The 43,100-nt window shown below is 73.4% G+C and carries 31 protein-coding genes; 6 read left to right on the forward strand and 25 right to left on the reverse strand.

What is annotated here, in order from left to right:
• Window positions 1–302 precede the first annotated feature (302 nt).
• The 9 genes from ACFY4B_RS41105 to eccD all read right to left on the reverse strand — a co-directional run bounded on the left by ACFY4B_RS41105 (window position 303) and on the right by eccD (window position 11,440).
• On the reverse strand, window positions 303–1,988 hold the full coding sequence (locus ACFY4B_RS41105; RefSeq protein ID WP_117487801.1) for a ribonuclease J: 1,686 nt from the start codon (window positions 1,986–1,988) through the stop codon (window positions 303–305).
• Window positions 1,989–2,159: 171 nt separating this feature from the next.
• Window positions 2,160–3,059, reverse strand: coding sequence for a 4-hydroxy-tetrahydrodipicolinate synthase (gene dapA, locus ACFY4B_RS41110; protein ID WP_049651676.1), 900 nt, complete (start codon window positions 3,057–3,059; stop codon window positions 2,160–2,162).
• Window positions 3,060–3,274: 215 nt separating this feature from the next.
• A complete protein-coding gene (gene thyX / locus ACFY4B_RS41115) occupies window positions 3,275–4,006 on the reverse strand; it encodes an FAD-dependent thymidylate synthase (protein WP_049651677.1) in 732 nt (243 codons plus the stop codon).
• The gene (locus ACFY4B_RS41120; protein WP_049651678.1) at window positions 4,003–4,461 is read right to left on the reverse strand and encodes a tetratricopeptide repeat protein; all 459 of its coding nucleotides are present in this window, start codon (window positions 4,459–4,461) and stop codon (window positions 4,003–4,005) included. Before ACFY4B_RS41120 ends, thyX begins: the two co-directional genes overlap by 4 nt.
• Before the next feature lie 70 nt (window positions 4,462–4,531).
• Window positions 4,532–5,278, reverse strand: a complete 747-nt coding sequence (gene dapB, locus ACFY4B_RS41125) for a 4-hydroxy-tetrahydrodipicolinate reductase (RefSeq protein WP_117487805.1) — start codon at window positions 5,276–5,278, stop codon at window positions 4,532–4,534.
• A gap of 47 nt (window positions 5,279–5,325) precedes the next feature.
• Window positions 5,326–6,678: a pitrilysin family protein gene (locus ACFY4B_RS41130; RefSeq protein WP_234348371.1), complete on the reverse strand. Its 1,353-nt coding sequence runs from the start codon at window positions 6,676–6,678 to the stop codon at window positions 5,326–5,328.
• 120 nt (window positions 6,679–6,798) lie between these two features.
• Complete coding sequence (locus ACFY4B_RS41135) at window positions 6,799–9,006, reverse strand: polyribonucleotide nucleotidyltransferase (protein WP_049651681.1); 2,208 nt, start codon at window positions 9,004–9,006, stop codon at window positions 6,799–6,801.
• 455 nt (window positions 9,007–9,461) lie between these two features.
• On the reverse strand, window positions 9,462–9,752 hold the full coding sequence (gene rpsO, locus ACFY4B_RS41140) for a 30S ribosomal protein S15 (protein WP_031072625.1): 291 nt from the start codon (window positions 9,750–9,752) through the stop codon (window positions 9,462–9,464).
• A gap of 227 nt (window positions 9,753–9,979) precedes the next feature.
• Window positions 9,980–11,440, reverse strand: a complete 1,461-nt coding sequence (eccD, locus tag ACFY4B_RS41145; RefSeq protein WP_049651682.1) for a type VII secretion integral membrane protein EccD — start codon at window positions 11,438–11,440, stop codon at window positions 9,980–9,982.
• A 407-nt stretch (window positions 11,441–11,847) separates the two neighbouring features.
• Between eccD and eccCa the strand changes: the two genes are divergently transcribed.
• Complete coding sequence (gene eccCa, locus ACFY4B_RS41150) at window positions 11,848–15,792, forward strand: type VII secretion protein EccCa (RefSeq protein ID WP_049651683.1); 3,945 nt, start codon at window positions 11,848–11,850, stop codon at window positions 15,790–15,792.
• Between the two features lie 468 nt (window positions 15,793–16,260).
• The gene (locus ACFY4B_RS41155) at window positions 16,261–17,664 is read left to right on the forward strand and encodes an APC family permease (RefSeq protein WP_049651684.1); all 1,404 of its coding nucleotides are present in this window, start codon (window positions 16,261–16,263) and stop codon (window positions 17,662–17,664) included.
• 69 nt (window positions 17,665–17,733) lie between these two features.
• On the opposite strand, the gene ACFY4B_RS41160 is transcribed toward ACFY4B_RS41155, so the two are convergent.
• The 6 genes from ACFY4B_RS41160 to ACFY4B_RS41185 all read right to left on the reverse strand — a co-directional run bounded on the left by ACFY4B_RS41160 (window position 17,734) and on the right by ACFY4B_RS41185 (window position 23,650).
• Window positions 17,734–18,981, reverse strand: a complete 1,248-nt coding sequence (locus ACFY4B_RS41160; protein ID WP_387976647.1) for a hypothetical protein — start codon at window positions 18,979–18,981, stop codon at window positions 17,734–17,736.
• Window positions 18,982–19,047: 66 nt separating this feature from the next.
• A complete protein-coding gene (locus ACFY4B_RS41165; RefSeq protein WP_049657360.1) occupies window positions 19,048–19,587 on the reverse strand; it encodes a SigE family RNA polymerase sigma factor in 540 nt (179 codons plus the stop codon).
• A 143-nt stretch (window positions 19,588–19,730) separates the two neighbouring features.
• Entirely contained in the window at window positions 19,731–20,966 is a 1,236-nt protein-coding gene (gene mycP, locus ACFY4B_RS41170) for a type VII secretion-associated serine protease mycosin (RefSeq protein WP_387976651.1), read from the reverse strand.
• A gap of 98 nt (window positions 20,967–21,064) precedes the next feature.
• Window positions 21,065–21,355 carry a WXG100 family type VII secretion target gene (locus ACFY4B_RS41175; protein ID WP_049657362.1) on the reverse strand — a complete coding sequence of 97 codons (291 nt, stop codon included), beginning with the start codon at window positions 21,353–21,355 and terminating at the stop codon, window positions 21,065–21,067.
• A gap of 120 nt (window positions 21,356–21,475) precedes the next feature.
• Window positions 21,476–21,781 carry a WXG100 family type VII secretion target gene (locus ACFY4B_RS41180; protein ID WP_063780319.1) on the reverse strand — a complete coding sequence of 102 codons (306 nt, stop codon included), beginning with the start codon at window positions 21,779–21,781 and terminating at the stop codon, window positions 21,476–21,478.
• Window positions 21,782–21,967: 186 nt separating this feature from the next.
• Window positions 21,968–23,650 (reverse strand): type VII secretion protein EccB, encoded by a 1,683-nt coding sequence (locus ACFY4B_RS41185; protein WP_387976654.1) that lies wholly within the window; start codon window positions 23,648–23,650, stop codon window positions 21,968–21,970.
• A 186-nt stretch (window positions 23,651–23,836) separates the two neighbouring features.
• Between ACFY4B_RS41185 and eccE the strand changes: the two genes are divergently transcribed.
• The 3 genes from eccE to ACFY4B_RS41200 all read left to right on the forward strand — a co-directional run bounded on the left by eccE (window position 23,837) and on the right by ACFY4B_RS41200 (window position 28,331).
• Window positions 23,837–25,270, forward strand: coding sequence for a type VII secretion protein EccE (gene eccE / locus ACFY4B_RS41190; protein ID WP_375877577.1), 1,434 nt, complete (start codon window positions 23,837–23,839; stop codon window positions 25,268–25,270).
• Window positions 25,270–26,037: a hypothetical protein gene (locus tag ACFY4B_RS41195; protein ID WP_049657368.1), complete on the forward strand. Its 768-nt coding sequence runs from the start codon at window positions 25,270–25,272 to the stop codon at window positions 26,035–26,037. Before eccE ends, ACFY4B_RS41195 begins: the two co-directional genes overlap by 1 nt.
• 134 nt (window positions 26,038–26,171) lie before the next feature.
• Window positions 26,172–28,331 (forward strand): MinD/ParA family protein, encoded by a 2,160-nt coding sequence (locus ACFY4B_RS41200; RefSeq protein ID WP_387976658.1) that lies wholly within the window; start codon window positions 26,172–26,174, stop codon window positions 28,329–28,331.
• Window positions 28,332–28,421: 90 nt separating this feature from the next.
• On the opposite strand, the gene ACFY4B_RS41205 is transcribed toward ACFY4B_RS41200, so the two are convergent.
• From ACFY4B_RS41205 to rimP, 10 genes are all read right to left on the reverse strand, one after another.
• Window positions 28,422–29,366 carry a bifunctional riboflavin kinase/FAD synthetase gene (locus ACFY4B_RS41205; RefSeq protein WP_074006407.1) on the reverse strand — a complete coding sequence of 315 codons (945 nt, stop codon included), beginning with the start codon at window positions 29,364–29,366 and terminating at the stop codon, window positions 28,422–28,424.
• A gap of 65 nt (window positions 29,367–29,431) precedes the next feature.
• Complete coding sequence (locus ACFY4B_RS41210) at window positions 29,432–33,070, reverse strand: serine protease (protein WP_387976661.1); 3,639 nt, start codon at window positions 33,068–33,070, stop codon at window positions 29,432–29,434.
• Between the two features lie 191 nt (window positions 33,071–33,261).
• Window positions 33,262–34,191 carry a tRNA pseudouridine(55) synthase TruB gene (truB, locus tag ACFY4B_RS41215; protein WP_074006405.1) on the reverse strand — a complete coding sequence of 310 codons (930 nt, stop codon included), beginning with the start codon at window positions 34,189–34,191 and terminating at the stop codon, window positions 33,262–33,264.
• A gap of 35 nt (window positions 34,192–34,226) precedes the next feature.
• Complete coding sequence (locus ACFY4B_RS41220; RefSeq protein WP_079272940.1) at window positions 34,227–35,330, reverse strand: bifunctional oligoribonuclease/PAP phosphatase NrnA; 1,104 nt, start codon at window positions 35,328–35,330, stop codon at window positions 34,227–34,229.
• Window positions 35,331–35,332: 2 nt separating this feature from the next.
• Window positions 35,333–35,773 carry a 30S ribosome-binding factor RbfA gene (gene rbfA / locus ACFY4B_RS41225; RefSeq protein ID WP_049658664.1) on the reverse strand — a complete coding sequence of 147 codons (441 nt, stop codon included), beginning with the start codon at window positions 35,771–35,773 and terminating at the stop codon, window positions 35,333–35,335.
• A 153-nt stretch (window positions 35,774–35,926) separates the two neighbouring features.
• Window positions 35,927–36,223: a DUF503 domain-containing protein gene (locus ACFY4B_RS41230; RefSeq protein ID WP_030289887.1), complete on the reverse strand. Its 297-nt coding sequence runs from the start codon at window positions 36,221–36,223 to the stop codon at window positions 35,927–35,929.
• 148 nt (window positions 36,224–36,371) lie between these two features.
• On the reverse strand, window positions 36,372–39,467 hold the full coding sequence (gene infB, locus ACFY4B_RS41235; RefSeq protein WP_387976664.1) for a translation initiation factor IF-2: 3,096 nt from the start codon (window positions 39,465–39,467) through the stop codon (window positions 36,372–36,374).
• A 229-nt stretch (window positions 39,468–39,696) separates the two neighbouring features.
• Window positions 39,697–39,990, reverse strand: coding sequence for a YlxR family protein (locus ACFY4B_RS41240; protein WP_074006403.1), 294 nt, complete (start codon window positions 39,988–39,990; stop codon window positions 39,697–39,699).
• Window positions 39,991–40,066: 76 nt separating this feature from the next.
• Window positions 40,067–41,068, reverse strand: coding sequence for a transcription termination factor NusA (gene nusA / locus ACFY4B_RS41245; protein ID WP_049659751.1), 1,002 nt, complete (start codon window positions 41,066–41,068; stop codon window positions 40,067–40,069).
• A 55-nt stretch (window positions 41,069–41,123) separates the two neighbouring features.
• On the reverse strand, window positions 41,124–41,660 hold the full coding sequence (rimP, locus tag ACFY4B_RS41250) for a ribosome maturation factor RimP (protein WP_074006402.1): 537 nt from the start codon (window positions 41,658–41,660) through the stop codon (window positions 41,124–41,126).
• A 284-nt stretch (window positions 41,661–41,944) separates the two neighbouring features.
• On the opposite strand from rimP, the gene ACFY4B_RS41255 reads away from it, so the two are divergent.
• Window positions 41,945–42,886: a ferritin-like domain-containing protein gene (locus ACFY4B_RS41255; RefSeq protein ID WP_375877788.1), complete on the forward strand. Its 942-nt coding sequence runs from the start codon at window positions 41,945–41,947 to the stop codon at window positions 42,884–42,886.
• Window positions 42,887–43,100 lie beyond the last annotated feature (214 nt).

Genomic DNA, 43,100 nt, shown 5'->3' on the forward strand with positions numbered 1-43,100 from the left:
AAGGAACGGACGCTTCCTTCGGACCGCCTTCCAGCGGACCCTCCGGGCTTCGTTCTTTCGTGTTTCCAGCTTATCAGATGTTTTCCGCTCCGTTTTCCGGAGTTTCATTCATCCGATTTGCTTTCACCTTTCGGCGCTCCCGAACTCTATCAGAGTCTTTCGGTCCGTTTTCCCCGGTCGTTCTCGAATTCGAATCCGAATTCGAGCCCGTTTCCGAGGGGCCGTCCCGTGGGGCAACCCGGAGAACATTACGCACCGGGTCGCCCCACGTCAAACCGGCCTCAGCCGGTCTTGAGCGAGCCTCAGACCTCGACGACGACCGGCAGGATCATCGGCCGGCGGCGGTAGTTGTCCGCGACCCACTTGCCGATGGTCCGGCGGACCAGCTGCTGCACCTGGCGGGGCTCCAGCACGCCGTCGCTCGCCGAGCGGTCCAGGCCCTCCTGGAGCTTGGCGACGACCGGGCCGAAGGCGTTGTCGTCGATGCCGGAGCCGCGGGCCTGGATGGTCGGGCCGCCGACGATCTTGCCGTTGGTCGAGTCGACCGCGACGAAGACCGAGATGAAGCCCTCCTCGCCGAGGATCTTGCGGTCCTTGAGCGAGGCCTCGGTGATGTCGCCGACCGAGGAGCCGTCCACGTAGACGTACCCGGCCTGCACCTTGCCGACGATCCGGGCGACGCCCTTCTCCAGGTCGACGCAGACGCCGTCCTCCGCGATGACCACGCGGTTGCGCGGCACCCCGGTGGCGATGCCCAGCTCGGCGGCCGCGCGCAGGTGGCGCCACTCGCCGTGGACCGGCATCAGGTTGCGCGGCTTGCAGATGTTGAAGAAGTAGAGCAGCTCGCCGGCCGAGGCGTGGCCGGAGACGTGCACCTTGGCGTTGCCCTTGTGCACGACCTTGGCGCCCCAGCGGGTCAGGCCGTTGATCACCCGGTAGACCGCGTTCTCGTTGCCCGGGATGAGCGAGGAGGCCAGGACGACGGTGTCGCCCTCGACGATGCGGATCTGGTGGTCGCGGTTGGCCATCCGGGACAGCGCCGCCATCGGCTCGCCCTGCGAACCGGTGCAGATCAGCACGACCTCCTTGTCCGGCAGGTCGTCCAGCTGCTTGACGTCCACGACCATGTTGCCGGGGACCTTCAGGTAGCCGAGGTCGCGGGCGATGCCCATGTTGCGGACCATCGAGCGGCCGACGAAGGCGACCTTGCGCTTGTACTCGTGCGCGGCGTCCAGCACCTGCTGGATGCGGTGCACGTGGCTCGCGAAGGAGGCCACGATGATGCGCTTGTCGGCGTTCGCGAAGACGTTGCGCAGCGCCGCCGAGATGTCCCGCTCGTGCGGGATGAAGCCGGGGACCTCGGCGTTGGTGGAGTCCACCAGCAGCAGGTCCATGCCCTCCTCCGCCAGCTTGGCGAAGGTCGGCAGGTCGGTCAGGCGACCGTCCAGCGGGAGCTGGTCCATCTTGAAGTCACCGGTGGCCACGACCATGCCGGCGGGGGTGCGGACCGCGACCGCCAGGGCGTCCGGGATGGAGTGGTTGACGGCGATGAACTCGCAGTCGAAGGGGCCGATGCGCTCGCGCTCGCCCTCCTTGACCTCCAGCACGTACGGCCGGATGCGGTGCTCGGCGAGCTTGGCCTCGATCAGGGCGAGGGTCAGCTTGGAGCCGATCAGCGGGATGTCCGGGTTCTCCCGCAGGAGGAAGGGGACGGCGCCGATGTGGTCCTCGTGCCCGTGGGTGAGGACGATGCCGTCGACCTTGTCGAGACGGTCCCGGATGTAGCTGAAGTCCGGGAGGATCAGGTCCACGCCGGGCTGCTCGTCCTCGGGGAAGAGGACGCCGCAGTCGATGATCAGGATGCGGTCGCCGTACTCGAGGACCGTCATGTTGCGGCCGATCTCGCCGAGGCCGCCGAGCGGAGTGATGCGGAGGGCGCCCTCCTTCAGTGCCGGGGGCGCGCCGAGCTCGGGGTGCGGGTGGCTCAAAAGACTCTCCTCACGACGCGCGCCATATGTCCGGGGTCCTCCCCCTGGAGACATATGGCGCGCGTACTCAGTGTCGTTTTCCTACTGGGTCTGTGCTCTCGCGCCTACGGTCCGGTCCAGCGGCGGACCCGGGGAGGTCCGGCGAGCCGGGGGCGCGCACGTCCGTGTCTGCTAAAGGTGTACCCCGCCGGAGGCGAGATCCTGCTTCAACCGCTCGATCTCCTCGGGCGTCGCTCCGACCAGCGGGAGTCGCAGCGGGCCGGCGGGCAGGCCCTGGAGTTCCAGCGCGGCCTTGGCGAGGATCACGCCCTGGGTGCGGAACATACCGCTGAACACCGGCAGCAGGCGCTGGTGGATGCTCGTGGCCTTGACCACATCGCCCGCCAGGAAGGCCTCGACCATCGCCCGCAGGTCCGCCGCCACCACGTGCCCGACGACGCTGACCACGCCGACGGCTCCGACGGACAGCAGCGGCAGGTTGAGGATGTCGTCGCCGGAGTACCAGGCGAGGTCGGCGCGGGCGATGGCCCAGGCCGCGGCGCCGAGGTCGCCCTTGGCGTCCTTGTTGGCGACGATCCGCGGGTGCTCGCCGAGGCGGACCAGCGTCTCGTGGCTCAGCGCGACCCCGCTGCGGCCCGGGATGTCGTACGCCATGACCGGCAGGCCGGTGGCATCGGCGACCTCGGTGAAGTGCCGGTACAGGCCCTCCTGCGGGGGCTTGTTGTAGTACGGCGTGACGACCAGCAGGCCGTGCGCCCCGGCCGCCTCGGCCTGGCGGGCCAGCTCCACGCTGTGGTGGGTGTCGTTGGTGCCGACGCCGGCCACCACGTGGGCGCGGTCCCCGACCGCCTCGACCACGGCGCGGACCAGCTGGGCCTTCTCGGCGTCGCTGGTGGTCGGGGACTCACCGGTGGTGCCGTTGACGACGAGGCCGTCGTTGCCGGAGTCCACGAGGTGCGTGGCGAGGCGCTGGGCGCCGTCGAGGTCGAGCGCGCCGTCGGCGGTGAACGGGGTGACCATGGCGGTCAGGACCCGGCCGAACGGCGTCTGGGGGGTGGAGGTCGGAGCCATGCGTCCAAAGCTACTCGTAGGCGGTGGGGCGGTACCCATGCCGGTCCGGTGTTCGGACAGGTGCAGCGTGTCGGTGGCGCGGACGTGGGATTCCGGTGCTGCCCGCTCGGGGGTTCGGGCAGCACCGGAATCCGTGTTCACGAATGTAGGGAGCGGCTAGAAAAGCCGCAATCCAGACATGCCAGACACTCTGCCCGTATGCCTGTCGTCCCAGGTCAGGGGGCGACCCGGCCGTGCTTCTCGAAGGCCGCATGGGTGAGCGGCATGAGCCGGGCCCACTGCTCCTCCATCTGCTCGGCGACCATCTCGATCTCGCGCTGCGGGAAGGACGGCACCGCCGAGTTCTCCCGCCGGGTGCGCAGCGACAGGAAGTGCATCAGCGAACGCGAGTTGCAGGTCGCGTACATCGAGGAGAACAGGCCCACCGGCAGCACCGCGCGGGCCACCTCGCGGGCCACCCCGGCGGCCAGCATCTCCTGGTAGCGGGCGTAGGACTCGACGTACGCGGCCTCCATCGCCGCAGTCGTGGTCCGGTGCTGCTCCGGCGTGCCCTCGTGGAACTCGTACTTGCCGGGGCGGCCCTCCTGGACCAGCTTGCGCTCCTCGCCCGGGACGTAGAAGACCGGCTGGAGCTCGCGGTAGCGGCCGGACTCCTCGTTGTACGACCAGCCGCTGCGGTGCCGGTGGAACTCCCGGAACACGAAGATCGGCGCGCTGATGAAGAAGGTCATCGAGTTGTGCTCGAAGGGCGTGCCGTGCCGGTCGCGCATCAGGAAGTTGATCAGGCCCTTGGACTTCTCCGGGTCCTGCTGGAGGGCCTCCAGGGACTGCTCGCCCGCGGTCGAGACCCGGGCCGCCCAGATGACGTCCGAGTCGGCGGCGGCGCTGCGGACCAGCTCCACCGTCACGTCGCTGCGGAAGCTGGGGGCCGTCGGTTCGTCGCTCACGCGTTACTCCTTGCGGGTTCGGTGCTGTGCAGCTTGATGGCGTGCTGCATGGTCTTGCGGGCGCGCGGGGTGTCGCCGGCGTCGGCGTAGGCCACGGCGAGGCGGAACCAGACCCGCCAGTCGCCCGGCGCGTCCTGTGCCTCGGCCTGACGGCGGGCGAACACCGCGTCGGCCGAGGCCCGGTCGATCCGCCCGCCCTTGCTGCGCTCCAGCTCGTCCACCGGCAGGCCGCCCTCGGCCTCCAGCTCGCGGGCCAGCCGCTCGCTGTCCCGGCCGAAGCGGACGGTCTGGCGCAGGAACCAGACCCCGATCACCGGGATCACGAAGGCGCAGACCCCGATGCCGATGCCGAGCGGCTTGCCGGTGGCGATCAGCTGGACGCCCTCGCCCACGCAGACCAGGGCGACCAGCAGCAGCACGCCGGACAGGACGAAGAAACCGGTACGGGAGGTCATCGGGCCCCTCCGGGGATCAATACGGTCCGGTTCGGCGTGCTCTGGTACGGCACGGTCTGGTTCGACACTGTCACAGGTCCAGGAAGTGTTCGAGGCCGAAGGTCAGCCCCGGCGTCCCGACGACCTTGCGCACGCCCAGCAGGATGCCCGGCATGAAGCTGCTGTGGTGCAGCGAGTCGTGCCGGATGGTGAGCGTCTCGCCGGTGTCGCCGAACATCACCTGCTGGTGCGCGAGCAGGCCGCGCAGCCGCACCGCGTGCACCGGCACCCCGTCCACGTCGGCGCCGCGCGCGCCGGGCAGGCTGTGGGTGGTCGGGTCCTGCTGCGGCGGCCGGCCGGCCTCGGCCCGGGCGGCGGCGATCAGCTGGGCGGTGCGGGTGGCCGTGCCGCTGGGGGCGTCGGCCTTGCGGTCGTGGTGCAGCTCGACCACCTCGACCGACTCGAAGTACCGGGCGGCGATCTGGGAGAACTTCATGCCGAGGATGGCGCCGATGGAGAAGTTCGGCGCGATCAGCAGGCCGAGCTCCGGGGCCTCGTCCAGCCAGCCGCGGACGGTGGCGAGCCGCTCGTCCGTCCAGCCGGTGGTGCCGGTGACCACGTGGATGCCGTGGTGCAGGCAGAAGTCCAGGTTGCCCATCACCGAGTCGGGGTGGGTCAGCTCGACGACCGCCTGGGCGCCGGCCTCGGTCAGCTCCTCCAGGTTCGACCCGCGGCCGAGGGTGGCGACCAGCTCCAGGTCCGGCGCGGCCTCCACGGCCTTGACCGCCTCGGAGCCGATCCGTCCCCTGGCGCCGATCACGGCGACACGCAGCGTCATGGCAAAAGTTCCTCTCACCTGGGATTCAGCGGATCCGGAAAAGCGGATCAGACCAGCAGATCGGCGAGCTTGGCGGCCCGCTTGTCGTTGACCGGGCCGATCAGGGCGAGCGACGGCCGGTACGCGCCCAGCACATCACGGGCCACCGCGTGGACGTCCTCCAGGGTCACCGCTGCGATGCGCTCCAGCATCTCGTTCACCGACAGGTGGTGCCCGTAGCTGAGCTCGGCCTTGCCGATCCGGTTCATCAGCGAGCCGGTGTCCTCCATGCCGAGCACGGTGGAGCCGGAGATCTGGCCGATCGCCCGGCCCAGCTCCTCCTCGGTGATGCCCTCCTCGACCACCTTGGCCAGCTCGGCGCGGCAGATCCGCAGCACCTCCTCGACCCGCTTGGGCTGGCAGCCGGCGTAGATGCCGAACAGGCCGCTGTCCGCGTAGGACGAGGAGTACGAGTAGACCGAGTACGCCAGGCCCCGCTTCTCGCGGACCTCCTGGAACAGCCGGGAGCTCATCCCGCCGCCGAGGGCCGCGTTGAGCACGCCCATCGCCCAGCGGCGCTCGTCGTGCCGGGGCACCCCGGGCACGCCCAGCACCAGGTGGGCCTGCTCGGTGGAGCGGTTGAGCACCTCGACCCGGCCGGCCGTGCGCAGCGCCTTGACGCCGCGGCGGGCCTCGGCCGGCGCCGCGGTGGACGCCGCCAGCAGCGGCGCGAAGGCCTGCTCGACCTGCTTGACCACCTTGCGGTGGTCGAGGTTGCCGGCCGCGGCGACGACCAGCTGCTCGGGCCGGTAGCGGCGGCGGTAGAAGCCGGCGATCTGGTCCCGGGTGAGCGTCCTGATGGTCTCCTGGGTGCCGAGGATCGGGCGGCCGAGCGGGCCGCTGCCGAAGATCACCTTGGCGAACAGGTCGTGCACCACGTCGCCCGGGTCGTCCTCGGCCATCGCCATCTCCTCGAGGATGACGCCGCGCTCGGACTCCACGTCCTCGGTGCGGATCAGCGAGCCGGTGAGCATGTCGCAGACCACGTCGATGGCCAGCGGCAGGTCGGTGTCCAGGACCCGGGCGTAGTAGCAGGTGTTCTCCTTCGCGGTGAAGGCGTTCATCTCGCCGCCGACCGCGTCCAGGGCCGCCGAGATGTCCAGCGCGCTGCGCCGCTCGGTGCCCTTGAAGAGCAGGTGCTCCAGGTAGTGGGTGGCGCCGTTGAGCTGCGGGGTCTCGTCCCGCGAGCCGACGCCGACCCAGATGCCGAAGGTCGCGGAGCGCACCGTCGGCAGGGTCTCGGTGACGACCCGAAGGCCGCCGGGGAGCACGGTGCGGCGCACCGTGCCGGCGCCGTCGACGCCCTTGAGCAGGGTCCGGGTCGTGCCGGGACGCTGCGTTACCGCCGGGGCCTGCGCCACGGGGGGTACCTCCAGAGGAAACGCACGTGCGGATGGGCACGTACGGACGAACGCGTGGACAACGGGGTGCGGCCCGCACGCCGTGAGGCGTACGGGCCGCGGGGGTCAGCTAGCGGCGCTTCACTCGGAAGCGGCCTCGCCGCCCTCCTCGCCCTCGATGACCGGGATCAGGGAGAGCTTGCCGCGCGGGTCGATCTCGGCGATCTCGACCTGGACCTTGGCGCCGACGCCGAGGACGTCCTCGACGTTCTCGACGCGCTTGCCGCCGGCCAGCTTGCGGATCTGCGAGATGTGCAGCAGGCCGTCCTTGCCCGGCATCAGCGACACGAACGCGCCGAACGTCGTGGTCTTGACCACGGTGCCCAGGTAGCGCTCGCCGACCTCCGGCATGGTCGGGTTGGCGATCTGGTTGATCGTGGTGCGGGCGGCCTCGGCGGCCGGGCCGTCGGCGGCACCGATGTAGATGGTGCCGTCGTCCTCGATCGTGATCTCGGCGCCGGTGTCCTCCTGGATCTGGTTGATCATCTTGCCCTTGGGGCCGATGACCTCACCGATCTTGTCCACCGGGATCTTGATGGTGATGATGCGCGGCGCGTTCGGGGACATCTCGTCGGGCGAGTCGATGGCCTCGTTCATCACGTCGAGGATGTGCAGGCGGGCGTCCTTGGCCTGCTTCAGCGCGGCGGCGAGCACCGACGCCGGGATGCCGTTCAGCTTGGTGTCCAGCTGGAGGGCGGTGATGAAGTTGCGGGTACCGGCGACCTTGAAGTCCATGTCGCCGTACGCGTCCTCGGCGCCGAGGATGTCGGTCAGCGTGACGTAGTGGGTCTCGCCGTCGATCTCCTGGGAGATCAGGCCCATCGCGATACCGGCGACGGCGGCCTTCAGCGGCACACCGGCGTTCAGCAGCGACATGGTCGAGGCGCAGACCGAGCCCATCGAGGTGGAGCCGTTGGAGCTCAGCGCCTCGGAGACCTGGCGGATGGCGTACGGGAACTCCTCGCGGGTCGGCAGCACCGGCAGCAGGGCGCGCTCGGCCAACGCGCCGTGGCCGATCTCGCGGCGCTTGGGCGAGCCCACGCGGCCGGTCTCACCGACGGAGTACGGCGGGAAGTTGTAGTTGTGCATGTAGCGGCGGCGCGTCTCCGGGGAGAGCGTGTCCAGCTGCTGCTCCATGCGCAGCATGTTCAGCGTGGTGACGCCCAGGATCTGGGTCTCGCCACGCTCGAACAGGGCCGAGCCGTGCACCCGCGGGATGGCCTCGACCTCGGCGGCCAGGGTGCGGATGTCGGTGACGCCGCGGCCGTCGATGCGGACCTTGTCCTTGATGACGCGCTCGCGGACGACCTTCTTGGTCAGCGCGTTGTAGGCGGCGCTGATCTCCTTCTCGCGGCCCTCGAACTCGGGCAGCAGCTTCTCGGCGGCCAGCGCCTTGACGCGGTCCAGCTCGTTGTTGCGCTCCTGCTTGCCGGCGATGGTCAGCGCCTGGGCGAGCTCGTCCTTGACGGCGGCGGACAGCGCGGCGAGGACGTCGTCCTGGTAGTCCAGGAAGACCGGGAACTCGCCGGTCGGCTTGGCGGCCTGGGCGGCCAGCTGCGACTGCGCGGCGCACAGGACCTTGATGAACGGCTTCGCGGCGTCCAGGCCCGAGGCGACGATCTCCTCGGTCGGCGCCTCGGCGCCGCCCTCGACGAGCTTGATGGTCTTGTCGGTGGCCTCGGCCTCGACCATCATGATCGCGACGTCGCCGTCCGGCAGGACGCGACCGGCGACGACCATGTCGAAGACGGCCGACTCCAGCTCGCTGTGGGTCGGGAAGGCGACCCACTGGCCGTTGATCAGCGCGACGCGGACGCCACCGATCGGGCCGGAGAACGGCAGGCCCGCCAGCTGGGTGGAGGCGGAGGCGGCGTTGATCGCGACCACGTCGTACAGGTGGTCGGGGTTGAGCGCCATCACGGTGACGACGACCTGGACCTCGTTGCGCAGGCCCTTGACGAAGGACGGGCGCAGCGGGCGGTCGATCAGGCGGCAGGTGAGGATCGCGTCCTCGGAGGGCCGGCCCTCGCGACGGAAGAACGAGCCGGGGATGCGGCCCGCGGCGTACATCCGCTCCTCGACGTCCACGGTCAGCGGGAAGAAGTCGAAGTGCTCCTTCGGCTGCTTGGACGCGCTGGTGGCCGACAGCACCATGGTGTCGTCGTCCAGGTAGGCCACGGCGGAGCCGGCGGCCTGACGGGCCAGACGGCCGGTCTCGAAGCGGATGGTACGGGTGCCGAAGGAACCGTTGTCGATCACGGCCTCGGCGTAGAACACGTTCTCTTCCACCTGGAAGATCTCCTCTTTCGTACGTCTCCGGGAGAGCGTCCCCGCGTACTGCCTGCGGTGGGCCCCGGGCCCTCCTCGGGGAGGGCGGCAGTCGGGCCGGTCTTCGATCGAAGCCTCCGGAGTGCCCCGCTCGGTCTGCGGGGGTTCCGACGGCCACTACCGAGGACCGGCGCCTCACGGCTGCCGGGCCCGGAAGGGCGGTCCGCGTCTGGACGCTCTCTCGGATGCGGGCGGCTTCCGTTTGAAGCCTTCGTCCCGCGGGGGGGTTGGGTCCTTCTGCCCGGGTGGCGCGCTGGTGCGCCATCACCCGGCATGCCCACAACCCTACGGTGCAATCCTCGGCCACCTGGGGAGGTGCGCGCGAGTTGTTATCTGCGGGCGCCGCGGCTCAACGGCCGCGGCATACGCGCGAGGGGCGGCTCCCCGGTGTGGGGAGCCGCCCCCGAGCGGCGGTCTTAGCGGGCGCCACCGGCGGCACCGCGGCGGATGCCCAGGCGGTCGACGAGCGTACGGAAGCGCTCGATGTCCTTCTTGGCCAGGTACTGCAGCAGGCGGCGGCGCTGGCCGACCAGGATCAGCAGGCCACGACGCGAGTGGTGGTCGTGCTTGTGGGTCTTGAGGTGCTCGGTCAGGTCCGAGATACGACGGGAGAGCATGGCCACCTGGACCTCGGGGGAACCGGTGTCGCCCTCCTTCTGGCCGAACTCGGCGAAGATCTGCTTCTTGACGTCAGAGGCGAGAGCCACTGCAACTCCTTCAGGGTCTACCGAGCGGTCCTGGTCGACAACACAGGACTCATCGAGAACTCGGTGTCGCGGGCGCGGCCGGCGGTCGTCGGCCCACGGGGGGCGGACACACGGCTGCGCTCGAAGGCCAAGCGTACCAGTGCCGCCCACCCGGCCGTTCGGCGGTCGGGCGGGCGGCTCCGGGGCCGGTTCCGGGGCCTCCGCGGGCGGCTCCGGGGGGCCTGCGGTCAGCTGGTGGCGCCGCGGACCAGCCGGTAGACGTCCAGGACGGCGAGCGCCAGCGGGACGAGCGAGATCAGGGTGAGGCTGTCCACCAGGTCCAGGATGCGCCCCCAGAACGGGGAGACCCCGAGCCGCGGCACCACCAGGGCGATCGCGGTGAGCAGCGCGGCGCCGAAGGCGATCGAGGCGGTCAGCCAGATCGTGCGCAGGTCGAGTTCGGTGGTGGAGCCGGCCGCCCGCAGGAAGAACTGCGGGGTGTGCAGGGACAGCCCGACGATCAGCAGGCTCAGGCCGAGCAGGCCGGCCACGGTGAGGCTGAGCACCTGCGCGGTGTAGCGGAACAGCCGGGCGCGCAGCATGGTGGTCAGGCCCAGGGCGAGCGCGAGCACCTCGGGGAAGGTCTCGTCGGTGAAGCCGAGGACGGCGCAGGCGCCGACCACGACCGCGGCGCAGCCGCCGACCAGGCCGACCAGCACCTCGTGCCCGCGGCGGGCCTGGTGCGCGATCCGCTCGTACTGGACGGCCTCGGCGCGCTCGGCCTCCTCGTCGTAGTCGCGGCTGCGGGTGCGGGTCTGGCCGGGGGCGCTGAAGCCGACCGGCAGCCGGGCGAACCGGGCGGAGAGGCTGGGCAGGAAGCCGACCACGGCGACGGCGGCGACGCCGGTGACGGCGGCGATGTGCCCGGCCGGGGTCTCCGGCAGCAGGACGGCCGCGAAGGTGGCGAGCGCGCCGGCGGTGGAGACCAGGGCGGCGGCGACGAACACCGCGTCCTTCTCCGGCAGCAGGCCGGCCAGCAGTACGGAGACCACCAGGGCGGCGACGCAGCCGACCAGGAACTGGAGCCGGCCGGGGCCGTCCCCGAGGTGGGCGACGGCGATCACGCCGCTGCCGCCGATCATGGCGTGCGGCAGCGCGCCGAGGCCGAGCGCGACGGCCGCGTGGGCGTCCTGGTAGACCCGGGCGCGGACCCCGGCGAGCGCGGTGAGCACGACGGCGGTGACGCCGGCCAGCACGCCGGGCAGGCCGTGCATGTCGTGGCGCAGGTCGGAGAACCAGAGCGCGAAGCCGAGCAGGGTGAGCAGCACCCCGGCGCCGATCAGGCCGAAGCCGCGCATCAGCTCGGCGGTCCAGAACCGGCGGTCGGCCTCGACGGCGCTGGCGATCGCGTCGGCGACGTCGTCGTAGACGGCCGGCGGGAGCGACTCGGCGAAGGGGCGCAGCGCCAGCAGGTCGCCGTCGCGGACCTGCTGGGCGGCCAGCGGCAGCCCGCTGTCGAGCACCGTGCCGTCCCGGCGGACCAGGTGGAAGCCGGTGGGGGTGCCGTCGGGCTGGCTCTGGTTGGCCAGCCGCAGCACCTCGGGGTAGACGTCCGCGAGCGGGACGTCCTCGGGCAGGGCGACGTCGATCCGGCGGTCCGGGGCGACGACGGTCACCCGGCAGTAGCCGGTGGCGGCCGCAGTGCTCACGCTCCCACCCCGCTTCGCCCGGCAGGCGCTCCGCCCACTGCGCGGTGTTCGATGATGAGCTCGCTCCGCTCACTCATGCCCGCACCTCGATCCTTCGACGCACGTGGCGCTCCCCCTTGTTGACGGTGCCGAGGCCCGGCGGCGCTCGGTGTTGCTGTGGAACCGGCCCGACCGGGCCGCGAGTTGGCGCGGCGTTACCCTACCCGTTCGGTTCGTGTCCGGTGCCGGTGCGTGCCGGGCCCTGGCGGGCGGTGCGGGGGCGACCGTTAGGATCGGCGCCTGCGCAGAGGTACGGGGGCTGCGCTGGGTGGGGCGTCCCCAGTCACCGGATTCCCGTACGGAGCGTGCGCAAGTCACGTGAGGGCTGATGCCGAAGTGATCGATCGACGCCGCGGGGTGGATGACACATGGGTGTGATCACGGTCAAGCGACCGGCCAGGGCGTATCCGCCCACCGTGCCGGACGAACCGGTGGAGCTGGTGAGCCCGCCCGAACTGCCCCGGCAGGGCGGCGAGGACTGGCTGATGAGCATCCTGCCGATGCTGGGCATGGGCGGATCGGCGGTGTTCTTCTTCTCGCCGGGGGCCGCCGCACCCATGAAGATCATGGGCGGTCTGATGATCGCCTCGACGGTCGGCATGGTGCTGGCGCAGATCGTCCGGGCCCGCAAGGGCGGCTCGACCGCGATGGCGGACGAGCGGCGCGACTACCTGAAGTACCTCCAGCAGACCCGCCGCCAGGTGCGCCGCACGGCGGAGCGCCAGCGCGGCGCGCTGCTGTTCCTGAACCCGGCCCCGGACCAGCTCTGGTCGATCGTCGAGGACGGCCGCCGGCTGTGGGAACGGCGCACCGGGGACGGCGACTTCGCGCAGATCCGGGTGGGCCTCGGGCCGGTGCAGCTGTCCACGCCGCTGGTGGCGCCGCAGACCGCGCCGATGGACGAGCTGGAGCCGCTGTCGGCGGCCGCGATGCACTCCTTCCTGAAGGCGCACGGCACCCTCCAGGACCTGCCGCTGGCGGTCTCGCTGCGGGCGTTCTACCACATCACGGTGTGCGGGGACCCGGACTCGGTGTACGGGAACGTGCGCGCGATGATCGCCCAACTGACCACCCTGCACTCGCCGGACGACCTGATGGTGGCGGTCGCGGCCGCGCCCGGCGCGGCCGAGGAGTGGGAGTGGACCAAGTGGCTCCCGCACAACCAGCACCGCAAGGAGGCCGACGGCGCGGGCTCGCGCCGGCTGTTCGCCGCCGACCTGGGCGACCTGGAGTACCTGCTCCAGGACGAGCTGGCCGGCCGCCAGCGCTTCGTGCGGGAGGTGGCCCCGCCGGCCGACCAGCCGCACCTGGTGGTCGTCATGGACGGCGCCGGGGTGCCGCACGACTCGCTGCTGGCGAGCCCGGAGGGCGTGCAGGGCGTGACGGTCATCGAGGTGGTGCCGGGCGAGGTCGACGAGCCCAGCGGGCACCTGATGGTGACGGTCAACGCCGAGGAGCTGGTGCTCCGCTCGGCCTCCGGCGCGACGTACACCGGCAAGCCGGACCTGCTCTCGGTGTGGCAGTCCGAGGCGCTGGCGCGGCAGTTGGCGCCGTACCGGATCTCGGCCGGCGGGGACGACGAGCCGCTGCTGTCCAACCTCGACTTCACCGACATGATGAGCTCGGGCGACCCGGGCTCCTTCGACGTGGCCCGCAGCTGGCGCCCGCGCGCCCAGCACGAGCGGATGCGGGTGCCGATCGGTGTCGGCGCCAACGGCGAGCACGTCTACCTGGACATCAAGGAGGCCGCGCTGGAGGGCATGGGCCCGCACGGCCTGTGCGTCGGCGCGACCGGTTCCGGCAAGTCGGAGCTGCTGCGCACGCTGGTGCTGGCGCTGGCGATGACCCACTCCTCGGAGATCCTGAACTTCGTCCTCGCCGACTTCAAGGGCGGTGCGACCTTCTCCGGCATGGCGGACATGCCGCACACCTCCGCGGTGATCACCAACCTGGAGGGCGAGCTCACCCTGGTCGACCGCATGCGCGACGCGATCGAGGGCGAGCTGCACCGCCGCCAGGAGCTGCTGCGCTCGGCGGGCAACTACGCCAACATCCACGAGTACGAGCGGGCCCGGGCGGCCGGCGCGGCGCTGGACCCGCTGCCCTCACTGGTGCTGATCATCGACGAGTTCTCCGAACTCCTCAGCGCCAAGCCCGACTTCATCGAGATGTTCATCCAGATCGGCCGGATCGGCCGCTCGCTGGGCGTGCACCTGCTGCTGGCCTCGCAGCGCCTGGAGGAGGGCAAGCTGCGCGGCCTGGACACCTACCTGTCGTACCGGATCGGTCTGCGCACCTTCTCGGCCGCGGAGTCCCGGGCGGCGATCGGCGTGCCGGACGCGTACCACCTGCCGCCGGTGCCGGGTGTCGGCTACCTGAAGTTCGGCGAGGACGTGATGGACCGGTTCAAGGCCGCCTACGTCTCGGGGCCGTACCGGGCGCCGGGGCAGCAGCGGTCGACCGGCGGGCGGCGGGTCGACACCCGCCCGGTGGAGTTCACCGCCGCCTTCGTGGACCTCCCGGACCCGGTGGAGGTGGAGGTCGTCCCGCAGGCCCCGGAGCAGGACGACGCGCTGGTGGACACCGTCCTGGACGTCTTCGTCCAGCGGATGGCCGGCCAGGGCCCGGCCGCGCACCAGGTGTGGCTGCCGCCGCTGGAGGAGGCGCCGAGCATGGACCACCTGCTGCCGCCGCTGCAGGTCGTGCCGGAGCGCGGGCTGACCGCGCCCGGCTACCCGGCGGGCCGGCTGCGGGCGCCGATCGGCATCGTCGACCGGCCGCGCGAGCAGAAGACGGACATCCTGGAGGTCGACTACGCGGGGGCGGCCGGCCACGGTCTGATCGTGGGCGGCCCGCGCTCCGGCAAGTCGACCGTGGTGCGCACCATGGTGGCCTCGTTCGGCCTCACCCACACCCCGCTGGAGGTGCAGTTCTACCTGCTCGACTTCGGCGCGGGCAGCTTCCAGTCGCTGGGCGGGCTGCCGCACGTCGGCGGGGTGGCCGGGCGCCTGGACGTGGACAAGGTGCGCCGGATGGTCTCCGAGGTGCACGGGGTGCTCAACCGGCGCGAGGAGCTGTTCCGGGCCGCCGGGATCGACACCATCGCCACCTACCGGGCCCGCCGGGCGGCCGGCCGGCTGCCGGACGAGGCCTTCGGCGACGTCTTCCTGGTGATCGACGGCTGGAACACCTTCAAGCAGGAGTTCGAGGGCCTGGAGCCGGTCATCGGCGACATCGCCCAGCGCGGCCTCGGCTACGGCGTGCACCTGGTGATCACCGCGGCCCGGTACGCCGAGGTGCGCCCGGCCCTGAAGGACCTGCTGCAGAACCGGACCGAGCTGAAGCTCGGTGACGCGATGGAGTCCGAGGTCGACCGCCGGGTGGCGCAGAACGTCCCGTCGCTGGCCGGGCGCGGCATCACCCCGGAGCGGCTGCACTTCCTGTCCGGCCTGCCCCGGCTGGACGGCTCCTCCTCGGTGGAGGACCTCCAGAACGGCGTGGCCGGGCTGGTCGCCGCCGTCGACGGGGCCTGGACCGGCCCGCGCGCCCCGCAGGTGCGGATGCTGCCGGCCGTCCTGGACGGCCACGCGCTGCCGAAGGGCTTCGAGCACCCGGAGCGCGGCGTCGCCTTCGGCGTGGACGAGGCGGAGCTGGCACCGGTCTTCGTCAACTTCGAGACCGACCCGCTGTTCATCGTCTTCGGCGACACCGAGTCCGGGAAGTCGGCGGTGCTGCGGATGCTGATCAAGCAGATCACCGAGCGGTACACCCCGGACCAGGCCGGCATCGTGGTCGGCGACTACCGGCGCGCGCTGCTCGGCACCGTGCCGCCGGAGTACCTGGTGGAGTACGCGGCCGCGCAGCCGGCCATGGCGGCCATCGTGGACATGCTGCGCGGCGCCTGCTCGCGCCGCCTGCCGGGCCCGGACGTGACCGCCGAGCAGCTGCGCAACCGCAGCTGGTACAGCGGCAAGGACATGTTCGTGATCGTCGACGACTACGAGCTGGTCGCGACGAGCTCGGGCAACCCGCTGGCCCCGCTGGCCGAGTTCCTGCCGTTCGCCCGCGACATCGGCCTGCGGGTGATCGTGGCCCGCAGCGCGGGCGGCGCCGGCCGCTCGCTGTACGAGCCGGTGCTGCAGCGGATGCGCGAGCTCGGCGGCCAGGGCGTGATCCTCTCCGGCAACCGGGACGAGGGCGCGCTGCTGGGGACGGTCAAGCCGCAGGCGCTGCCGCCGGGCCGCGCCGTCTTCGTGTCACGCCGCGTGACCAGCGGGCAGATGGTCCAGACGGGCTGGCTGCCGGTGGCGTAGCCGCGCCGGCCGTCACGGACGGTGAGCGAAGGGGTCGGACTCGTGGAGTCCGGCCCCTTCGGCGTCCCGGGTTCCGAAACGTTACCTAGATCTTTCCGGGCGGGGGCTGCGGTTCCCGTACCCCGCCGGGGAGTTGCCTGGCGTCTCAGGGGCACCTGGGCGTATCACCGCTCACTCGAAGTACGACCTTGGAATCGCGGTCTGCCCTCTTTGTTCACCTTCGATTCAATTGCCATGTGGCCAAAGTAACAAGTCGGACAAAGCTGGCAATGACCGAACGTGATCATCGGATCGTATGTCTATGCCGTTCACCGCAACGGATTCCGAAGCAGTTCCGGCGTTGACGCGATCAATACGCCCAAGGTTCCATGGCGGCCAGGGAGCGCCTGGAACCGGACACCGAGCAACCAGCCAGCGGAGGCGATACCGCTCCCACCCCAGCACCGCACAGAGCCGATCGGAAGCCACATGACCGACACGCTTCGCCCGCCACAGACCGTAGCCGCCCCCGCGGCCGAGGCGGCAGCGCCCCAGCAGCTCAAGCGCTCGATCGGCGTCGTGGGCGGCACCCTGCTCACGCTGTCCTGCGTCACCCCCGCCTCGACGCTCTTCGTGATCGTGCCGGAGCTGTTCTCCAGCATCGGCAGCGCCACCGCGCTGGCCATCGCGATCGGCACCGTGCTCTGCGTCGCGGTCGCGTTCTGCTACTCCGAACTCGGCACCCTGATCCCCAGCGCCGGCGGCGAGTACGCGATGGTCGGCACCCTGGCCGGGCGGCTGATGGGCTGGCTGGTCTTCGTGCTCTCCCTGATCGTGGTGATGATCGTCCCCTCGGTCATCGCCCTCGGCACCGCCGACTACCTCGCGCCCGTCCTGCACCTCGACAAGGCCATGACCGGCGCCGCCGTGATGCTGGCCGCCACCCTGGCCGGCCTGCTCGACCTGCGCGCCAACGCCTGGATCACCGGCGTCTTCCTGGTCCTGGAGGTCATCGCGGCCGGCGTGGTCTCGGTGCTCGGCTTCGCCCACACCAACAGCGACGCCCCCAGCCTGCTGCACGGCGTGGTCACCGGGGACGGCGGCGCCACCACCACGGTGAGCGTCGGCGCCATCGTCGGCGCGCTCGGCATCGCCCTGTTCATCACCCAGGGCTTCTCCACCGCCGTCTACCTGTCCGAGGAGCTGGAGAACCCGCGCCGCAACGTCTCGCGCACCGTGCTGTGGACGCTCGGCATCTCCTCCGCGATCATCCTGGTCCCGGTCGTCGCGATCACCGTGGGCGCCCCCGACCTGCAGACCCTGGCCTCCGGCGACATCTCCGGCATGGTCACCGCCTGGAGCAACTCCGCGGTCGGCACCTTCATCAGCCTCTGCGTCGCGCTGGCCATCATCAACGCCGGCATCGTCATGGTCATCCAGAACTCCCGGGTGCTGTTCGCCTCCGCCCGCGACAAGGCCTGGCCGGAGCCGGTCAACAAGGCCTTCGGCACCCTCGGCCGGTTCGGCTCGCCGTGGATCGCCACCCTGGCGGTCGGCCTGCCCGGCGCCGCGCTCTGCTTCGTCAAGGGCGAGCTGCTGAGCAACATCACCGGCGTCGCCGTCACCGGGATGTACCTGCTGGTCGCGATCGCCGCGCTGCTCTCCCGCCGCGGCCACCACAAGCACGCCTCCGCCTGGCGGATGCCGCTGTGGCCGGCCGTCCCGGTCGTGCTGATCGCCGTCCTGGTCTACGTGATGACCAAGCTGGACACCGAGCCCCTGCTGTGGACCGGCGGCATCACCGCCGCCGCCACCCTCTACTGGCTGTTCTACCTGCGCCCCCGGCAGGACACCCGCTGGGTGATCAGCCTCCCCGAGGACCAGCAGGACTGACCCCCACCCCTCCCCCACACGGCGGTGCCCCGGGCCTCCCCCAGGCCCGGGGCACCGCCGTCTCCCGCGCTACTTCTTCGGCGTCCACTGCGGGCTGGCGGCGACCGCCCGCAGCTCCGCCTCGGTCAGCAGCGGATCGCCCTTCGACACCAGCGTGACCAGGACCTCCACGCCGTCCGGCCGCATCGCGTCCACGACCTGCACCCCCTTCGGGACCTTGGCCGCCGCGCCGCGCGCCAGGAGCCTCGTCCCGTCCGGCAGGGTCTCCGCGCCCTGGTACGCCTCCGGCCCCGGCCGGTCGTCGGGGGCCTTCGCCCAGTTCTCGACCGTCAGCGTCAGGGTCCCGGTCCGCCCGCCCCCGGCCAGCTCGAAGTCCGCCCGCAGGTCCCGGCTCCTGCGGTCGGTCACCGTCACCCCGGCGGGCAGCAGCCCGGTCAGGACGGACTCGCGGTCCTGCAGCGACAGGCCCGGGTCGATCGCCTCGGTGTCGACGCCGTCGAACCTGAGGGCCGCGACGACCCGGTTCCAGGACGGGTCCGTGACGACGGCCTTCAGCTGGTCCGGCGTGAGCGGCGGGTTGGGCCGGCTGTCCGGCGCGTCCTTCTCCTGGGGCGAGTTCCACTCGCTGAGGCCGATCAGCCCGCCGTCCGGACGGGCCACCGAGGCGCGCCACTCCTTGGTGGTGGCCCGGTGGTCCGGGTACTCGTAGCCCTGGGTGAGCATGAGCTTCGACCCGTCCGGCAGCACGGTGACGGCGCAGGAGTCCAGCGAGGCGAGCTTGAGGTCCGTCGGGCAGGTCTGCGGCTGGACGTCCTTGGGGCGGTGCTTCTGGATGCTGAGGCCCATCAGCGACCGGCCCTGGCCGTCGTCGAGCACCAGGTTGGCGTCCGCGTACATCCCCTTGTTCTCGTCGGTTCCGTGCCCCTTCGCGTCGGACACCTGGCCCTTGGGCAGCAGGGCCTGGAAGGTGGCGACCACCTCGTCCCCGGTGATCACCACCGGGGCGGAGGACTTCACCGAGGTCGGGGTGGCCGAGGCGGTGGCGCCGTCGCCGCCGGCGGTGGCCGCCGGGGCGGAGGCCGCGCGCACCGTGCCCGCGTCCCTCGCCCCCGGGAAGCCCAGGTACACCGCGCCGGTGCCCACCAGGGCCAGCGCCGCCGCCCCGCCCACCACGGCGGCGGTCGAGCGGCGGCGCCAGCGGCCGCGGCCGCGCCGGTAGCCGCCCGCGGCCAGGTCGGCCCGGCCGGGGCGGAAGCCTTCGCCCGTACGGGTGAGGGCGTAGAGAAGATCGTCCTCGAACTTGTCCGGTTCGGACATGGGTGTTCACCGTCTCCTTGCGTCGCGGGTGGTGGTGGGAAGTGCCGGGCGGTCCGGCGGCTGGCCTCAGCGGGCGGCGAGCTCGGCCAGCGAGTCGCCGAGCAGGGCGCGCAGCCGGGCCAGGGCCCGGGTGGTGCGGGTACGGACGGCCCCGGAGGAGACCCGCATGGCCTCGGCGGTCTCCTCGACGCTGCGGTCCTCCCAGTAGCGCAGCACCAGGACCACGCGGTCCTTGGGCGGCATCCGGCCGAGCGCGTCGAGGAGGGTCAGCCGCAGCGTGCGGTCGGCGTCCTGCCCCTCCGGCTCCGGCAGGGCGTCGCTGGGGCGCTCGCCGCTGGAACGGCGGCGCTGCTGGGCGAGGAAGGTGCGCACCATCACGGTGTGGGTGTAGGCCGCCGGGTTGTCGATCCGACCGCGGCCGGTGAAGGCGCTGCGCCGCCACAGCACGTACATCCGGCTGAGGGCCTCCTGCACGAGGTCCTCGGCGTAGTGGGTGTCGCCGCTGGTGAGCAGGCAGGCCGAGCGGTACAGGTGGCCGGTCCGGCCGGAGACGAGTTCCAGGAACTCCGCGTCCTTGGCCTCCCGGCCCGCCCCGATCCACCCCATGCGCCCTGCCCCCCGCGGTCCGCCGTCCCTGACACTTCATCGATGCGGCGGGCGGGCTGCGGTGTTACAGGGGTTCCGGCGGTTCTTCGACGCGCCGGCCCGGTCGGGCCCCGAGCGGGCGGGGGTCGGGCGTGAGTCGGGCGTCAGTCGGCGGACTTGCGCCGGTGGTCGCGCAGCACCGTGCCGCCGCCGATCAGCAGGGCGACCAGCAGCGCGCCGACGCCGAGGACGTACGTCGCGGTGCGGCCGTCCCGGTCGGCCTGGGTCTCGCCGAGACCCACCGGGCGCGGCACGATCGGCGCGGCGGCGAGCTGCACCGGGGCGTCCGGGGTGGGCGCGAAGGGCGCGTCGTCGGGGGCCTTGGTGACGGCCCTGACCGGGTCCACCACGCCCCAGCCGGTGAAGTTGTCCGGCTCGCGCTGGGTGCGCTGCGCGGTCTGCTCGATCCAGGCCCGCACCTGGGCCGCCTTCCAGTTCGGGTGGGCGCTCCACAGCAGCGCGGCGAGCCCGGAGACGTACGGGGCGGCGAAGCTGGTGCCGTTGTCCACGCACTGGCCGCTCCCGGGCACGGTGGACAGCATGTCGACACCGGGCGCGGCGACCTTCACGAAGCCGCCGTACTGGGAGAACGGCGCGCGCTCGTTGTTGCGGTCGGAGGCGCCGACGGCCAGCACGGTCGGGAAGGCGCCCGGGTAGGTGTCGCCCTCCTTGCCGTCGTTCCCGGTGGAGGCGACCACCACGATGTTCTTCGCCTCGGCGTAGTCGACGGCGGCCTTCAGCTCCTGGTACCCGCCGAAGCGGGCGTCGCCCGCGCCGCGCACGTCCTGGGAGATGTTGACGACCTTGACGCCGGGCTGGTCGGCCGCCTTCCTGATCGCCGTGACCAGGGTGGAGACGTCGCCGTTGCCGTCGCTGTCGTTCTGCCGGATCGAGAAGATCCTGGCGTCGGGGGCCAGTCCGACGAAACCGGTGGTCTTCCTGGGACCGGCCGCGATGATCCCGGCCACCTTGGTGCCGTGGCCGACCGGGTCCTCGATGGACTTGCCCGGGATCGCCTCCTTGGTCTCCCGGTTGACCAGCAGGTTGGGGCCCTCGTCGACCTTTCCGCTCAGCTGCGGGTTGTTGACGTCCACCCCGGTGTCGATGACCGCGACCGTCACGCCCGCGCCGGTGGTCTTCCCGCCCTGCCACAGCTCGTCCAGCAGCAGGCGCTGCAGCGACCACGGCACGGTCGGCACGTCGGGCGCCGGCTTGGGGCAGTCGCCGGCCGCGGCCAGTCCGGGCCCGCCCTCGGCGTACGCCGGGGCGGCGAGCGGGCCGCCCAGCACCGCGAGCGCGGCGAGCGCCGCGGCCGCCTTCCGGTACCCGTGTCGGGACACCCTGCCACCCCTCATGTCGTCCACCCGTGTCGCGCGTCGGGGGCGGGTGCCCGGAATCCGGGTACCCGCCCCCTGCTGTTCCCTACGGAACCCGAACGTCAGCCCCAGAGCTTGGCGTTGGCGTCCTCGGTCGTCCGGTAGCTCTGCGCGGCCTGGTCCAGCGAGGTCGCGATCTGCGTGCAGGTCTTCTGCAGGTCGGCGGCGCGGGCGTCCCACTGGGCCTGGTGGGCCTGGTAGCCCTCCTGGGCCGCACCCTGCCAGCTGGAGGCGATGCGGGTGACGTTGCCCTTGAGGTCGTTCAGCAGGTGGTCGATGCGGCTCGCCGAGGCCTTGACCTCCTCGGACGCGTGGTGAACGGTCTCGAAGTTGACGAGAATGTGGTCGGACACGTTGTCTCCCTAGACGAGGGTGCGGAGCGCCACGCGGTCAGTGGCGGGCGCTCCGCGGAGCGGTGGATCGGGACAGAACGGCGGTCGGCGCGGGTGCGACGATCAACGCGGAAGCGGTGATCAGCCCTGGGCCGAGGAGAACATCGCCTTCTGCTCCTCTTCGGTGCTCGCGTAGTGCTTGGTGGTCAGCTCGATCGCGTGCTTGATCGCGGTCAGCGACTCCTTCAGCTTCGCGATGTCCTCGTTGACCCGGTTCTGCAGGGTCGTGTAGGCGCTCGCGGCCTGGCCCTGCCAGCCGCCGGTGATGCCGGAGACCGTGCTGATCAGCTTGGTCCGCTCGGCCTCGATCTTGCCGATGGCCTCTTCGATCTGCTTGGCGAACGCCAGCATCTCCTGCGCCGTCATCGTGAACTGACCCTGAGCCATGCTCCACCGTCCCCCATGAGACAACATTTTGCGTGCACGGAGGGCCCGCGAGGGGCCCCCACCGTGCCATCACCCGTGTGATGTCCAGCAGCACTGTAGTCGGCACACGCAGCTCGCCCAACACCGAGCACAGAGTAGTTACCAGACCATGACACTGCGGCCAATTCGGTTGCCGCGCTTGGCCGGTCAGGCGTTCTGCGGCTGGGCGGCGCTCTTCGCGGTCAGCGGCGGACCGGCCGGAACCAGGTTCGACCACTCCTTCGGCACCGGCAGCGGCTGGACCCCCTGGTAGCCCAACCGGGCCTGGTTGCCGCCCGGTTCCTCCTGCTGGCCGGGCTCCTGGGACGGCGCCCCGGGGGCCGGCGTGGCCGTCGGCTGCGGCGTCGGCTGCTTCGGCGGGGCGCTCTGGCCCGGCTGCGGCGAGGCCGTGGGACGCTGGCCGCCGTCACCGTTGGACGGGACGGAGTAGCGCAACCCGGTCTCGGTGATCAGGAAGTCGGTCCCGGAGCCGGCCGCCGCGTGGTCCAGCGAGCGGTAGAACAGCCCGTGACCGGGGGTCACGTAGGCGGCCCCGGCGCCGTTGTTGTACGGCGCGGGGTACGTCGTCCCGGCCCAGACGCTGCGCTTGGCGGTGGCCCCGTCCGCGGCGACACCGTCGTAGGTGCTGCACACGACCATCCGGGCGTCCTGGCGGTCCTGCCAGTTGTTCACCGGCGCACCGGTCTTCAGCGGCCAGTCCGGCGCGGTGCCCTTCAGCGCGACGTCGCCGCCCCACTGGGCGTTGTCGGCCGGGATCATCTCGTCGCTGCGCGGCTTCTTGTCCTGGTCGTACTTGTAGAGCATCTGGTACGCCGGGTTCTGCCGGATCAGCTCCGCCTGGAACGGGGTGACCAGGAACAGCTGCTCCTTGCCGACCACGTAGTGGCGGTCCTGGTAGTGCACCAGCCGGCCGACCCGGCGGTCGGCCTGGTTGCCCAGCTCCACCTTGGAGTTGGCGCCCTGACTGTCGGCCACGCCCTCGACCTGCGGGAAGGTGATCGGGGTGGCGGTCACCAGGGTGTCCAGCCAGTCCCGCTTGACCCGCTGCGGCACCGCGTTGGGCCCGAACACCGCGGTGATCAGCGCCTTGCGCTCCTTGTCGTCCGACTGCGGGGTGCCGATCTCGTGCTTGCGGCCCTGCGCGTCGACCAGGAACACCGCCGCACCCGAGGCGGCCGGCTGACCCGCCGCCGGCGCGGCCGAGATCTGCTGCTCGTCGGCCTGCTGCACCAGCATCAGCTGGTCCGGGCCGAGCATCCGGTCCTTGGCCGCCAGCGCCGCCGCGTCCGCCCCGGCCGCCACGAACACCGCCTGGTTGACGGTCTCCTGCTTGTCATCCGAACCCGGGCGGTCGCACACCGCCCACTTCATCGGCTTGTTCGCGTTGTCCGTGGTCGGCAGCTTGTCCGGCGCGTACGGGATGCCGATCGTCGGCCCGTGGTTGGGGTAGCGGTCGAGCACCCCGTCGTCCACCACCACGACCTTGGCGCCCGCGGGCAGCACCAGCCGCGCCGAGGACATGTTGAGGACCTGGTGCAGCCGCTTGGTCTTGTTGTCCTGGTCGGTGAGCACCACGTACCGGGTCGTCGACTGCTTGCCCTGGATGATGTTCTTGCCGTCGTCCCACTTCACCGGCGCACTCGGCTTGAAGACCCCCCAGAGCCCGAAGCCGGCCACCACCACCGCCCCGGCCAGCACACTCGGCAGCACCGCCTTCACCGGACGCGGCGCGTCCTCGTCGCTGCCGCCGCCGGCGGGCAGCAGGAAGGCGCCCACCGTGCGCTTGCGGGCGAAGGTGTACGCGTTCAGCTCGTCCCGGCGCGATGCCATACCTCGTCGTCCCCCTAGTCAGACGTTGTCGGGCGTTGTCAGACCGACCTGCCCCGTGGTCACCCGCCGGGCACGAACCGGCGCGAACCCTCTACGATGCGGCAGCAGACGGTGAGTACGGTACGGGTACGGTCCGCGACACAGCCAGCCGGGCCGCGAGAACGGATCAGAGAGGGCCACCGGGGGATGCCAAGCCAGACCGCTCCAGGACGCCGCCGCAGTGCGGGCGGCGGGAGGGCGCGCCGGGCCGGCCGGGCGCAGCACAGCACGCCGACGGCCGAGACCGGGACGGGGACAGGACCGGGGACGGGGCCCGACCGGCCGCAGTCGACCGGCACCGGGGGCGGCGGCGCCGTCCAGGTCCGGATCAACCCCCGACCGGGGCTGCTCGGCGGGCGGTTGAAGCTCCAGCAGCTCGTCCTGGTCGAGGTCGCGGCGGCCCTGGTCGCCGTCGGCTGGACGATCAGCCGGACGGTCGCGGCCGGCTTCGGCGCCGTCGCGCTGGTGCTGCTCGTGCTCGCCCTCCTCCCGGTGCGCGGCCGCACCGTCCCGGACCTGCTGCGGGTCCGCGCCGCCCTCAAGTCCCGCCGCAGGCAGGCCCGGACGCTGCTGCCGCCGGCCGGCACCGACCCGGCGCTGGCGCCCGCGCTGGAGCTCGAACCGGGGCTGCGCACCTGCACCCACGCCACCGAGGCCGAGTTCGGCGGCCGCCCGGTCCGCCGGGAGACCGGCATGGTCGGCGACGGGACCTTCCTCACCTCGGTCCTGCTCGTCCAGGCCAAGGACCAGCCGCTGCGCCCGGTGCGCACCGCGCTGCCGCTGCCGCTGGACGTGGTCTGCTCGGCGCTCACGGTGGACGACATCACCCTGGAGTCGGTGCAGCTGGTCCAGCACACCCAGCCCGCCCCCGCCCAGCACCTGCCCGAGCAGTCGCTGGCCGCCCGCGCCTACCGCGAGCTGCCGGACGGCACCTCCACCCCCGGACTGCGGCTGACCTGGGTCGCGCTCAAGCTCGACCCGGAGCGCGCGGCGACCGCCGTCCGGGCCCGCGGCGGCGGCGAGGAGGGCGCCCGCAAGGCGCTGCAGCGGGTCACCGACCAGCTGGCCGGCCGGCTCAACAGCGCGGGCTTCAACGCGACCGTGCTGGACGAGCGCGAGCTGATCGCCGCGCTGGCCATCGCCACCTGCGCCAACCCGATCGCGGTGGCCGGCCGCCAGGGCACCGGCAGCGGCGGCGGCACCACCCGCCGCACCCAGGAGGGCAACCGGTTCTGGCGGATCGACGACCGCTGGCACACCACGTACTGGATCTCCCGCTGGCCGCAGCTCAGCCGCCCCGGCGGCGCCCCCGGCCGGATCGCCGCGCCGGACCTGGTCAACCTGATCACCGGCTCGCCGGCCCTCGCCAGCACCTTCAGCCTGACCGCCGGGCACGGCACCGGCGGCTCGGTGACGGTCAGCGGGCACCTGCGGGTGACCGGGCGCAACGAGAGCGAGGTCGGCCAGGTCGGCCGCCAGGTGGAGACCCGGGCCCAGAGCACCGGGCTCGGCCTCGTCCGGCTCGACCTGGAGCAGGCCCCCGGCATGCTCGCCACCCTGCCGCTCGGAGGGGCTTCCTGATGGCGTACCAGACCTACCCCACCGTCGGCCCGCAGCCCGGGGCCGAGCAGCGCCGGACCAGGCCGCGGATCCTGCCCGGCTTCGGACTGCGCGGCCCGCGCCGGGAGAAGCACGTCCTGGAGGCGGCCGACCTCGCGGCGCTGGCCTTTCCGGTCGGCGACGACGGCGTGGTCATCGGCGTCGACCCGCAGGGACTGCCCGCCGTGCTCGGCCTGTTCCGCCCCACCTCGTACGACCTGGTGCTCGTCGGCGGCATGTGGACCGCGCAGGTCATCGCGCTGCGGGCGGCCGCGATCGGCGCCCGGGTCGCGGTGGAGACCGCCCGCGGACAGCTGTGGGGCCCGTTGGCCCAGGCCGCCGGCGGCGGCCAGCCCTGCGTGACGGTCCACCAGGTCGGCCGGCTCGGCCCGCAGGGCGCCTCGGTGGCCTCGCCGGTCCTGGTGGTGCGCGACCTCGGCGCCCGCCCGCCGCGCAGCCGGCTCTCCGCCGCGCCCTGGCAGACCACCCTGACCCTGCTGCCCTACCTGGGCCCGAACGCCTCCCGGGTGCTGAACGCGGCCGACCTGGTCGGCGTGCAGCGGATCTCGCCGCAGGAGGCGGAACTGACCGGCCGGGTGCTCTCGCTGCCCCCGGAGGACGTGGCCGCCCTGCCCACCCTCGGCGACGACCTCACCCTGTGGGCGACCCGGATGCGGCGCCAGTACGTACGGGCCGTGGCCGGGCAGGCCGAACAACAGGTGCTCGGCGGGCCGCGCCGGATGGACTGAGCAGCGGCTCGCCGCACCGGGCGGGCCGTCGGGGAACCGAAGCCGCCTTCAACGGGGGTTGCCGTACGGCCTAGTCTTTGATGCGGCAACGGCACCGCTGAACAAGCGGCGGCGAACACGAGGGAGCCAGAAAAGTGAGCAGCGATCGGGACGGCGTCTACGTCGGCGACAACGCGGCGGAGGACGACGACGACTGGTCGGACGCGCCTGACTACACTCCCCCGTCCTGGTACGTGCAGACGGAGCCCGCTTCGGCTCCGGCCGCTGGGGCTCCGGCCGCTTCGGCTCCGGCCGCGGGGGCTCCGGCTGCCGGGGCTCCGGCCTCGGCCGACGCCCCGGTGCCCGCCGCCGCTGCTCTGGCGCAAGCCCAGCAGGCCCCGGCGCAGCAGGCCGCTCCGGAGCAGCGGCAGGCCCAGGCTCCGGTGCCCGGCCAGGCCGCCGCCCCGGCGGCGGAGGCCGCGCCGGCCGCCGTCCCGGCCCCGACGCCCGCTGCCACGCCCACGCCCACGCCCGCCGCGCCGGTCCCGCCGGTGCAGGCCGAGGCGCAGCACGTCCCGTTCCCGGCGGCCGCCCCGGCTCCGCCGGTCGCCGAGCAGCCGCAGGCCGGTGCCCCGGCCTGGCCGACGCCGGAGGCCGCGGCGCAGCAGCCCGCGCCGCAGCCGTACCCGGCGCCCGCCCCTGCTCCCGCGCCCGTCGCGCCCGCGCAGCCGCAGAACTTCGCGCAGCCGCCGGTCCAGCAGGCCCCGCCGCAGCACCCCCAGGACCCATCGGCTTCCTGGGACCCGCAGGCCGCGTGGGCGGCCCAGCAGGCTCAGCAAGTCCAGCAGCCGCAGCAGCCGCTGCCGCTGCCGCCCCAGCACGCCGCCGCCCCGCAGCCCCCCGGCCCGGTGCCCCAGCCCGGCCCGGTGGACCCGCGCCAGGGCGGCTGGCCGCAGCCCGCCGCGTACCAGCAGCCGGTCCCGCCCCAGCCCGGCCCGCAGGCCCAGCCCGGCCCGCCGCTGCCGGGGCAGCCGCTGCCCGGCCAGCCGTGGCAGCAGCAGCCGCAGGCCCCGCAGCCCAGCGCGTTCCAGCAGGCCGCCGCCCCGCAGCAGACCGCGCACGGCGCGCCGCTGGGCTACACCGCCGCCGTCGAGCTGTCCTCGGACCGGCTGCTGCGCAGCCAGCCCAAGCAGCAGCGCCAGCAGCCGCGCTTCCAGTTCGGCGGCAAGGCCGCGGCGGCCGAGAAGGCCCGCAAGCTGGAGATCATCCGCACCCCGGTGCTGAGCTGCTACCGGATCGCCGTGATCAGCCTCAAGGGCGGCGTCGGCAAGACCACGACCACCACCGCGCTCGGCGCGACCCTGGCCAGCGAGCGCCAGGACAAGGTGATCGCGATCGACGCCAACCCGGACGCCGGCACCCTGGGCCGCCGGGTGAAGCGCCAGACCGGCGCGACCATCCGCGACCTGGTGACGGCCATCCCGCACCTGCGCAGCTACATGGACATCCGTCAGTTCACCTCGCAGGACCTGAACTCGGGCCTGGAGATCCTGGCGAACGACGTCGACCCGGCGGTCTCGACCACCTTCAACGACTCGGACTACCGCCAGGTGATCGACGTGCTGGGCCGCCAGTACCCGATCATCCTGACCGACTCCGGCACCGGCCTGCTGTACAGCGCGATGCGCGGGGTGCTGGACCTGGCCGACCAGCTGATCATCGTCTCCACCCCCAGCGTGGACGGCGCCTCCAGCGCCTCGACCACCCTGGACTGGCTCTCCGCGCACGGCTACGCGGACCTGGTCCAGCGCAGCATCACGGTGGTCTCCGGGGTGCGCGAGACCAGCAAGATGATCAAGGTCGAGGACATCGTCGCGCACTTCCAGACCCGCTGCCGCGGCGTGATCGTGGTGCCGTTCGACGAGAGCCTGGCGGCCGGCGCCGAGGTCAACCTCGACATGATGCGGCCCAAGGTCCGGGAGGCCTACTTCGAGCTGGCCACCCTGGTCGGCGAGGACATCATCCGGGCCCACCAGGCCGCCGCCGCCCAGCAGGCCGGCTGGCAGCAGCAGGCCCAGGCCGGCTACCCGCAGCCGGGCGGCCCCCAGCCGTACGCCGACCCGCAGCAGCAGGCCCAGCCGTACCCGCAGCAGGCCGGCCAGCCCGCCCCCGGGGCGCCGTGGGCCCCGCAGCCCGGCCAGGCCCCGCCGCCCCCGCCCGGGTACGGCTACCCGCAGCAGCCCGCCCCCGGGGCGCCCTGGCCGCAGCAGCCGGGGCCGGGCTACGGCTACCCGCCGCCCCCGCCCCAGCAGTGACAGCGACGGAAGGGGCCCACCGACACCAGGTCGGTGGGCCCCTTCCGTCGTTCTGCGACGCCTCGGACGCCGTCGCTCGGACGCTGTCGCTCAGATGCCGTCGGTCAGCTCGCGGGCCCGCTTGACGTCGTCCGCCATCCGGTCCAGCAGCGCGTCGATGGAGTCGAACTTCTCCATCCCGCGCAGGTAGGCCAGGAAGTCCACGGCCACGTGCAGCCCGTACAGGTCCAGGCCGACCCGGTCGATGGCGTAGGCCTCCACGGTGCGGGTGGTGCCGTCGAAGGTCGGGTTGGTGCCGACCGAGATCGCCGCCGGCATCCGCTCGCCGTCGGCGGTCAGCCAGCCCGCGTACACGCCGTCCGCCGGGATCGCGCTGTGCGGCACGGTGTCGACATTGGCGGTCGGGTAGCCCAGGTCGCGGCCGCGCTGCGCGCCGCGCACCACCACGCCCTCCACCCGGTGCGGACGGCCCAGCACCTCGTTGGCGCCGGCCATGTCCCCGGTCTCCACCAGCCGGCGGGTCAGGCTGGAGGAGAACGGCTCGCCGTCCCCGGCCGTGCCGCACACCTGGAGGTCGACCACCTCGACCTCGAAGTCGTCCGCCCGGCCCAGTTCGCCGAGCAGCTCGACGTTCCCGGCCGCCCGGTGCCCGAAGCGGAAGTTGGGGCCCTCGATGACGACCCGCGCGTGCAGCGCGTCCACCAGTACCTGCCGGACGAAGGTCTCCGGGGACTCCTGGGAGAACTCGGTGGTGAACGGCAGCACCAGCACCGCGTCCACGCCCAGCTCCGCGATCAGCTCGGCACGGCGCGGGTGCGGCGCGAGCAGCGGCGGGTGGCTGCCCGGGCGGATGACCTCGCGCGGGTGCGGGTCGAAGGTCACCACGACCGCCGGGACGCCCAGTTCGCGGGCCCGCTCGACCGCCCGCCCGATGATCAGCTGATGTCCTCGGTGCACCCCGTCGAACGAGCCGATGGTGACGACGCTGCGTCCCCAGTCCCCGGGGATCTCCTCCAGGCCACGCCAGCGCTGCACCTGACCGCTCCTTGTTCCGTACGGCGCGTACCCTCTGTACGCTCAAACGCTCAAAACCCGAACCCCTATAGCGTGCCATGCGCCTGCCCCGGCTCAGGCACCGGAATACGGGTTGAGCCCGCCGAGGGCCCCGCGGCCCGCCCGGAGACGGCCCGCTCGGCCTCCGCGGCGGCGTACTGCGGGTCCCGTCCGGCCGCCGCCAGGGCCCGCATCCGGGCCAGCCGGGGGCCGTCCGGGGCGGTCGGCGCGGCCCCGGACGGCCACCGGGCGAGCAGCCGGGCGAAGGCCGCCGACCGCCCGGCGCAGCGCACCAGCAGCTCGTCCGCGCCCGGCAGCCCGGTGCCGGCCCGGGCCAGCACCGCCCGGGCCCGGGCCGGGTTCTCGGCCGCGCAGTGCTCGGCGAGCCGCTCCACGGCGACGGTCAGCACCGCCGGGTCGGTCTCGGCGGCGAGCAGGGTGTCCAGCAGCTCGCAGCGCAGCGCGTCCGCCGCCGGGTCGGCCACCGGGACGGACAGCACCTCGGCGAACGGCCGCCGGACGGCCGCGCTGCGGGCCGCCAGCGCGGCGCCGATCAGCACCCGCAGCTCCAGCCGGTCGGCCGGGCCGGCGGCGGCGCGCGCCAGCCGGCGGCCGAGGTAGTCGACGGCGACCGGGCCGGCCAGCCCCGGGTTCCCGCGCAGCAGCCCGGCGGCCAGCTCGGCGCCCCGCCGCACGGCCGCCGGGGCGGTGGCGTCGGCGAGCACCCGCAGCGTCTCGGCGGGCGCCGCGCCGGGGGCGGCCGAGCACTCGGCGAAGGCCGCCAGGACGGGTTCCGGGTCGCTCTCCAGGGCCGGGGCGAGCGCCCGCGGGGTGAGGAAGGCGTCGCCGCCGGCCCGCAGCAGGGCGAGCGCGGCCGGCAGGTGCTCGGCCCGGGTCGCCGGATCGCCGACCAGCAGCGCCAGCGCGGCCCCGTGCAGACCGGGCTCGTCCTCGCGGGCGAGCAGGGTCAGCGCGGTGTACCGCAGCAGCTCGACGCCGGCCCCGGAGGCGTACGGGGCGGTCCGCAGCGCGTGCACGGCCGCCGCGACGTGCCGTTCGGGCCGCCGGTCGTGGCTCCAGCGGTCCACCGCGCGGCAGAGCGCGGACGGCTCCTCGGCGGCGAGCACGGTGAGCAGCGCGTCCGCCCGCGGGTGCGCGGCGGCGGCCAGCGCGTCGGCCAACTCGTCCAGGGCGAGCCGCCGGTGGGCGTACAGCAGGTCGTGGGCGAGGTCGGCGACGGTGCGCCCCGGGCGGCCCGGCAGGCCGCGCGGGTCCTCGAACCAGGCGCAGAGCAGCGGGAACACCCCGACCGGGTCGGCGCGCAGCCGCTGGGCCACCACGGCGAGGAAGCGCTGCCCGGGGCCGTCGGCGGCCACCAGGCTGCGCAGCAGGGCGAGTTCGGCCTCGACGGGCAGGCCGATGCCGGTCCAGAAGGCCGGCCCGAAACGGCCGAGCCCGGCCGCCGGGAGCGCCACTGCGCCCGTCCCGCCCGCCCGTTCGGCGATCCGGGCCGCCATCTGGTCGAGCAGCGCCCGGTGTTCGGCCGGGTCCGGGCCGACGGCCAGGCCCTCGGCGAGCAACCGGGCCGCCCACCAGGCGGGTTCGCTGCCCGGCGGGCGCAGGTCCAGGGCGCGCCAGATCCGGTGCAGCCACGGGTCCAGGGCGCCGGCGCCCCAGGTCTCGGCCACCCGGCGCAGTGCGGCGGCGACCGGGCCGATCCGGTGCCGGGGGACGGCGTCCGCCCCGGCGGCCGTCTCCGCCGCCGGGTGGCCGCCGGGCTCCGCCGGCTCGTCGGCGGGCCACGGCGGGGTGTCCTCGGCCTCGCCGAGCAGCAGCCGCAGCGCCGCGTCCAGGTCCAGGTGCCGGCCCTGCAGCCAGTCCGCGAACTCCCCGTGCGCGAAGCGAAACCCGGGCCCGGCCGGGACGAACAGGCCCTCGGCGAGCACCGCCGTGGCCCAGCCGCCCTCGACCGGGAACAGCTCCTCGAAGACGGCCCGGTCCAGCCCGCCGCCCGACCGGCCGCCGAGCATCCGCCGGGCCGCCTCGTGCACCCGCCCGGCCACCGCCGCCGCGAGCCGGCGCACCCGCCGGTGCCGCGGCCCGGCCGGCCGCACCGCGCCCCGGCGGTGGGCGCCCGGGCGGCGCGGCCGGCCGTCCTCGGCCAGCCGCTGGGCCACCCGCAGGCAGCGCAGGTCCAGGAAGGCGTCGAACAGCTCGCCGCGGCGCACCGGCCCGTCGCGCAGCCCCTGGGCCCACAGCTCCCCGGCCAACCGGACGGCCAGCGGGTGCCCGCCGTCCCCGGCGGCGGCCGGGTGGCCCGGCGGCAGCCCGTACCGGCGGCGCACCCGCTCGGCCGCCTCGGGGGGCAGCGGGCCGAGCCGCTGCCCGGCCAGGCTCGGCCCGTCCGGGCCGCGGCCGTCCATCCGTACGGTGGGGGCGCTGCCCAGGTCGCCGTCCGGGTGCGGTTCGGCGGTACGGCGGGGGCCGGGCGTGCCGCTCCCCCAGGTCTCGGCCGCGAGCCGCTCCCAGAGCTCCTCGCCGCAGGCGGTGACCAGCCGGGCGCCGCAGCCGGTCAGCCACTGGCCGGCGCCGCGCAGCCAGCGCGCGTCCACCGCCAGCGGGGCCTCCTCGGGGCCGTCCAGGACCACCAGCAGGGGCCGGCCCGCCGCCGCGCACAGCGCCGCCACCGGCTCCGGCGCGGGCGCCGGGGTGCCGAGTCCGGCCGCGGCGGCGGCCAGCACCCGCTCCAGCGGCTCGGCGAGCGAGCGGTCCCCGGCCCGCAGGTCGGCGCCGCGCAGCCAGAGGGTGGGCAGCGGGTGGGCGCCGCCGTGCCGGCGGGCGGCCAGCGCGGCCAGTTCGGTGGTGCGTCCGCTGCCGGGGGCGCCGACCAGCGCGGTGACGGTCGCGGCCGGCTCGTCCCCGGCGAGGCCGTCCGGCCGGTCCACCCGGTCGGCGGCCAGGTCGGCCACCCGGGCCGGCCCGGCACCGGCGGCCGTCACCTGGACGGCGGTCAGCCGCAGCACCCCGGCCAGGTTCAGCGCCGGGCCGTAGCCGGGCACCGCCGCCGCGTTGCTCGCCAGCAGCCCGGCCAGCACCCCGGCGGCCGCCGTCCCGTCCGCGGGGCCCGCTCCCACCGCCACGGCCGGCAGCGCCCCGCCGTGCCGGGGGTCGCGCAGGGCGGGCGCGGCCAGCGCGACCACCGCCCCGCTGCGGGCGTCCAGCACCGGCGAGCCGGCCGGCACCGCGACCCCGCCGACCACCGGCACGTCCAGCAGCAGCACCCCGCCCAGCCGGTGCCCGCCGTACGCCGCGCCGGTGACCCCGAGCAGCCCGCAGCGCAGCGCGACCACCCGGCCGTCCTCCCCCGCCAGCGCGGGCAGCAGCACCTCGTGCCCGGCCGCGACGGCGGCCAGCGGCAGCGGCGGCACCGGCAGCCCGCCGACCGCCTCGGTGCGCAGCAGGGCGAGCCCGTGCCCGGGCAGCGGCAGCACGGCGTCCGGGCCGAGCACCCTGGTCTGCCCGCCGGGGGTGTGCAGGACGACCCGGTCCAGTCCGGCCACGCTCTCGTGCGCCGTCAGCACGCCCCCCTGCGGGTCGGCGACGAACCCTAAGCCGTGCAGCCGCCCGTTGAGGTCGCGGATCCGCAGCAGGTACCGCCCCGGATCGCCCTCCAGAAACCCCGGCATCCCATTGCCCCCTCGACCGTCGCTCGCCCGCCGCCCGGAGCCTGCCCGCGCGGGAGGCGGTCCGACCGCGCCCGCGCCGCTCACCACGGGCGTTCACTCCGCGCGCTCCCTCGTGCGGGTGAAAGGGGGTCCGGGAACGGGAAAGCCCCCGTCGGGACGATTCCCGACGGGGGCTCCGAACAGCGGGGGCGTCAGCCGACGAAGACCGCGACCGGCTTCGCCTGCCCGCCCTTCTCCTCGACCAGCGCGAGGAAGCGCCCGTCCGGCCCGAACACCGCGATCGGCCCGTCCACGCCCATCCCGGGCGCCTTCAGCCGGGCGCCGTGCGACAGCTTCTCCGCCGAGGCCTCGTCCAGGTCCCAGCGCGGGAAGGCGGCCGCCGCGGCCTCGCCGATCGGCAGCACCTCGAGACCCTTGGCGGACTCGCCGGTGACGTCGGCCTCCAGCTGCTCCAGGGTGCGCGCCGACTCCACCCCGTACGGCCCGACCCTGGTGCGCCGCAGCGCGGTCAGGTGCCCGCCGACGCCCAGCCCGGCGCCCAGGTCCCGGGCCAGCGCCCGGATGTAGGTGCCGGAGGAGCACTCGACGGTGACGTCCAGGTCGATCACCGGCGTGCCGTCCTCGGCGACCGCCGCGCGCTGCCCGTGCACGGTGAAGGAGTGGATCGTGGTCGGCCGGGCCGCGAGCTCGAACTCCTCGCCCTCGCGCACCCGCGCGTACGAGCGCTTGCCGTCGATCTTGATCGCGCTGACCTTGGACGGCACCTGCATGATCTCGCCGGTGAGCGCCGCGATCCCGGCGTCGATCGCCTCCCGGGTGACGGCGTCGGCCGGGGCCGAGGCGGTGACCTCGCCCTCGCGGTCGTCGGTGACGGTGGTCTGGCCGAGCCGGATGGTCGCCTCGTAGGTCTTGGCGGTGAGCATCAGGTGGCCGAGCAGCCGGGTGGCCCGCTCGACGCCGATCACCAGGACGCCGGTGGCCATCGGGTCCAGGGTGCCGGCGTGCCCGACCTTCCGGGTCCCGGCCAGCCACCGCAGCTTGGCGACGACCCCGTGCGACGTGATGCCCTCAGGCTTGTCGACGATCACCAGGCCGTCCGGGCCGGTGCCTTTGCGCTTCATCGGGTTCTTTCTCTCAACAACAACAGCAGAGATGATCAACGTACCGGTCGCAGGGCGCCCCGGAACCGCTCGACCACCGCGGCCACGTCCTGCCGGACGCTGAATCCGGCCGCGAAGACGTGCCCCCCGCCGCCCAGTTCGGCACAGGCCGCGGCGACGTCCACCGCGCCCTTGGAACGCGAGGAGCCGCGCAGCGTGCCGTCCGGGTCCTGCTTGAGCACCAGCGCCACCTCGGCCTCGGCCGGGCGGCGCAGGATGTCGATCAGCCCCTCGATCTCCTCGACCGTGACGCTGAACAGCGCGAGGTCCTGGTAGGGCACCCAGGTCCACACCAGGCCCAGCCCGTCCGCCGCCTCCGGCTCGTAGACGGCCCGGTCGAGCGCGCCCGCGAGCACCTTGAGGTAGCCGAAGGAGGAGGTGTCCCACAGCTGCCGGGCGATCAGGTCGTGCCGGATGCCGGTGGCCAGCAGCCGGGCGGCCAGCTCGTGGGTGGCGGGCGTGGTGGCCCGGTACTTGAACGAACCGGTGTCGGTGGCGACACCGGTGTAGAGGCAGGTGGCCAGCTCCTGGTCCAGCTCCACGCCGAGCCGGCGCAGCAGTTCGTCGACCAGCACGGCGGTGGCCGGCGCGGTCGGGTCGATCAGCTGGTGGGTGCCGAAGCCCGGGTTGGAGGCGTGGTGGTCGAGCACCACCAGGACGGGCGCGGCGAAGGCCTTGGCGTGCAGCAGGCCGAGCCTGCTCTCCGCGGCCACGTCGAAGCAGAGCACCAGTTCCGGCACGTCCGGCACCTCGACGGCCGGCACGATCAGCTCCTGGCCGGGCAGGAAGGCCAGCGACTCGGGCACGACCTGCGGGTCGTCGCCGAAGGAGACCCGCACCTGCTTGCCGAGCGCCCGCAGCGCCAGCGCCGCCGCCAGCGAGGAGCCCAGCGCGTCGCCGTCCGGGCAGATGTGGCAGATCAGGTCGATCGAACGGGCCCGCCCGATCTCCGCCACCACCTGCTGCCAGAGCAGCTCGAACCCGCTCTCCTCGGCGCGCGGGCCCGGAAGCGCCACGAGGGCACCCTCCACCGTGCTGGTGGAGGACGCCCCCGTGGTCGATCCGGCTCGCGAGGCGGCCTGCGCCGGCTCACCCGCCATGACTACTCGTCCTCGTCGTCACGCTCGGCCGCCGGAACCCGGTACGGGTCCGCCTCGCCGGCGTAGCTCGCCCCCGCGGCCCGGGTGCGCACGGCGGCGTCCGAGTTGCGGGCCCGGTCGAGCAGGTCGTCGATGTTCCGGGCGTTGTCCGGCAGCGCGTCCGCGACGAAGGTCAGCGTCGGGGTGAAGCGCACCCCGATCTTGCCGACCTCGGAGCGGATCACGCCCTTGGCGCTCTCCAGCGCGGCCGCGGTGGCCTCGCGCTCGGTCTCGTCACCGAAGACGGTGTAGAAGACGGTGGCCTCGCGCAGGTCCCCGGTCACCCGGGTGTCGGTGATGGTCACGAACCCCAGTCGGGGGTCCTTGATCCGCCGCTCCAGGGTCTGGGCGACGACCACCTGGATGCGGTCGGCGAGCTTGCGCGCCCTAGCGGTGTCGGTCACGTTGCCTCCTCGTGCAATGGGCCCGGTACCCGGGAGAACTGCGCACCCGTCGGGGCCCACGCCCCAAAGTACCGGCCCGCGCCCGGCCTTGCGGGCGCTCTCGGTCCTGATCCGTGTGAGAACGGCGACTTCCGTCGGCCGGCTCCACGGTCCTCATTCGTCGTCGTCGTTGTGGTACCGCCTCCTCGCGGAGAGGAGCTGTACCTCGGGGCGGCCGGCGACCAACCGCTCACAGCTGTCCAGGACCTCGGTGACGTACCCGGCTTCGCCGGAGACCACCGCGAGGCCGATCTCGGCCCGGCGGTGCAGGTCCTGGTTCCCGGTCTCGGCAGCGCACACGCTGTACTTGCGCTGCAGTTCGGCCACGATGGGCCGCACGATCGAACGCTTCTCCTTGAGCGAGTGGACGTCGCCCAGCAGCAGGTCGAAGGTGAGTGTTCCCACGAACATGTATGACAGGTCTCGCCGACCTGGAAGGCCTCGGGGAGCAGCCCGGAAACGGGCTGGCGCCACTGTGTGACTACCCCGGACCCTACACAGCGAGACCGGGGCCGGTCGACGGAAATACCACCCGTCGACCGGCCCCGGCTGACACCGACTAGGCGCGCGGCTTCTCGCGCATCTCGTAGGTCTCGATGATGTCCTCGACCTTGATGTCGTTGAACGACCCCAGGGTGACACCGGCCTCGAAGCCCTCGCGGACCTCGGTCGCGTCGTCCTTGAAGCGGCGCAGACCCTCGATGGTGAGGCTCTCCGCCACGACCTTGCCGTCGCGGATGAGGCGGGCCTTGGCGTTGCGGCGGATGATGCCGTCGCGGACCAGGACACCGGCGATGTTGCCGAACTTGGAGGAGCGGAAGACCTCGCGGATCTCCGCGGCGCCGAGGCGCACCTCCTCGTACTCCGGCTTGAGCATGCCCTTGAGGGCGTTCTCGATCTCCTCGATCGCCTGGTAGATGACCGAGTAGTACCGGACGTCCACGCCTTCCTTGTCGGCCGCGGCGCGCGCACGGCCTTCGGCGCGCACGTTGAAGCCGATGATGATGGCGTCCGAGCCCATCGCCAGGTCCACGTCGGACTCGGTGATGGCACCCACACCGCGGTGCAGGACCCGGAGCTCGACCTCCTCGCCCACGTCCAGCTTGACGAGGGCGTCCTCGAGGGCCTCGACCGAACCGGAGACGTCACCCTTGATGATGAGGTTGAGCTGCTCGATGGAGCCGGCGGCGATGGCCTTGTCCAGGTCCTCCAGGGACACCCGGACCCGACGCTGCGCGAAGGCGGCGTTGCGGTCGCGGGCCGAGCGCTTCTCGGCGATCTGACGGGCGGTGCGGTCCTCGTCGACGACGATGAAGCTGTCGCCGGCGCGGGGCACCGAGGTCAGACCGAGCAGCAGCACCGGACGGGACGGGCCCGCCTCGGCGAGGTTGTTGCCGTTCTCGTCCAGCATGGCGCGGACGCGGCCGTAGGCGTCGCCCACGACGATCGAGTCACCGACGCGGAGGGTACCGCGCTGGACCAGGACGGTCGCCATGGCGCCGCGGCCCTTGTCCAGGTGGGCTTCGATCGCAATACCCTGCGCGTCCTGCTCGGGGTTGGCCCGCAGGTCCAGCGAGGCGTCCGCGGTCAGGACCACGGCCTCCAGCAGCTGGTCGATGTTCAGGCCCTGGCGCGCGGAGATGTCGACGAACATGGTGTCGCCGCCGTACTCCTCGGCCACCAGGCCGAACTCGGTCAGCTGACCGCGGACCTTGGTCGGGTCGGCGCCCTCGACGTCGATCTTGTTGACGGCGACCACGATCGGCACACCCGCGGCCTTGGCGTGGTTCAGCGCCTCGACCGTCTGCGGCATGACACCGTCGTTGGCCGCGACCACCAGGATCGCGATGTCGGTGGACTTGGCACCACGGGCACGCATGGCGGAGAACGCCTCGTGACCCGGGGTGTCGAGGAAGGTGATCGGGCGCTCTTCGCCGTTCACCATCGTCGCCACCTGGTAGGCACCGATGTGCTGGGTGATGCCACCGGCCTCGCCGGCCACCACGTTGGACTTGCGGATCGCGTCCAGCAGGCGGGTCTTACCGTGGTCGACGTGACCCATGACGGTGACGACCGGCGGACGCGGGGCCAGCTGGTCCTCGTCGCCCTCGTTGGCACCGAAGTCGATGTCGAACGACTCCAGCAGCTCGCGGTCCTCGTCGTCCCGGCTGACGATCTCCAGCTGGAAGCCCATCTCGCCGGCCAGCAGCTCGAGGGTCGCGTCGGAGACCGACTGGGTCGCGGTGACCATCTCACCGAGGTTGAACATGACGGAGACGAGCGCGGCCGGGTTGGCGTTGATCTTCTCCGCGAAGTCCATCAGCGAGGCGCCGCTCGACAGGCGAACGGTCTGGCCGTTGCCGCGAGGCAGCATCACACCGCCGACGGACGGGGCCTGCATGGCCTCGTACTCCTGGCGCTTCGCCCGCTTCGACTTGCGACCGCGAGCCGGGCGACCGCCCGGGCCACGACCGAAGGCACCCTGCGTGCCACCACGGGCACCCGGGCCACCGGGACGACCGCCGAAGCCGCCGGGACGGGGGCCGAAGCCGCCGCCACCACCGGGGGCGCCGCCACCCGGACGCGGACCGCCGAAGCCGCCGCCACCGGCCGGACGCGAGCCCGGACCGGCCGGACGACCCTGGAAGCCGGGACGGGCACCGCCGGCGCCGCCCGGACCACCCGGACGGCCACCGGGGCCACCGGGACCACGGCCACCGGGGCCCGGACGCGGGCCGGCCGGACGCTGCGGCATCATGCCCGGGTTCGGGCGCGGCATGCCGGACGGGGACGGCGCGCCGGGGCGCGGACCGGCCGGACGCGGCATGCCGTCGGGACGCGGAGCGCCACCGGGACGGGGGGCACCGGCACCCGGGGCACCGGCGGGACGCGGACGGTCGCCACCGGGACGCGGCGCACCGGCACCCGGGGCACCGGCGGGACGCGGACGGTCGCCGCCCGGACGCGGACGGTCGCCACCCTGGGCACCACCCGGACGCGGAGCACCGCCCTGACCACCCTGACGGCGGTCGCCGGGGCGGCCCATGCCGGTGGCGCTACCCGAGGTGAACGGGTTGTTGCCCGGACGCGGACCGGCCGGACGCGGGCCCGGACGGGCACCGCCGGAGGCCTGGCCGCCACTCGGGCGCGGGGCCTGGGCGGCGGGACGCGGGGCCTCGGCCGGAGCCGGCGAGGAGAACTCGGCCGCGGGCGCGGCCGGAGCCGCCGGAGCGGCGGGACGCGCGGCCGGACGCGGGCCCGGAGTCGGAGTCGGAGCGCCCGGCTTCGGGGCACCCGCTCCGGCCGCGGGGGCCGCAGGGGCGGCAGCCGGCGCGGAAGGCGCGGCGGCAGCCGGGGTCGGACGGGGACCAGGGGTCGCGCTGGGGCGCGGACCCGGGGTCGGAGCGCCCGGCTTCGGGGCACCCGAGCCGGCCGCGGGGGAGGGCGCCGCGGGCTTCCGCGGGCCCGGCTTGGCAGCGGAACCACCACCGGTGGGGGCCACACCAAGCGCGTCAGTCAACTTGCGTACGACCGGCGCCTCGATCGTCGAGGACGCCGAACGGACGAACTCGCCGAGCTCGGTGAGCTTGGCCATGACGGCCTTGCTCTCCAAGCCAAGCTCCTTGGCGAGTTCATAAACCCGGACCTTAGCCACTTCACTCCTGTCTATGAGTCCGGGGGTCTCGTCCGCCGGACTGTCGCTACTTCATGGGCGTACCCATCGCGTACTCATCGCGTACTCATCGAGAGCTCATCGCAATCTCGACCTACTTCCACATCGCGAGGTACCTGACTGGTGGCACGGCGCGCGGCTGCCCGAGCGCTGTGCTTGTTGCGGTGGTTCTCCGCCGCGCGAGCGGCGAGTGTCGCGGGAGGCCGCCCGGCTAGGGGGCTCCGCCCACCAGCTCCCCGATGAACCCGCGGAGCCGCTCGGTGTCGAGCGCGCCCTGGAGCCGGAAGGCCCGGGGGAACGCCCGACGGCGGACCGCGAGGTCGAGGCAGGCCGGATCGGGGTGCAGGTGAGCTCCCCGGCCCGGGAGTGCGCCGCGGGGATCAGGGACGCACTCGCCCTCGACCGCCGTGACACGCAACAGCTGGTGCTTGGCCGCTCGCTTGCGGCAGCCCACGCAGGTGCGTTCCGGGCGTGCTCGGACATGCGTCCGGCCAGACGAAGGCAAGTCTACCCCTCCGAAGCGACATGGCGCCGCCCCGCCGATCCCGGAGGACCGGCAGGGGCGCACACGACAACGATGATTACCGGGCCTGCGATTCCTCGGCGGGGACCTCGGTGTCCGGCCGGATGTCGATCCGCCACCCGGTCAGGCGCGCGGCCAGGCGGGCGTTCTGCCCCTCCTTGCCGATCGCCAGCGACAGCTGGTAGTCCGGCACGATCACCCGGGCGGAACGCTGGGCGGCGTCCACGATCTCCACGCTGGTCACCCGTGCGGGCGACAGGGCGGCGGCCACCATCTCCCGGGGGTCCTCGGACCAGTCGACGATGTCGATCTTCTCGCCGTGCAGCTCGCCCATCACGGCGCGAACCCGGGAGCCCATCGGGCCGATGCAGGCGCCCTTGGCGTTCAGGCCCTGGCGGCGCGACCAGACCGCGATCTTGGTCCGGTGGCCGGCCTCACGGGCGATCGCCGCGATCTCCACGCTGCCGTCCGCGATCTCCGGGACCTCCAGCGCGAACAGCTTCTTCACCAGGCTGGGGTGGGTGCGCGACAGCGTCACCGAAGCCCCGCGCACGCCGCGGCGCACGGCCACCACGTAGCACTTCAGGCGGGTGCCGTGCCGGTAGTCCTCGCCCGGGACCTGCTCCTGCGGCGGCAGGATGGCCTCCAGCTTGCCGATGTCGACCAGCACGTTCTTCGGGTCGTTGCCCTGCTGGACGACACCGGTGACGATGTCGCCCTCCTTGCCCGCGTACTCGCCGAAGGTCTGGTCGTCCGCGGCGTCGCGCAGACGCTGCATCATCACCTGGATGCCGATGCTGGACGCGATCCGGCCGAAGCCGCTCGGGGTGTCGTCGAACTCCTTCGGCTCGACGCCCTCGTCCAGCTCCGCCGGGTCCTCCATCGCCCACACGGTGACGTGGCCGCTCTTGCGGTCCAGGTTCACCCGGGCCCGCCGGCGCGAGCCCTCGGTGCGGTGGTACGCGGTGAGGAGGGCGGACTCGATGGACTCGACCAGCAGGTCGAAGGGGATGTTCTTCTCGTTGACCAGCGTGCGCAGGGCACTCATGTCGATGTCCACGGCTACGCCTCCTCGTCTTTCGTCACGTTCGTCATGGTCGTACGGCACCGGGGGTTCACTCGGCGCCGTCCTCCCCCTCGTCGAAGTCCGCGGCCTCGTCCAGGAGCTCGTCGTCCTTGCGGTTGAACTCGACCTGGACGCGCGCCCGGGCCACCTCCGCGTACGCCAGACGGCGCTCCTTCGGACGGCCGCGTCCCTTCACCGGCTGCACCTCGACCAGTGCGCCGTCCTCGTCGGCCTCCAGCACCCGGGCGACGATCTCCCCGCCGTCCTCCAGGTGGATCTTGGCCAGCCGACCCTCGGCGCGCTGCCAGTGCCGGGGCAGGACCAGCGGACGCTCCGCACCCGGCGAGCCGACCTCCAGCAGGTACGCGTCGTCCCCCATCAGGTCCGACTCGTCCAGGGCCTCACCGACCACCCGGCTGAACTCGGCGATGGCGTCCATGTCCACGCCGCCGTCGGTGTCGACGTCGATCTGCACCTGCCGACGGCTGCCCGCCCGGGTGACCCTGACGTCCTCCAGATCCAGTCCGGCCTGCTCGGCCAGCGGCTCCAGCAACGCTCGCAGCCGGTCGGTGTGGGTGGTGCTCATCCGGGTGGACTCCTCGGCCGCGTCTGCTGTTGTCAGAAGGTCGCCCCGCGCCCCCGGTGTGCCACACCGGGTCACGGCAGCTCGGCCCAAAGCCTATCCGGTCAAGCCCCCAACCACCGATTCCGGACCTCCGCCGACCACGCCCACGCCACCCACTGCGAGCAAGCTCACACCCGGCACGGCATCCCCGAACCGCACCCGGGAACGTGGGGATTCTGTAATCATTCACGCCAACGAGGGCAGGCGGGGAGGCCGTCCTCCCGTACCCGCCCGGAGTGATCCCGATGCAGCCGCCCAGCCGACGGACCTTCCTGGCCCTCGGACTGCTCACCACCCTCACCGCCTGCACCGCCGACCCCCACGGCGCCCACCCGGCCGGCCCCACCCCACCCCGCGACCTCGACACCCCGGCCCGCCTGCGCGCGATCGCCGACACCGACCTCCTGCTCGGCGCCTACGACAGCCTGCTCACCGCCCCGGGCGCCCAGACCGCCCTGCTCCAACCGCTGCGCGACGACACCGCCCGGCACCGCGCCGCCCTCGCCCAGGGCCTGCCGAGCGCGAGCCCCTCCCCCACCGGCACCCCGTCCCGCGCCCTCCCCACCCTCCCCGAGCTGGCCCTCATGGAGCACCGGACCGCCGAGTCCCACCTCCAGGGCCTCGACGAGGTCAGCCCGCCCCTCGCCCGCCTGCTCGCCTCCGTCTCCGCCGGCAACGCCCTGCACGCCGCGGCCCTCGGCGACCAGACCCCCGTCAAAACCCCCGACGGCACCACCACCGCCGGCAGCACCACCGAACGCGCCGCCGACGCCAACGCCGCTGTCCCCGCCCTCCAGGCCGCCCTCAGCGCCGAACACGCCGCCGTCTACGGCTACGGCGTGGTCGGCGCCCACCTCCCCGACGACCCCCAGCGCACCGCCGCCCGCACCACCCACGCCGCCCACCAGGCCCAACGCGACGCCTGGCAACGCCTCCTCACCTCCGTCACCGCCGCCCCCACCCCCGCCGCCGCCGGCTACCAGCTCCCCTTCCCCGTCACCTCCCCCACCGACGCCGCCAAACTCGCCGTCCACCTGGAAACCCGCCTGACCACCACCTACGCCGACCTGCTCCTCACCCTCCCCACCCCCTACCGCCCCTTCGCCGCCACCGCCCTCCGCGAAGCCACCCTCCGCGCCCACACCTGGGGCGCCCCCACCCCCGCCCTCCCGGGCATCCCCACCTGACACCCCCTTCTGGCACCCCCCTCTGACACCCCCCTCAGCGGGCGCGCCGGGCGAAAGCCCGCGCGCCCGCAACCACCCCCTTCAGCCCCACCCACCCGCACCCATCCGCCCCTCCCCCCGCGAGAGGGACGCGCTGCGGGAGGGGGTGGCGCAGGGGGTGGCCGCGGAGAGGGGCGTGACGGGTGATTTTCAGACTGCCAACGGTCTGAACGCC

Source organism: Kitasatospora sp. NPDC001261 (genome assembly GCF_042896795.1).
Taxonomy (GTDB): domain Bacteria; phylum Actinomycetota; class Actinomycetes; order Streptomycetales; family Streptomycetaceae; genus Kitasatospora.

Bases quoted from the DNA above. Each gene is read 5' to 3' on its own strand.
- ACFY4B_RS41255 (WP_375877788.1), top strand. From the start codon at position 41,945: ATGCAGCCGCCCAGCCGACGGACCTTCCTGGCCCTCGGACTGCTCACC.
- ACFY4B_RS41195 (WP_049657368.1), top strand. From the start codon at position 25,270: ATGGCGTACCAGACCTACCCCACCGTCGGCCCGCAGCCCGGGGCCGAG.
- rimP (WP_074006402.1), bottom strand. From the start codon at position 41,660: ATGAGCACCACCCACACCGACCGGCTGCGAGCGTTGCTGGAGCCGCTG.
- ACFY4B_RS41120 (WP_049651678.1), bottom strand. From the start codon at position 4,461: ATGACCTCCCGTACCGGTTTCTTCGTCCTGTCCGGCGTGCTGCTGCTG.
- ACFY4B_RS41185 (WP_387976654.1), bottom strand. From the start codon at position 23,650: ATGGCATCGCGCCGGGACGAGCTGAACGCGTACACCTTCGCCCGCAAG.
- eccCa (WP_049651683.1), top strand. From the start codon at position 11,848: ATGGGTGTGATCACGGTCAAGCGACCGGCCAGGGCGTATCCGCCCACC.
- ACFY4B_RS41220 (WP_079272940.1), bottom strand. From the start codon at position 35,330: ATGGCGGGTGAGCCGGCGCAGGCCGCCTCGCGAGCCGGATCGACCACG.
- ACFY4B_RS41210 (WP_387976661.1), bottom strand. From the start codon at position 33,070: ATGCCGGGGTTTCTGGAGGGCGATCCGGGGCGGTACCTGCTGCGGATC.
- truB (WP_074006405.1), bottom strand. From the start codon at position 34,191: ATGAAGCGCAAAGGCACCGGCCCGGACGGCCTGGTGATCGTCGACAAG.
- ACFY4B_RS41160 (WP_387976647.1), bottom strand. From the start codon at position 18,981: ATGTCCGAACCGGACAAGTTCGAGGACGATCTTCTCTACGCCCTCACC.
- dapA (WP_049651676.1), bottom strand. From the start codon at position 3,059: ATGGCTCCGACCTCCACCCCCCAGACGCCGTTCGGCCGGGTCCTGACC.
- ACFY4B_RS41165 (WP_049657360.1), bottom strand. From the start codon at position 19,587: ATGGGGTGGATCGGGGCGGGCCGGGAGGCCAAGGACGCGGAGTTCCTG.
- ACFY4B_RS41155 (WP_049651684.1), top strand. From the start codon at position 16,261: ATGACCGACACGCTTCGCCCGCCACAGACCGTAGCCGCCCCCGCGGCC.
- dapB (WP_117487805.1), bottom strand. From the start codon at position 5,278: ATGACGCTGCGTGTCGCCGTGATCGGCGCCAGGGGACGGATCGGCTCC.
- ACFY4B_RS41180 (WP_063780319.1), bottom strand. From the start codon at position 21,781: ATGGCTCAGGGTCAGTTCACGATGACGGCGCAGGAGATGCTGGCGTTC.
- eccE (WP_375877577.1), top strand. From the start codon at position 23,837: ATGCCAAGCCAGACCGCTCCAGGACGCCGCCGCAGTGCGGGCGGCGGG.
- ACFY4B_RS41230 (WP_030289887.1), bottom strand. From the start codon at position 36,223: ATGTTCGTGGGAACACTCACCTTCGACCTGCTGCTGGGCGACGTCCAC.